Origin of the sequence: Clostridioides sp. ES-S-0048-02, assembly GCF_020658495.1 — a bacterium.
In the GTDB taxonomy this organism is placed as follows: Bacteria; Bacillota; Clostridia; order Peptostreptococcales; family Peptostreptococcaceae; genus Clostridioides.
This window is the reverse complement of sequence record NZ_JACVWH010000003.1, coordinates 288,357-346,027: the sequence shown is the minus strand read 5'-3', so window position 1 is coordinate 346,027 and position 57,671 is coordinate 288,357. Positions and strand designations below refer to the sequence as shown.

The following is a 57,671-nucleotide window of genomic DNA, read 5'->3' as shown; positions in this document are numbered from 1 at the left end:
ATTATAATTTTAGTGTATAGTTCCATTTTTTCTACAGAAATAGTAATCATACTATTTGATGGTGAATATTTTATTGCATTTTCTAAGACATTTACAATTGCCTCTATAGTCCATTTTTTATTATGAAATAACTTTATATCTGAAAATATTTCTAAATTTATTTTTATGTTTTTAGATTCTGCTTTATTAAAAACAGTACTAATACTTTGAACAATAGTGTCTTTAATTAGTAGTTCTTCTGCTTCAAATTTGATAACCCCATCTTCTAATTTAGTCATCTTAAATAGAGACTCTAATAACCAGTCAATTTTAAAAGTTTGATTTTTCATTTTTTGTAAAAATTCTACTTTTTTTGATGTAGGAAGATTACTATTTTCTAAAAGTTCACAGTAAATGGTAATATTTGAAAGTGGTGTTTTTAATTGATGTGACATATTTGAAATTAAACTTTTAATTGCTTCCTTTTCTGATTTTGACTGCTCTACTTCTATCTCTATCATATCTTTAACTTTTTTTACTTGGTAAGAAATTTTTGATATTCTTGTATCTTTTGTATCTGGATAAGAAATTTCTTTACCTTCCAATAATTGATTTAGCATTAGACTTAATTCGTCACATGTATTTTGACTTTTTTTAATAGTTATTATAGCTATAATTATCATACATATTGCAACAAATAATAGTAACATATTTATTCCACCCCATTCCATAGATAGCCCATTCCATAAGCTGTTTTTATATACTTTGGATTAGATGGATTATCCTCTACCTTCATTCTAAGTCTTCTTATATTTACAGATATAATATTCTCATCAACATAATTTTCTTCACTATCCCATATATGATGTAAAATTTGTTCCTTCAATAATATTTGTCCTTTATTCTCAATTAAATAATTAATAAGCTTATATTCTACAGCACTAAGTTCCAAATCTACTTCATTTTTATACACCTTTAATAACTTTTGGTCTAATCTTATACCATTAGAATACAGCACTTTATTATTTGATTTTTTTCTTATTGCTACTTTAACCCTCGCTTTTAATACAGACAAAGAAAACGGCTTTGTGATATAATCATCTAAACCTATTTCTAATCCTGTTACCTCATCAATCTCTGAATCTCTTGCAGTAAGCATTATAATTGGAATATCTGACATTTCTCGTATTTGCTTACATATATCAAATCCATTTCCGTCTGGAAGGTTACAATCTAAAATTATAAAATCTATATTTTTATTATTAAATATATGTAAGCCCTCTTGTTTTGTATAAGCTTTTAAAACATTAAATCCTTCACTTTCAAAAGCATAAAAAAGACCTTCATTTAAGTTTGTATCATCTTCAATAATTAATAAATTCAATTTTCTACTCCTTTTATTTTTAAACTTTTAAAATAGTATTTCTTCTTATCTTTTGTTAAAAATATATTGATACACCTATTTTACTAAAAAAACTGTAATTAAATTTGTTTTTTCTCAAATCTAGTTACAGTTTTTTATTTATAGACTATTCACCTTTAGAACATTCTCTATAAAAGGCTTTAATTGATTTTAAATCATTATCAGTTATAATATGTACACCACTTGCACTTAATAAATTAGCAAGACACTCAATACGTTTGAAATGTTTTTCTGTACTCTCATTAAACAATACTGGGTCTAACCAAATATTTATTAATATTATAAATACTTCAGACATTTCGTTTGGATAATCAGTTTTAAAAATGCCTTCTTCAACACCTTGTTTTATTAAGCAAGATAGTAAAGGGGTCATTTCAAGCGTAGATGCTCTTATACTCTTCATAAATAAGATAGGTTTTTTTTGGAGGCACATATAATCAATCAATTTTTTCCTTATTTCTGAACTAGATATGTGTAAGATAAATTCAGACACTTTTTCTCTAATCGTAAAGTTAGGATTATTTAATATTAACTTTAAATTTTCCATCTCTACTTTTAAATTACTTGATATAATCTCTTCGAACAGGAGTTCTTTATCTTTAAAATGGTAGTATACAGATTCTTTAGATATATCAAGAGTATCCACAATTTGTTGCATAGTTACATCATCATAGTCATTTTCTTCGAATATTTTCCACGCAACGTCTAATATCTGACTTCTCATCTTGTCAGAATGTTTATTTCTTGACATATAAATTCACTTCTTTCTTTATCAATTTATATTAATTGTTCATACATTTATTATAATAAGATTTTTTACAGTATGTCAATACACACCATTTAAAGACAACAAATCGTATTTATTCTTAAATTTCTTATTATTTATCATTAATATAATTTATATGTAAAAATATTATAAAACATATATAAATACATATTATTTAATTTAATGACGCTTAAATTGAAAATATAACCTTATTCTTATATAATTAAATTATGTAAGGATAAGGTTATATGATTTAATTATACTTTTACTAGGGGGAATAGAATTGAAAAGGGTTGATGAAAGAAATACTATGTTTGCAAGAGCAAATTATAAAAAAAATGGTTTTGCTTATAATGACTATTATGAGAAAAATCCTGAAAAAAAAGAAGTTGATGATAGTATAAGAAGTAGACCAAATTTATGTAGTGAAGGAACTATGACTTATAATGAGATAAATTCTCCAATGGCAAGTAGTGCATTTGACTTTTTATCTGATATAAAATCACTATGTGAAGGAAAAGTTTGTGACAATAAAGTGGATGTAGATGCAAAGTCTATGACTAAAAAAATAAAAGGGTTTGCAAAGCAATATGGAGCTTCTGTGGTTGGTATAACTAGATTAAAAGATTATCATATTTATACAAATAGAGGTAGACATGAAGAAAACTATGGTGAGGAAGTTAATCTATCTCACAAATATGCAATTGTATTTGGATGTGAAATGGATAAAGAAATGATAAACAGAGCCCCGATGATATGTGAAGTTATAGAAACTTCAAAATGTTATGTAGATGTATCTATTGTTGGTATGATTTTAAGTTATTACATAAGAAACCTAGGATATGATGCTAGAAATCATATGGATGCTAATTATCTAGTAATGCCTGTTTTTATAGCTCGTGATGCTGGATTGGGTGATATAGGAAGAAACGCAATACTTACAAATAAAGATTATGGTTCTAGACTTAGACTAGGGGTTGTTACTACAGATATTCCACTTATAGAAGATGAATATGTTGATTTTGGACTTGAAGATTTTTGCAAAGTATGTAAAAAATGTTCTTTTAATTGCCCTTCTCACTCACTTTCTAATGATATTAAAATTGGTGATGATGGAAAATATAATTGGGTGATTGAACATGAAACATGTTACATTAAATGGAGATATTTAGGCACAGACTGTGGTATGTGTATATCTGCTTGCCCATTTAGCCAAAACCTTGAAACTATAAAAAACACTACTTCTTTTAAAGGCAATAATGAGCTTATTGAGAAAGCTTTGGATGAATATACTTCAAAATTTGGTAAAAGAATATTTGTACCTGGAAATCCATCTTGGTTAAAATAATTTTATATATTTAATAAATAGTCTGTCCCATGATAAATTCTAGGACAGATTATTTATTAAGTATTTTATTTATATGAATATAATATGATAATTTAGCAACATTTTGATTATATAATTAACTTTATATAGAATATTAAACATAAAAGGAGTGAATATATGAAAAAAATATTAGTAGTTGAAGATGATACTATATTAAATAAAACACTATCGTACAACTTAAATGAAGAGGGATATATGGTTATTTCAAAATTTACAGCTATATCTGCTTTAGAATCTATTGTTAAGCACAAATTTGATTTAATTATTTTAGATGTTAATCTACCAGATAGAAGTGGATTTGATTTGTGCAAGAAAATTAAAGAAAATTATGATATCCCTATAATTTTTTTAACTGCCAATGATATGGAATATGATATGATTAAAGGTTATGAACTTGGAGCTTTGGATTATATAACAAAACCATTTAATATCAATGTGTTTAAACAAAAAGTAAGAGCACTTTTAAATCATATTACAACAAAAACAAAACAAGATTGCTATGATGATGGATATCTCAAGATTAACTTTTCTGAGTTCTGTGCATATATAAATGACAATCAAATTGTATTTACACCATTAGAATATCGTACTTTAAAACTATTTATTGAGAATCCCAAAAACATTCTAACAAGAAAAATACTTTTAGAAAAACTTTGGGATATAGATGCTAATTTTGTAGATGAACATACTTTGACATCTGTTATAAGTAGAATTAGAAGTAAAATTGAAAAAGATGGCTCTCAATACATTAAAACAGTATATGGTATGGGATACATGTGGATAGGTGAAAAAAATGAATTTTAAAAATTTTTCTTTTAATACTATTTATTTAATAGTTGCTGTTAGTATGGCTCTTACAGCTATTCTATTCAATATAGCAATTTATATAATAACTAATGATTTTAAAATAGTTGTTCTATTATTGATATACACAATAATATTCTCTGGTTTTATATTATTAATCATGCTCTTACTTCATAAAAAAATAACTCTATTTTGCTCTGAGATATGTTTAACCTTAGATAAGATGATGAATAGTAAAGATAATCTGGAAATTACTTTGGAGGAAGAAACACTTCTGTCACGTATTAATCATAGACTGATTAGAATGTATGAAGTCATTCAAGAAAATCGCCACAATATTGCTATGGAAAAAGCTGATTTACAAGAATTAGTTTCTGATATCTCTCATCAAATCAAAACTCCTATTGCAAATTTAAAGATAATTAATAATACTCTACTGAATCAGAATCTTAAAACTGAAATTCAAAATGAGTTTTTGATGGATATGCAAGGTCAATTAGATAAATTAGAATTTTTAATGCAGTCTATGATAAAAACTTCAAGACTAGAAACAGGTATAATTTCACTATCTAAAAAGAAGAATTCGATTTATGAAACAATTGCTACTTCACTTAGTGGAATTTTATTTGATGCTGAAAAAAAGGACATTCAAGTTACAGTTGATTGTGATTCAAACTTATATATATGTCATGACAAAAAATGGACTTCTGAAGCTATTTTCAATATATTAGACAATGCAGTGAAGTACACAAGTCCTAAAGGTAAGATACATATATCTACAGAATGCTGGGTTATGTATGCTAAAATAGATATTACTGATACTGGAAAAGGCATATCAGAAAGTCACCAAGCAGAAATTTTTAAGAGATTCTATCGTGAGGAAGATGTACATGATATAGATGGTATTGGAATTGGTCTATATCTTTCAAGAAAAATTGTATCTCTTCAAGGTGGATATATCAAAGTTACATCAAAAATTGGAGAAGGCTCTACTTTTTCTATATTTTTACCTAATAAATAAATTTTTAAATATTTTATTTGTGATAATTCTGCAACATTTTGATTATATACTGTATTTACAATATATAAAGGAGGTCTTTATAGTGAGTATTTTACAAGTAACAGACTTAAAAAAATATTATGGGAGAAATTCAAACATTACAAAAGCTCTTGATGGTGTGAGCATATCTGTTGAAAAAGGTGAATTTATTTCTATTGTAGGTACATCTGGTAGTGGTAAATCTACATTATTAAATATTATGGGAGGTTTAGATAATCCTACATCCGGAAATGTCATTATAAGAGGAAAGGATTTATCAACTATGAATGATGAACAACTTACAATTTTTCGACGTAGAAATATAGGTTTTATATTTCAAAATTATAATCTTGTTCCTTTACTTAATGTATATGAAAATATCATTTTACCAATTGGATTGGATGGTGAAACACTAGATAAAGACTTTATAAATGAAATTATAAGTTTACTTGCACTAGATGAAAAATTATATGATGTACCAGGTAATCTTTCTGGAGGACAACAGCAACGTGTTGCTATTGCAAGAGCACTTGTGACGAAGCCTGCTATTGTACTTGCTGATGAACCAACAGGTAATCTTGACAGCAAAACTAGTGCAGATGTATTAGGCTTACTTAAGATGACAAGTGAGAAATTTAACCAAACAATTGTAATGATTACCCATAATAATGAAATTGCACAATTAGCAGATAGAATCGTTCGTATTGAAGATGGAAAAATTTATAACTAGGAGGTGAAATATATGTTTAAAAATAATAATGGTGCTTTCATTAGAAAAATAGCATTGAATAATTTAAAAATTAATAAACTTAAATTTTTTCTTTCAGGTATTATTATAATGATTTCCACATGTTTATTATTAACAACTGCTTTAGTTTCATATAATGGCTCTATAGATTTGGTTAATTCATCTCCCTATCATGCGAGATATCAATTTGTAAATGAAAAATCAAAAACATTATTACAGCAAAATAAAAACTTTAGTAGTGTAGGAGTTTATAAGTCACTTGGTAGTGAGATAAAATCAGATTATAAAATGTCAATGATATATGTAGATAACACTGCAATTGAGCTTCTGAATTTTCAACTATTAAAGGGCGGTATGCCAACAAATAAATATGAAATTGCTATTTCAGAAAAATATCTATCTGAACTTGGCTTGAATAAAGACCTTGGAGATAGCATTACATTAAAATATCGCGACAATATTACTAATAAAGAAATACAAAGCGATTTTATTATTGTTGGATTTGTAGAAAATTACTATCAAGATAATGCTAAGCAATACTATACAGTTGTTTCCAATGATTATCTCAAGGATATGGCTTCTACACCTTTACAAATCAAAAGTAACAATTTTAATGAAGCAACTCCAAACACTGTAGATGTATTAGTTAGATTATCAAAAGAAAATACAGAAAAATCCCCTACTTTAATTAAGACTCAATTAAGTGAAATTGGTTCCTCTTTAAATATTAAAAAACATAATATATATTTAAATGATAATTATATTGAATCAAATTTAATTGATGGTGAACAAGTTATTACAGTTTTAATAGTAGGAGTGATTATTCTTTTTTCTAGTTTGTTTGTTATTTATAGTATTTTTTATATTTCAGTTGTTAATTCAGTTCAAATGTATGCAAAGTTGAAAGTACTTGGTATGACTTCTTTTCAGTTGAAGAAGTTTATTTACCTACAAGGAAATATTTTATCTATTATTTTTATTCCAATAGGCATTATATCTTCCTGCATAATTACATATATAATTCAGCCTTTAGCATGGCAAATGACTACTGACTTATTTATTATTCTAGTATTATCAATAGTAATATTTTTGACTGTAAGAATTTCTTTAAATAAGCCAGCTAGAATTATTTCAAAAACTTCCGCTATTGAAGCTATGCAATACACAGAAATTAAATTTAGAAATAAAATTAAAACACTTAATTATATAAATATTAAAAATTTAGCACTAAAAAATATTGAGGTAAATAGAAAGAAAAATTTAATAGCATTGATTTCATTGAGTATTAGTGGAATATTATTTATTTCAATTGCTAGTCTTTCTAATTCTATAGATTTTAATAAACAGATGTCTCAGACATTCGTTTATAATGAAAATTATATTATTGGAAATAAAATTGACAATTTGTATGAACGAATTACACAAATTCAGCAAAATAATCCATTTACAAACACTCTTAGAAATGAAATCAAATCAATTTATGGAGTACAAAAAGTAATTGAATCTAAAGGAATAAAATGTGAAGTTATATACCCTTCTATTAAGGATAAAGATGGAAGTAACGTAACAACTTTGATTGAAAGTGTCACACCAGAGCTTGCAAAATCATTCCAAAAGTATATTGTAAATGGTAAAGTTGACTATAAGCAATTGGATTCAAACAGCTTGATTGTAAATAAATATAGGACAAAATCTTATGGAGTTGATTTGAAAATTGGAAATACAATTACATTTAATATATTTAGTGGAAATGACATCATCAAAAAACAAATGAAAATAGTTGGAATAATTGATAATTCAAATACAGGATGCATGTTCTTTACTTCAGACAAGGCTTTAGATAAAATAACACCATATAATACAAATTTACATTTTTCAATTTTATCCGATAAAAAGTATTCAAAAGAAGTTGAAGAAAAACTATTAAATATTATTCAAAATAATTCAAATTTAATCCTTTATTCATATGATAGCGATTATAAAATGCTAACTAGAGCTTTTAAGTATATGATTATAGCTGCATATGTATTTGTTGGTTTAATTTCCTGTTTTGGTATCCTTAATATGACAAATATCCTTGTAAATAGTGTATTAACTAGAAAAAAAGAGTTTGCCTTACTTCAGGCGGTTGGAATGACAAAAAAACAGTTGCGCAAAATGCTCTATCGAGAAGGTTTAAATTTGAGTATTAAAGCTGTATTTGTATCAATTACATTGGGTTATTGTGGTTCAAAATTACTCTGCTTTTTTATAAAAGATGTTGTTAGATTAGACTTCATTAATTTCAATTTCTCTATACTTTCTATTTTAATTTTTTCATTTATATTAATAGGCATGCAAATATTAATAATTGAATTCCTTATAAGAAATCTAGAAAAACAATCAATTACAAAACGTTTACGCTCTCAATAAAAATATATATAAAAATAGCTACTTTTATACTACACTCAACATAGATTTTCAAGATTTAGAGGGTCTGAAAACTTTGATTTTACGACCCTCTGTTTGTTTTTTAACTTCTATTATTTATTTTCTAAATATATCAATCGCATGACTCGTAACACCTATTAAATCTTCGCGTTCACAAGTAGCAAAGTGATATTTCAAATATAACTCAAATTCTTCATCATCCATAGCATCGACTGCTTCACGCATACATAGGGCTAAACCATCCGATGCGACGTAATGCAGTCTTGTTACAGGAAAAACAGACATCAAATCGTCAATGTTTTCTTTACGGACAAGTTCAAACAAATCCTTAGGACCTGACTTGGTAGCAAATGTTTGTGGGTCAATCAAGCCCTTTTCAATATATTCAGCTACATTGATATTTCCTCGGTTGAACCCTTCATCAATAAGGCAGCCATCAGATATAACATATGCAGCAAAAATCACACCACCATGTTTTGTTACACGAATAGCCTCATGTAGAGCTTGTTGTTTATCCTCTTTGCTATAAAGATGATACAACGGACCTAATAACAATGTAATGTCATATTCATTATCTGAGAAAGCAGACAAATCCATAGCATTACCTTGAGTAATAGTTATATTTTCATTTGATTGAATATTTTTACGGAAAATTTCTATGTTATGTTCGACCAATTCGACTGCATCGACGTCATATCCCTGACGTGCCAGCGTGTGAGAATATCGACCAGTTGCAGCACCAATTTCAAGCACACGGTCGCTAGGTTTTATGTACTTTTCAATGTAATGCATAGTGGTTAGGAATTCAACTGTTCCATGCTTTAATGCCAACCGACTATCTTCGTCGTAATTATTGTAAAAATCAATTAAGTATTGGTTTGTTTTCATATTGCACCCCCTTCTGTATTAGTTAGTAAACATCAAATAGATAAATTCCAATCCTTTTTTTCTTGTTTTATAAAAGCTGATAATATATTTTTCAACATTTTTTCGGCACTATTTCTATCTAATGTCAATTTTTTCGTTGCTGTTAAGACAGCTATGCCATGAGTATAAAGAAATAAATCTAAAAATATGACTTTTGCACATTCTAACTCTATTCCAATACTTTCAGAAAAAAGCCTTGCCTTTTTTTCATTATCAATTTCTTTGTAGAAATCATTTGGCTCTTCCATCATCAAATCTAAATCGTTTATAAACAACAACTTAAATAAATGTGTTTCTTCTTGAGCAAATTCAATGTATGAAAGTGGAAGTAATAAATATTGACTGACATTTTCAGAATTATGATAATTAATAACATACTGATTATAGTATTCATATGCAAAAGCAAGAAATTCACCTTTTAATTCATCCATATTTTCATAGCAAGTAAAAATTGGTCGAGTGGAACATTGTAATTTACTTGCGATACTCCTTGCATTTACAGTTTCAAATCCTGTTTCTCTTGTAATATCCAAGACAATATTCAAAATCATTTCTTTCGTTATTTTTGCTTTAGGTGGCATATAAATTCACTTCTCCATTAAATTTTTATAAAATACATACGTTATATAACAATTGTTGCACATTAAAAAAATTATGTCAAGAAATAGTTTTGCATTTTTTATCATTCCTGAAGCTGACAAATAAAATATGAGTTGCAATTAATCTATTAATAGACGATTGCAACTCATATTTTACTTTAAATACTTTTCTTTTTACATGATATTTCATATACATAATCTTCTGATGAATTAATATCACTTTCTTTTGAATTAATATTACTTTCTTTTCTTTTTTTAGAATCAATTAAGACAAAATATAGTATAAAACCTACAACAAGTCCCCAGGTTCCACCTTTAGCAGCAATCACGCCACCCATCAGCCCAATTAATCCTCTCTCTACGCCAGTATCACATAGTTCCATTGATAGTTTAGTACATAAGTAACCTTGAACTAAAAGTGTCACTGATAATGCTAATGGTATAAGAGGCGTAGCTATTTGGGCAATTGGATAAAAGCAGATAAAAATAGCTGAAACCCATACTAACGTACCCATACCACTAAAAATAGACTGCATTGCTTCCTTTCCAACCTTATATCTTTGAGCAACACTTCCAGTAAGAGTTGCAGCTAATGGACCACACATAGCTATATATGGAGAAATAACTGCCATAACAATATTTCTTATCCCACTTATAATATTAGACCTATTAGAATTAAAATCAATATACTCATCTGTTCTGTTTTTACTTTCAGAAAGAACTAAATTTTCACCTGTTATAAAATCACCAAATGCAATTATGTATATCATGAAAGCCATTGGCAATCCTTGTATAAATAATATTAGACTTGGAAAACCTATTCCAAAAGGAGATACTGTATCTATTAATTTTTGAAAATCCATTATATAAATAATATTTTCAAAATTAAAGCTAGGAATTCCTATTTCTTTACTAAATATTCCTATAATTAAACTCACTAAAATAGCTGGAACTACTCCATATTGACCTAATCGAAATAAAAACTTATTCTTTACTTTTAGAGCATCGAATTTTTCAGAAAACATTACAAAGCAAGCAACTAAAATCCCAACTGTTATAGATATTGGATAAGATTCAAATCTGCCTTTAGGACTAAATTCTGCTATTACAGTTGATATACCAACTCCCATAAGTATTCCACCTTTGATGGAATTTGGGATTCTATTTACTAGTTTTCCAGCTATACCTGTTATACCCATTAAAATAAATATAATTCCTAAATCTATTTGTAAAGCTGTTAATGCTTGTATTCTTTCAATACCAATATTGAACTTTAACAAATATGCAGTTGTAAGAGTTATAGAAGCTGTAATCCAGCCAGGAACTACTGGGTCTCCCATAAAAACATGCAGGCAATACAATATTGAGTTAATGATAGCCATACTCCATGCTACTTCATAGGGTAATCCTAATATTTGCGTGCTAAGTCCAATAGTTCCTAAGCTTGTCATACTTGATATTATGCCTTGAATAGCTTCCGGTTTCTCAAATCTGTAATGTATAAATGGAATTCGTATCTTAAACATTCCAAATTTTATGTGAGGCTGTTCACTTCTAGTGAGTCTTTCCATAATTTCACTCCACCTTTCAATAACTCTTATTAATTGTTTATAAATTATCAATCTTGTTAAAACTAGTATATAACATATAAATTACATAAACAATAAATTAAAATTGTAAAATTGATAGATTTTGTGCATATATAGAAAGATATATCCATTTTTATTTTTTTATATCGATTGATAAAGGTTCTTTATAAAATTCAATAGTTCTTTTCCATGATTCAAACTGTCCTTTTGCATTACCTTTTACAGTTCCTCCTGAAGAAAATATTCCTCCAGCCATATTCATAGATAAAGTTTCACTTAGAGGTACAATATATGGAATTGGTAAAGGATGTCCCATCTTATCATATGTTAATAGTTCCACATTATATTGGTAGTTATTTCTTTTAAGTTTTTCTATGATTTCTACACAACCATCATAACTATTCCAAATATTATCTTCTTTTCCAGCAATCATAAGAATGTCAGCTTCAGAATTTTCTACTTTTATCCTAGCCTCTTCTTTATTGTCTGCCCTTTCAATACTTTTCTTATAAGTACTGGCAAATCCAAATGGAATTCCTTTTTCTATATCTTTTTTCTGGTCTTCAAAGAATATATTATTGTCTACCTTGATATATGGAAGTGGCTTACCTTTATATGACCATGATGAAGTATCTTTTCCATTCATTTGTCCATCAAGTGCTTGAAAACAATACGCATGAGGCTGTGATACTACTACTTTTTTAATTTGTTTATATCTTGAAGCAAGTAAAAGTGCTAACTCACCACCTTTTGATGTCCCATGTACAAATATTTCTTTAGTATTAGTGATTTCATCTTCACTAATCCATTTAAATATTTTTTCAAAGTATTCTAATGGTACTTCTTCTAACTTACTTGGCAATCCTTCTAGAGCAAAATAAGCAACTGCTAGTACATTGAACCCTCTAGATGCAAGTGGAGCTGCCAGGAGTTCTAAAGCATCTAAATTTCCATCAGAACCCCCTAAAACTAAAATTGTTTTATTACTAGAGTTTTGTTTATAAAATAATTTTCCTATAAATTCATCAGATATATCTTTTGTGATAATATCTTCTGTTTTGAACAATCTCTTCAACTTAACTTCTTTTCTTTCAATATCAGATTCAAATATCATATTCATGATTATTGGTTTATCAATAGATATATTTTCTGCAAAATTTTCACCTTCAGTTTTTGACTTTTTCAGAGAATAAATTAACCCCATGCAGTCAGTAGTTTTATAAGTCCCTTCTACAGGTTCAATTGAATCTAAATCCACTTCTCCTTTTTCATTTGAATAAAATACCCCATAAGATGAGAATTCCTCTCCTTTACACCATGGAAATTCCATTTTCATAGATACTCTTAATTTACTATTTGGAATTAAGCCTGAAACTATAACTTTAATTTTATCATCTACAAGTGATTCTGCATTGTATATATTTACTTTCATAATTGATTCCTCCATGTAATAATTATTGCTCATGATTTATATATTTGAAATAGCTTTCTTCAGCAAGCTATGAATAATCCAAATATAAGACATCATGTTGACTATTTCATTATATCAACTCGAATCAATTTAGTCAATATATTGTCTTTTCTATTTACTTAAAATTATTTTAATAATATGAGCTATTCGTAATTTAAAATTTTGCTTATATTGAGTGATAGAAAAAATAAAACCACTCCTTTAAAGAAATGGTTTTATCTAGAAAATATAAATTATTTTTTAGTAAGCTTAATAAGTATTTTTTATTTAAAATTTTAGTACAAACATGTATTTCTTTATTTATAAATTTTACAAAATTTATGCATTGGCAAAAGTGTATATGGCATTAACCCTTGCTATATATAGATTTTCATCACTACAACCAATATATTTAGCATACTTTTCAATCTTCTCTCTTGCATTTTCAGCATCACTTTCATCGCTCTCTACTAGTTCATTTATATAAAGGTCCATTAAAGAAGCCTTATATTCTTTTATATTATATCCTAAAAATTCAGTTAATCTTTCAATCTCCTTACTAAAATCTCCATCTTCCTTTACCAAAAACTCGTATACATCTTCTCTATATGGATTTAATGTTATTATTTGTTTTACAACCTTACACTCATCTGCTTTTCCAATAAAACCATCTTTGTAATTATTAAACAAGGCATTAGATTTTTTTATAGATTCTTCATCAATATAAGAATGGACTTCACTGACTCTATTTTCTATAAGCGCATCTATTACAGCATAATGAATTTTGAAACAATCATTATACAAATAATTGCTCATTTTTTTTACTGTAGATTCTATTTCTAAAAAATTTGCATGATTATTTTTTTTATTCTTATTTGGTATGATAAAAGTTTTATTTAAGTTATTAAAAAGCCTTTTAAAATCTAAATATTTTTCACAATAAACACTTTTAAAGGTATCAATATCTATAGTTATAATTCCAAAACTCACTATAGTCTCGATTCCTTTCTTAAAAGATTCCTCTATATATTTTTCTCCTAGATTTAGACCTCTATCTGATATTTGTTTTAGATTTTGAAAATTATTTAAACAATCTCTCTCAAAGTTTTTAGAAATTTCTAAAGCATACAATTTAAAAATTTTTCTTATCTTATTATAATTATTTTTTGTATCATCAAACCTGATAATAGCTCCATTTACATCAAATGTAATCATTGAGTTTTAACCTCCCCCATTAGTTTCATCAATAAAATAAATTTAATATAAACTTTATAATCATAATATTAAACTTATTTCTACTATAATTATTAATTTGATGATGAAAGCCATTTTCCTTCTAAATAAAAAATTTGTCTAAAGTTTTTAAAAAAATTAGACAAACTTTAAGTTTTTAATCTCTAAATTACTCCAAATACACCAAATAATATTGGTATAAATATGGCTGGTAATAGATTTGCTACTTTTATATTTGTTAGCTTAAGTACATTTAAACCAAGTCCTATAATTAATAAACTTCCTGCAGCTGTCATTTCTGTAACTACAGGGTCACTTAAAAATCCATTTAAAAATGATGCCCCTAAACATATAATACCTTCATATAAAAATACAGATACAGCAGAAAACATTACACCTATACCTAAAGAAGCTGTAAATATAACAGAAGCTATCCCATCTATTACTGATTTTACAAATAAAGTATCATGGCTTCCTGTAAGTCCACTTTCTAACGAACCAACTACTGCCATAGCCCCTATACAAAATAACAAACTAGATGATATAAAACCTTCAGCAATAGAATCCTTTTTATTGCCTTTAGAAAACCTACTCTGCAAAAATGCCCCTAATTTATTTACCCATTTATCAATATCTATTAACTCTCCTATTAAAGCTCCTAAAGCTATAGATATTATTGTCACTAGTGTATTCTTTCCTTCTAGTGCTCCTGATATCCCTATATATAATACACATAGGGCAATTCCGTTCATTATAGTATCACTTACTCTTTGAGGTAAGCCACCTTTGATTATAAGACCTACTATACACCCACCTGCGATTGCTAGACTATTTGCTATTACTCCAAACATTTTTTCTCCCCTCGATTAGTTAATTAAATTTTGCTTAAGTTCATTAAAAACTTAAATGTCAATGATTTGTAGTGGATATTCCAAATATTCCAAAAATTTTTCAAATCCTTTTTTTGATATATTTACAGTTTTAGTATTTATATTTGGATGAAAATTTAAATACTCTTCTTTAATTACATCCTCATCTATGTAAAGCTCTACTTTTCTTTCTGTATCATTCACCAATGAAAAAGGATTTACACTTCCAGGAAGAAGTTTAAGTACATTGTATAATCTTTCAGGCGAAGCAAATGATAACCTAGAACTTCCTATTTTTTCTTTAACTGAATTTAAATCAACATGTTTATCCCCTCTAACTACAATTAGATAGTATTTGTTTCCTTTAGCATTTCTTAAAAATAAATTTTTACACTGACATCCTTTTGTTATATCATTTAAAATTACTAACTGCTCTGCTGTATATACAGCTTCATGTTCTACTACCTCATATTTAATATTTAACTTATCTAAAATATTGTATATTTTAGTTTCATTTAAATTTACTTCAGTTGCATCTGATAATTCTGTTATTTTATCTTTTACATCACTCATCATGCTATATTCTCCTTTAATACTTTGTATATTACACTTCTCCTGTTTTATAGTAAATATTATTCTACTATGGCTATTACTCTTACTGGAGCACCATCAGCGTCATTATACTTAAATGGAGCTGCTATAAATAGAAATCTTTCTGGCACAGCTTCTAAATTTGTAAGATTCTCTATTATTATTTTACCTTTTTCAAACAAAATGTGATGTACCTTAAAAGCTGATGTGTCGTATCTATCTACAGATAACATATCAATTCCTATTCCCTTTAGATTACTATCAGCTATATAGTTTGCAGCCTCTTCTGTTAATGTAGGATAACCTACATAATATTGCTTTTTATCCCAAAACTTTGACCAACCTGATTTAAATATTATAAACTCACTACTTTTTATTTCATCTTCATATTTTTTTAGATATTCTAATTCTATGTTTTTGCTTCCTTGCTCAAGTTCTAATACATAAGCCTTACCGACAAAATTTTCTATATCCAATGTATCTAAGGATTCACCTTTAGTATACATATGTTTTGGTGAATCCATATGAGTTCCATTGTGAGAAAATACACTGATTAATGTTTCTTGATATCCATTTTCTTCAATAATAGCTACTTTTTTTATATCTGGTCTATTAGTCTCTGCATATACAGGCATATCATTATGTGTCACATGAGTTAAATCAAAAACCTTCATTTTTTATACCCCCTATGTTTTATTTTCTATTATATACCTAAATTCACTTTATTTCTATTGGATTTTATCCTATTATTGCCAAATTAGTATATACTTTTTATAAAATTTAATGGATTCATAGAAAAATCTTGAAAAGAATTATCAGTAAATATAACATCTTCTCCTAAAAAACGCTTATATCTTCTTTCTTCTTTTTTTAAAGTAATCCTTTGTTTTTGTGAATGATTATTAAACACCATTATTTTAAGAGGTGTTTTTCCACCATTTGTTTGTACTCTTTTTAACATATATTTTATATGCATATCAGCCTCTGGAAATGAATACCCACAAAATACCAGAAGGTCAGCCTCTCTCAAAGTTTTTTCTGTCTCATTCCAAACATTACTTAAAAATATATTTGACATATTCTTAAAATATGTTGGTGGAACTATGATTGGTTCTGTCAGTTCTCCACACTCCAAACATTTTGTTTCTGAACTATTTTCAATTAGTTTCATAACACCACCTTCATGTGGTGTAAGAGTTAAACTGTTGCAAATAGGACAGTAAAGCCAGTTCAATGAACCATGTATCTTATAGAGTTTAATTAATGGTTCTTTTGGTTTTCTCCAGTTTAATTCTTCCTTAAAATTAGTAAATTCTACACCATAATCAAGCATAATAGGCAAATCATTTTTATCTCTTAAGCCAGTAACTGTATTGTCTATATGTATATCATAATTTGCACTAATAAAAGTTGTATCAAGGAGTAAATCATTTTGTAAAAGATTTTCAACTAAAAGTTTGTGATATTTATTATCTGTTCTAGGTGTATTATGAATTGCTTCAGCCATCAATAGTATTAAATACTGTCTTAAAAAACGTATACTATCACTTCTATTATTTAAATTTTCAAGTCCAAAATTTCTAAAGGCTTCTCTTCTTTGTTCTGCTAAATCTAAAAGCCCTAAAACTTCTTCAAATGTTGGAAAATTTGCATTATCTAGATTATCTTTTCTTATGTCAATATTAAACATTTGTTTAAAAAAGGCATACAATTCTCTATTCATATCAGTATCATAATTTTTAGGTTTTAATTTCTTAAAGTATTCACTAAATAATTCATTTTGAATGGGTAAATTTTCTGCAGCTGAAGCTCCTGCTCCCAAAAATATAGCTATTTTCATATAATTCCTCCTATATAAACATTACTATTATTTTTTATATCTATTAAATATTTATCTTATTAACTTATTTAATAATACAACAATAAAGCTGTCTTTTACTAGAAAAAATCCTATTACAAGACAGCTTTATATTTATATTTAAATCTTTAATAATTCATAAATAGAAAGAGCATATATTTGAGCAGCTTTTACAATATCCTCTACTATCAAATGTTCATTAGCTTGATGCTCAGTTTCTGGTTTCCCTGGGAAAATAGCTCCAAAGGCAACACAATTGTCTAAAGCTCTTGCATAAGTTGCTCCTCCAGATGAAAGAGGTGTTCCATCAAGACCAGTTTCCTCTTCATATACTTTTCTCAATGTTTTAACAAGAAGTGTATCTTCTGGAACATAAATTGAATCTAAGAAATCATATTCTTTATAATCTAAATTATATTTATCTGTTATTTTCTTTAGTTCTTTTACAAAATCATCTTTTTTATATGTTACAGGAATTCTTACATCAATTCCAGCAAATTCTTTTTTACTATCAATAGTTACTTTACCTATATTTACTGTTAATTTTCCTGATACATCATCCTTGCAATTAGGAACTATATTGTTTCCATTAGCATCTTCACCAATAACTTCTGCTAAAAACTTAATTATATTAGAATCTATTCCTATATTATTAAGAGCTATACAAAGTCTAGCTACTGCATTTATACCAGTATCACTAGCTGCTGAATGAACACTTTTTCCTATTATACATATTTTATTGCCTTCAACAGTGTATTCAAAACCTAATTTATCTAATTCTTTTTTTAACTTATCAGAATATTTTCCAATATAAACTGCTTTTCCTGGAACTGCATTTAAAGCCTTCCCAACTGATAATTCTATATCACTTTTACTCTCACATGTTAAATGAACTTGTAAAAGACCTTTTTCTGCATTTGTTATTGGAAATCTAGAATCAGGAGTAAATCCATAGTCTGGTACTTCTTCATTATTTTCTTTGTATTTATTTATACATCTCCAAAGATTTTCTTCATCAGCTCCAAAAATGAATCTTATTCTCTTATTTAAATCTATATTTAAATCCATAAGAGCTTTTACTGCATAAATTGCTGATATTGTAGGTCCTTTATCATCTTGTGTTCCTCTTCCATATAACTTACCATCTTCTAAAACACCTTCAAATGGAGGATAATTCCAGCTTTCTAAGTCACCTTCTGGAACTACATCAACATGACCAAGTATACCTATCATTTTTTCACCTTGTCCTATTTCTGCATAGCCATAATATCCATCTTTATATACTGTTTTAAACCCTAAAGATTTACATAAGTCTAAAATACCTCTTAAAGCCTTATCTATATTTTCTCCAAATGGGAAATTTTTAGTTGGCTCAGATATAACACTAGGTATTTTTACACTTTCTTGTATTGAAGAAATCATTTCATCTTGTAGAGAACTTACCTTTTCTTTAATTTGTTCTTTCATAATTATCACCCTTCAATTCTCATCATAATATACTAGTAAATATTTTGACCTTTTAAAAGAAAAATATGCTTACTTTTTTAGTTTTTTTATAAATTCAATTGCTTTTAAAGTACCCATTTTAGAGTGGTCAAATGTAAGCCCTCCTTGGAAGTAAACATTATAAGGAGGTCTTATTGGAGCATCTGCACTTAGTTCTATAGAAGAACCTTGTATAAATGCTCCTGCTGCCATTATAACTTCACTTTCATATCCAGGCATATCCCAAGGTACAGGTTTAACATAAGAATCAACTGGAGCAGCTTCTTGTATTCCTTGGCAAAAACTTATGACTTCATCAGCATTATTAAGTCTAATACACTGAATAATATCACTTCTTAAATCATCATGTTTTGGCAATACATCATATCCTAATTTTTCAAAAGCTCTTGAACAAAATATAGCTCCCATTACAGCTTGAGATACTACATATGGTGCTAGGAAAAATCCTTGAAGAACATTTCTAGTAGTTCCAAAAGTAAGACCACATTCTTTACCTATTCCAGGAGAAGTCATTCTATATGATATAAGCTCAATTAAATCTTTTCTACCAGCTATATACCCACCTGTTAATGCAAGTCCACCTCCAGGATTTTTTATTAGAGAACCAGCCATAACATCTGCTCCAACATCAGTTGGCTCTTTAGTATCTAGAAACTCACCATAACAGTTATCAACCATTACTATAACTTCTGGTTTAACAGATTTTATTACATCAATGGCTTCTTTTATATCACTAATTGAAAGTGATTTTCTCCAAGAATACCCTTTTGACCTTTGTATCATAACAAGTTTAGTTTTATCATTTATTTTTCTTTTAATTCCTTCTAAATCTAAATTTCCATCTTCTAAAAAATCTACATCATCATATGTAACACCATATTCTTTTAAAGAGCCTTTTTCTTCTCTTATACCTATAACACCCTCTAAAGTATCGTATGGTCTTCCAGTAACAGATAGAATTTCATCTCCTGGTCTGACTATTCCTTGTATACATAAAGTGAGTGCGTGTGTTCCATTTACAATTATTGGTCTTACAAGAGCATCTTCTGTATTAAAAACTTTTGAATAAATTTCCTCTATTTTTTCACGTCCAATATCATTATATCCATATCCTGTAGTCCAATTAAAATGCATGTCACTTAATTTAGATTCTTGCATAGCTTTTAAAACTTTATATTGATTGTATTCTCTTATTTCTTTTATTTCCTCAAACTTATATTTTATATCTTCCATTATTTCTTGTGATAATTTAAAAGTATCATCATCTATCCCATAGTAACCTTTCAATAATTCTTTTGTCTCATTAAGCATTTTATCACCTGTCTCTTTGTTATTTTATTTAAACATATCAAAGGAGACTATTTTACTAAAACAAATAAATTGTAGTTTATAAGTTAGCATAAGTCTCCTTTTAATTATCTTAAATTAAATTAGTTATCTATTGTTATTGTTGTTATTATTTTGATTTTGATTAGTTAAATTAATATATTTACCAGGTTGTATAGTCGAAACAGCATGTTTATAAATCATGTTTTGTTGTCTATTGTCCCCTTCTATCAATATTATATAACTGTCAAATCCTTTTACAAGCCCTTTGACTTGAACTCCATTGACTAAATATATAGTAACAGGTATCCTTTCTTTCCTAGCATTATTTAAAAACAAATCTTGTAAATTTAAAACTGTATTTTTCATTAGATTTGTACCCTCCCAAGATTAAATTGAACATCTAAAATATTCCTATCTTATATTCTATATAAGTTATGATAAATTTTCAATATGAAGTTGTATACTTAAAAATTTATATATATTATTTTATAGAATTTTTAATATATATAATTATTTCATTTTTTAATAAATCTATATCTTCATATTTATCCAAATCAAACCATTTTGCTGTTTCATATCTTTTAAACCAAGTTATCTGACGTTTTGCATACCTTCTAGAATCCCTTTTTATTATTTCAATGGCCTCTTCATATGTATATTCTCCATCTAGATACTTCAACATCTCTTTGTATCCTATACCTTGCATTGATATCATATCTTTTTTAAATCCCATATTTAGGAGTTTTTTAACTTCTTCAACCAAACCACTCTCTATCATGATATCGACTCTCATATTTATTCTTTCATACAAATGCTCTCTATCTCTATTCAAAACTATTATTATAGGTTGATAATCGTCATTAAATTTTAAGTCACTTGAAAAATCATTCATTTTATTACCACTTAAACAAACTTCAAGTGCTCTTATAACTCTCTTTGTATTGTTTTTATGAATTCTATCAGCAGCTTCTTCATCAAGTAATTTTAATCTATCATGCATGTAATCTATTCCATTCTCAAGAAGTTGTTTTTGAAGTTCTTTTCTTAATTCATTATTAGCATCAGATTTTGCAAAATCCATATTGTATATTAAAGAATTGAGATAAAGACCTGTTCCTCCAGTCACTAAAACACACTTTCCCTTTTGATTTATTTCAGATATATATTTTTTTGCCCTTTGTTGAAATTCTGAAACTGAAAATGGATAGTCAGGTTTAACCTCATCTATAAGATAATGCTTTACTCCTTGCATTTCCTCAGATGTAACTTTTGCACTTCCAATATCCATATATTTATATATTTGCATAGAATCTGCTGAAATTATCTCTGCATCCATATCTTTTGCTAACTTTATTGACAAATCAGTCTTTCCAACAGCAGTTGGACCTGTAAGTATTATAAGTGGTATTTTTTTCATAACATTCCTTTCCATATATTTTAAATATCCAAAATATTTTACATAATTCTTTTAAACATTTTTTCTATTTCGGTCTTAGAAATTTCAACCATTATAGGTCTGCCATGAGGACAAGTAAATGGATTCTCACAATTTTCTAATTGTTCCAATAAGCTTTTTATCTCAATATCATATATTTTATCATTTGCTTTTATAGCAGACCTACATGCCATAGATGCAAATCTCTCACCTTTTAAATCATAATTACTTGTAATCTCATCTATATTATCAATTATTTGAAGTATAAACTTTTCAGTTTCTGGAATTCCAAATATAGTTGGAACACATCTTATCATTACATGATTGTTGCCAAAAACTTCTAATTCGAAACCAAATTTCATAAATAATTCTAAATTATTTTCAATTTGAAGCATATCTACATTTGATACTTCAAGAATTACTGGGTCTAAAAGTATTTGCATATTGATATCTTGTCTATAGAACTTATCCATATATCTCTCATACAAAACTCTTTCATGTGCAGCATGTTGGTCTAACAAATACATAGAATCATCTTTACTTAGAATTATATAAGTATTAAATACGACTCCAATTACAGAATATCCATATAAAGAAAATCTTTGTTTTGAATTAGTTAAATATTCCTCTTGGCTGTCTTTAATACTTTTTTCTAAATAATTACTATCTTCATTTTTAGAACTATCAATTTGTTTAGGCCTATCAACTTGAAATTCTTCTTGTATATTGTCATTTACAACCTCTTCTTCTAAAGAGCCAGTATTTTTTAATTCATTTTCTATATTTGCATTTAAAACTTCGCTTACAGAAAGAAATTCGTCTATTGGTTTTTCACTTGATAAACTTACAACTTCAATGAATTCATCTTTCTCTTTAGTTGTATTATTATTTTTTGAATTAGCTTCAATGAAGTTCTTATTTTTAAATTCATAATCTGTACTTTTTTCTCTACTATTGATAGCAATTCGAGGCTGCGTTTTTTTATCATTATATGTAGCATACTTTCCAATAAGATTAGAATGTATTAATTTAACTTTTAAAAAATCTCTTAGCTCTATATACACTTCTTGTTCTTTTTCAAATTTAACTTCAAGCTTATTAGGATGTATATTTACATCAATACCTGCTGGGTCTACTTCTATATTTAAAAAACAAACAGCATGCTTACCTATTGGAATTATAGACTTATAACTTTCAGTTATTGCATCTATAATTATTTTACTTTTTACAAATCTTTTATTTATATAGATATGTTGCAAGTTTTTATTGGAACGATAGATGTTATTATTTCCTATATATCCATCAATTTTAAAGTGATTGCATTTAAATTCTATATTTATTAGGTTTTCCGTTATTTCTTTTCCATATATACTCCTAATAGTATTTATGAGCTTTCCATCACCTGGTGTATTTAACATTTGTTTATTATTATTTGTATATTTAAATTGGATATTAGGATTGCCTATTGCAAGCTTATTTATCAAATCACTTATGTTTATGGTTTCAGCATGGGTAGATTTCAAAAATTTCTGTCTTGCTGGTGTATTAAAGAAAATCTCTTTTATAATGATTGTTGTACCATTAGTGGAACCAATTGGCTCCTTTGAAACTATTTTTCCACCTTCTACAAATATTTTAGTTCCAACCATTTCATCTTTGGTTTTAGTAATCATTTCTAATTTTGATATAGCTGAAATAGATGCTAATGCTTCTCCTCTAAATCCAAGAGAGTACAAATCATATAAATCATCAATTTTTTTAATTTTACTAGTAGCATGTCTTAAAAATGATTTCTCAACTTCGCTTGAAGGTATTCCTATTCCATTATCTGTGATTTTAATTAAGGTTTTTCCTCCATCAATGATATCTATAGAAATCTTATTTGCACCTGCATCAATAGAATTCTCAATTAATTCTTTTAATGCAGAAGACGGTCTTTCTACTACTTCTCCTGCTGCTATTTTATTTATAGTCAAATCATCTAGGATGTTAATTATATTTTTCATTTTTACACCTCTAAGATTTTATTTCTTTTGCTTTTTTTTGAAGACTGTAAAGAGAATTTATAGCATCTAATGGAGTCATATTTAAAATATCTAAGTTTAAAATTTCTTCTGACAATATATCTCTCTTTACACTATCAAAAGATATTTGAGTTAGTGCTAATTCCTTTACAAAATCTTCTTTATCAATTTCTTCTTTACTATCCTTTTTCTTCATTGAAATAACTTCATCGTTTAACGTTTTAAACTTAGAATTTAGTTTATCATAATCCTTTTTCATGTGTTTATAATCTTTTACTATAAGCTCATGCTCTATTTTTAGAGATTCGTATTTATTTTTAAAATTGCTCTGATTTACCTTAAGTAGTTCTTCATCTAAATCATTATTAATCACAATAGTTTTTTCTTTATCTCCATTTATTGCTACACTGTTATAAACATGATTTTTTTCTAAATCCTTAAGTATATATTTTGCTCTATCTATGACTTCATCTGGCAATTTAGCTAATTTAGCAACATAGATTCCATAACTCTTATCTGCACCTTGAGGAATTATTTTTCTTAAAAATATTATTCCCTCTCCATCTTCTTTAACTGCTATTGAATAATTTTTAACCTCTTTAAATTCTTCTTCTAAATCAGTAAGTTCATGATAATGTGTTGCAAATAGTGTCTTACATCTAATATTCTTTTGAATATATTCTACTATTGACCATGCTAAACTTATACCATCATAAGTACTAGTTCCACGTCCTATTTCATCTAAAATAACTAAGCTTCTTTCAGTAGCATTTTTTAATATAAGAGATACCTCATTCATCTCTACCATAAAAGTAGATTGTCCTTGAGATAAATCATCACTAGCCCCTACTCTTGTAAATATTCTATCTAATATCGGTACATTAGCATATTCTGCTGGAACAAAAGAACCTATATGTGCCATAAGTGCTATTATAGCAGTTTGTCTCATATATGTTGACTTACCAGACATATTAGGTCCAGTTATTATGTTAATGATGTTTTCTCCACGATTTAAATATGTATCATTTGGAACAAAATTTTCTTCACCTACTATATTTTCAACAACTGGATGTCTACCATTTCTTATATCGAGTTTATTATTTTCGTTTATCTGTGGTTTTATATAGTTGTTTATGTGAGCAACTGTTGCCAAAGATACAAAAACGTCTATATTAGCTATAATCTTAGCTACTTTTTGTATTCTGTCTATATTTTTATATATAGTATCTCTTATACTTACAAATATCTCATATTCTAGAGATTTAATTTTCTCTTCAGCATGTAGTATCTTTTCTTCTATTTCTTTTAACTCTGGAGTTATATATCTTTCTGCATTACTAAGTGTCTGCTTTCTTATATATGTCTCATCTAGTTTTGCTTGTTTAAAGTTAGCCTTTGTTATTTCTATATAATATCCAAATACTTTATTAAATCCTATTTTTAATGATTTAACTCCTGTCTTTTCTCTTTCTCTATTTTCTATTTCTTTTATAAGAAAAGCACCATTTTTAGAAATATCCCTCAATTCTTTAAGTTCATCACTAAAATCAGATTTAATTATATTCCCATCTTTTATAGTTATTGTAGGGTCTTCCAAAATGGCTTCATCTATTAAACTGTATATATCGTCCAACTTGTCCATTTCTGATACATACTCTTTTAATCTATTTGCATTTGATAAGTCTATTGTGTCTTTTAGATTTGGTAATTTTTCTACTGAATTTTTTAAGTGAACTAATTCTTTTGGTGTTACTCTTTCAAATGCTATTTTCCCACATATTCTTTCTATATCATATATATTTTTAAGTATATCATTTAAATCTTCTCTTAGTATAAAATCATCTTTTATTTCTTCTATTACATTTAATCTATTTTCAATTTTAGGTTTATTTATCAGAGGCTCTTCTACATATTTTCTTAGAAGTCTTCCTCCCATTGCAGTAGATGTTTTGTCTAAAACATGTAATAGTGAACCTTTCTTTTTATTTCCTCTTATAGTCTGAGTAAGTTCTAAATTAGTTCTAGTAAACATATCTAAGACCATATACTCTGATGAATTGTATATATTTATATTATTAATATTGGATGTTATCTGCTTTTGAGTGTTATATATATAGTTTAGAAGAATTGATAAACTAGATTTTATAAGACCCTTATCATCAAACTTTAATTTTTGTAGATAAACCTCTGGAAAATACTCTTTTAATATATTTATATCTAAATAGTTGTCGCTAAAACTTTCATTTATGTATATGTTGCTTACAGTAGCTATATCTCTAAGTTTTTCTATAAAATTCAAATCATTTATAATTATTTCTGTAGGATGAATTTTTGCAATTTCTTCTATTACTTTATCTTCATTCAGACAAGTTGCATTAGCTTCTCCTGTACTTATATCTACATAAGTTAAACCTATATTGGCGTCATCTTTATATAAAGATAATAAATAATTATTCTTTTTATTTTCAAGTAAATTTCCATCTAGAACTGTTCCAGGAGTAATAACTCTTATTACCTCTCTCCTAACAATTCCTTTTGCAGTAGATGGGTCTTCCATTTGCTCACCTATTGCTACTTTATATCCATTTTCTACTAACTTTGATATATATGAATTGGCTGAGTGAAATGGTACTCCACACATAGGAGCACGTTCTTCTAAACCACAGGCTTTCCCTGTTAATGCTATTTCAAGAGCTTTTGAAGCTACTAATGCATCTTCAAAAAACATTTCATAAAAATCTCCCAATCTAAAAAACAGTATACAATCTTTATATCTATTTTTTACTTCAAGATACTGTTTCATCATAGGAGTTAATTTATTCATATCTATTTGCATTATTAAACCTCCTTCTTTTCTAATTAAATATTATATCATAGTACTTGATTATTATTAACATAATATATAAAATTTTGACGTATAACTAAAAAACAATCCAAAATGCTGATTGCACTTTGAATTGTTAAGTTTAATAATCACTAGGTAAAAACGTATAGAATTTTATAATAAAGATATTATCTCTTTTTTCAGTTTAATAACATTCTCAAGATTATCTTCATTTATATTTCTATTATCTATGATAAATTCTTTTTTTACTATTGATGGTTTTTTTGAAATAACATAAATTCTATTTGATAGCATTATAGCTTCATCAATATCATGAGTTATAAGAAGTATCGTTGAATTTACTTTTTTCTTAACTTCTAAAAGCCATTTTTGCATAGATGTTTTAGTTAATGAATCGAGTGCACCAAAAGGTTCATCTAAAAGCATTATGTCATTAGAATTTATAAAAGTTCTCAAAAAATTAGCTCTTTGTCTCATACCTCCAGAAAGCTCTGATGGATATTTATACTCATACCCTTCCAAACCAAAAACCTCAAAGTAGTGTTTTACCATAGACCTAGCTTTGCTCTTTTTTTCTTTTTTTAGTACCAATGGAAGAGACACATTATCTATTATAGTTTTATATGGTAAAAGTAAATCTTTTTGATACATGTAGCTATAATTACCGTTTATGTTTACCATACCACTATTATAGTCTGTCAATTGAGTTATAATATTAAAGATAGTACTTTTTCCACATCCGCTTGGTCCCAATATAGAAACAAATTCGCCTTCATAAACATCAATACTTATATCTTTTAAAACATCTACATCTTTATATGTCTTTGATACATTTTCTATAGATATTTTTGCCTTTTTATTGTGGTAAGAATTCATTTGTGTAAGCATCACTTGCCTTCATATCCTTATCTATTAATTTATATTCTTTTAAGAATGATGTATAGTTATTCCATACACTATCTTTCATTTCTCCCCATCTTGGTGCATCATCTTTATATTTACTTGCTAAATATTCTTGACTCTTTATTGCTAGTTTTTCATCTACCTCAGGAGCATGCTTTACTAAAATTTTTGCAGCATCTTCGGGATTTTTTATTGCATACTCATAACCTTTTGTTGTAGCTTTTAAGAATTTCTTAGCAAGTTCTGGGTTGTCTTTAAGTACAGTCTCATTAGAAATTATAAGTGGTGTATAATAATCTAATCTTTCATCTAGGTCTTTTACTGGTATAAAGTTTAAATCATAATCAATTAAATTAGCTTTAACTACATCCCAACCTTCAAATATCCATGCAAAATCTACAGTTTTCATAGCTGCAAAGAAATCATCTTGACCAGTATTAACTATCTTTAATTTATTAAAGTCAGCTCCATTTTTATTCATAACTGCTTTAAAAACAGCTTCTTCTGATGGAGAACCCCAACCTCCATAAGTTTTTCCTTCAAAATCTTTTGCTGTAGTTATGTTTTTTTCTTTTGGAGATGCAAATCCAGAAGTATTGTGTTGTATAACAGTAGCTACAGCTTTTATTGGAAGTGGGTCTTCACTAGTTTTTGCGTAAGTAACTTGTTCTTGATAACTTATACCAAAGTCAGCCTTTCCTGTTGCTACTAAAGTCTCAGCTCCACTTTCAGGTGGTTGTACTATTTCAACATCCAAGCCTTCTTCTTTATAATAACCTTTATCAAGCGCCACAAATAATCCAGTATGATTAGTATTTGGTGTCCAATCAAGTACAACAGTCACTTTTTTAGAAGAAGTATCTTTACTATTTTTTTTGTCTTTATCACTATTATTTCCAGAAGAACATCCAGTTATTGTTGCTAATGTAAGAGCACTTACTAAACCTAATATTCCTAATTTTTTGAAATTCATAATATCCTCCCTCAAGTACATTTAATCTTCTAATCTATGTTTTATAACAACTTTTTTTATAGCTTGTACAATTCCTACAAATATTAAGCTAAATATAACTACTAATATAGTAGATGCAAATACTTTATCAAGTGCATATGCACTTTTTGACCTTAGCATATAAACACCAAGACCTTTAGTTCCACCTAACCACTCTGCAACAGTTGCTGCCATTACAGCATAAGTAGAAGATATTTTAAGTCCAGAAAAAAATTTATCCATTGACATAGGAAATTTGAGATGAATAAAAGTATTAATCTTATTTGAATTCATAGTCTTAAACAAATTTAAATAATCTTTATCAATATTCTCAATACCATCTACAAAACTTATTAATATAGGGAAAAAACACGTAAGTGTTACCATCAATATTTTTGGCATTGTTCCAAAGCCAAACCAAATCATAAAAAGTGGAGCTATTATTATTGTAGGTATCATTTGAGTCACTAACATAATAGGATAAAGACATTTTTTTATTATCAATACAAAATCCATTAATATTCCAATTATTAAAGATATTATTATTGCAACTATAAAGCCAAATATTGCTTCTCCTATAGTAACCATGGCATGCATGGATAAATTTTGATAATCTTTAAAAAATACATTAATTATATCTATTGGTGTAGGCAGTATATATTGAGGAACTCTTAAAACTTCTACCACAGATTGCCAAAAAATAAGTATAAACAAAAATGTTGCTATTGGATATATACTATTTTTGACTTTATCTATGATTTCTAAGTTTATCATCTATAGTTAAACCCCCAGCTTTTTCATCTACTCTAGCTACTGTTATAACTCTTTCACATCCAAGATTAAAAGGGATTTTATGTACTTTTTTTAGCAGTTCAAAAACTTCATCAAAATCACCTTCAACAGTAGTACTCATTGCTCCTATTTCACATTTAAGACCACTGTTTTCAATTTCTGCTATACAAGCATCTACTACTTTATACATTTCTTCTTCACCTTTGTAAGGTCTTAGTGGCATTACTGCTATGTCTGCAATTACCATTTAAATCACTCCTTTTAAAATAATTAATACCTACTAGGTATATTTTGTTTTTTATTAAAATATTTTATAGATAAAAACATAGTATATTTAAATAAAATAAAAGTCTTATCCAAAATAGGATAAGACTTATTTTTATCTTTACTGGTCTCCCTACACTGGCATTATCCAAACAGGTTCAAAGGGTCGAGATAAAATCTCCTCTCAGCATATTAGCTCCCCGAAATATATTATATCTTTTCTACTTGATTATACTACACTTATCATATTTTAACAAATTTTTTATTTATATCATATATTTTATTTGTATTAAAATTTACAAAACTATTATAGTAGTTTATGATTTATTGTCTTTATTCCCACTAATTTTTAAAAATTTCAATAACCATCTTTTATTTACTATAGCTTTATTCTGTTGATGCTATTATTTTTGATATAATAGATTTTTATACACATATATTTATTATCTCTACTCTTTTTAATATATTGGCCACTTATTGTTGATTAATTTTGTGCTACTTCATCAATATAATTCAAATAAATTAATAATATAACTTTACAGTTCCTTTTACACAACAAGCTTTATTGCATAATTTACTTGTATGTTTTATTTTTAAAGGACAAAATAACTTTTATATTTAATTTTTTTAGTTTATATATTGAAAAACAAAACGTTTTCCTGTAATATTATAATCGTAGAATAAAACTAAATAGGCAAAACTAGAGAAATTTAGTGACGCAAAGCTATAGGGACTAACACTTATAAAATAAGTTATGTCAGCCAGTTGCCAAAAAGATATTTTCTTTTTGTTTTTTATGAAAGTTTTTTAGGGGGATAAATAATATATGTTTATGAATAAAATAGATAGATGTACACATATACTAACTGCCTATATATGTAGTTCATATGACTACTGTAATTTTATAGATACGCAGTTAAACGATTTTATACTAGAGTATGGTGAAAATGTTGTGGAATCTTGTTTACATCAAGTGATGGTATTGGTAAGTAAGTATAATTAAATGGATTTTATTTTCTAGAAAACCCTTTTTAGTTTTATCTACATTTTAAATGTATTATTGATATAAAATTGATAAAAAAAGATAGCAAATGAAAAAATTCTAATATAACTTTATACAGTTATATGTTCAAAATGACATTGATAAAAAATCAGCAAATAAAAATAAAGTAGAACCACTAGAAAAACTTTTCAATTCATTAGGTAGAAAAGATTGGTAATTAGTTCATATACATTTGATTGAAGGTTTAGCCGTTTTTAAAAGAGAAACTTGAACTAGTTTCTAAAAATTTATTTAACTTATTTAAAAATATCTAGTAAAAAGCCCTTAGAACGTATTTATTTGGATTCTAAGGGCTTTTCTTTTGTTCTAAATATGTAACAACAGTCCATAAAACTAAATTTAACTACTGATTGTTATTTATATACTAATTGAATGTCATATCCTTCACTATTTTTCTTTACTTCAAATTTGTCATTCTTTTTAGGTAGTATCTCTAGTACACCATCTTGATATTTAGATTTATCTACTTTTAAACCTATCCCAAAGTCTTTTCCCTTAAAACAAGCATATGAGGAAACCTTTTTACCATTCATAAATACCATCTTAATTCTATTATCATTTTCTATATCTGCAAGATTTTTCCATTTATAACCAACTATATTGTACATCTTTTCAACACTAATATCATTGCTAAATAAATAAGCTCTGTCCCATTTGAATTTACTTAATGACGACAAATTCACTTCGCTCTTTTTATCATTTAGCTCAGATAAATTTGTTATCAAATCACCAAAATTTTCTAAGCTTTTATCTTCTTCTATCTTAGTTAACTTTGAATATTTATCTTGTACTTTCCAAGTATTATTACCTTTTTCTAATTCAAATGTTATTTTTGATATACAAGAGTTATGACTGCCTGGTTGTGTAACTATCACATTTTCACCTTTATTATTTGTATAATCATGTTGTTCAATTTCCTTATGAGTATGCCCTGCTACTATCGCATCAATTCCATCAACTTCTTTAGCTAGTTCTTGTATTCTATTACCTGGATTTTTAGGCTTTTTAGGTTTTTCTCCACTATGTACTACGGCTAATAGTATATCTGGATTTTCTTTTTCTTTTATTTCCTTCACCCATTTTTTAGCATCATCTATCATATCATTCATATATAAATCCTGGTATGTAGCCATATCTTTTAAATCTCTGGACTTAGCCTTAATTTTATTTTCGTTTTCATCAAAATCCCATCCTTCTCCGACTTCTTTGATTGTAAGACCAAGTATACCAAGCTTAACTTCACCATATTTTGTTTCAATTGTATTTATTGTGTAAGGTTTAACATAACTTGAACTGTTACTATTATATGTATTCGCAGATAAAACTTCTATATTTTCACTATTAAATTCATTTATCATTTTATCTAAATTTTTTTTAGAGCTAGAAACAAACTCATGATTACCAAGCACTACTGCATCATATTTAACTTCACTCATTTGTCTAACTATAGGTACTTCTTTTTTAATTACTTCATCTTTTTCGTAAGCATCTCGAGCCTCACTAAGATATTGCTCCATTGCTCCTAAACCATCCGAATCATAAAAATCTCCTGCATCTACTAATGTTATATTAGAGTCTTTTTTTCTTTCTTCGTTTATTTTTTCAGCTACATTATAGGTAACTTCTCCATGTAAGTCTGTAGTTGCTAATATATTGATTTCAGTGATTTTATCATTTTTAGAATTAGTGCAACCTGTCAATATCATTGGAATTGATATTAAACATAAACTTAATACTTTGGCTTTACTTTTAAAATTCATTTTATCCCCCTATAAAACTTAATATACATAAAGTATAACAGTTGAACTAACAAACTAATTTACACCAAAATATATATTAGCGTAATTAATAAGCTAATTTATTCACAATAAATCTCTAAATGTATTATTTAAAATTTACATTACTCATCTGTATTAACCTGTCCTAAGTATTTAAAATTAGAATTCTTATTTTCAATAGTTAATTGTTTTGGTAATGAATAAATTAATGATTTAGAATCAATTACATCTATTTTAAAATATGTAATCAATGATAATAAACATAAAATTAATGCCATTAAATTTCCTGTTCTATTTTTTTCATTAAACATATTAGATACTCTTTTTTTTATATCTGATTTCTTATGCAGTCCAGCTACAAATTTATTTGAAGAATTTAAATCTTTTTTCATTGCACCTATAATAGTCAAAGCATACTCTTTTTTATCTTCTATACTACGATTTTTTAAAACTCTTTCATCACAATAAAGTTCACAATCTAAATCTATAACTTTATCCATAATGTACATAAAAGGATTAAACCAATATACTATTTTTAAGAATAATACTAAATATTTAATATAAATGTCTTTACTCTTAAAATGCATAAGTTCATGTCTAAATATCCATTCAAGTTCTTTTAATTTATAATCATATGGTGGTAAAAGAACACAGGAATTAAAAAATGACGGAGTTTCAACTTCATGAGAATATTTAATCTTTACATTTTTATTTATATTAAGCTCTTTTAATAAACTATCATAAAGATTGTTTATGTCTTCATCATCAACATCATAGGACAAATCCTCTATCAGATTTTTAAGCTTAATATATTTCCATAAAGTAGAAATCAAATAAAATATCGTAACAGTAATCCAAATAGACACTAAAATAATAGTACACAAAGTAGAAATATTGTTAAAACCTTCTAAATTTACCTTATTAATATTGTGTTGATATTTCAATTCATTAAATGCAAAAGTATAATATGTAAATGGTAATAATAGTTTTATAATGACAATAAACCATATATAATAGTTAAATTTTCTACTGAAAGTTTTAAAAATAGTCATTCTAAAAACTAATAAGAGAACTATAAATAAACTACTTACTAAAACGGTTCTAAAAAAATCGTTTAAAATTGAAATCATAAATTTTCACCCCCTTATTCTAGAGTGAATTGTGGAATATTTAAAAAACAAGCACCAATATAAAAATAGCAACAGGACTATGTCTTTCTTAATACAAAGAATTCCTTCATGACACCAGTTAAAAATTCCAATATCTTTTGACAGTTGACATACTTAAATTTAATTAAATAGGATAATGACTTTTAGGTATAGCTTTTCTTTTATCTCTTTTAAGACATAATCGAGTCATCCTCTATTATCAATAAGCATAGTTGGTTTTAATTTTATTCCATCCGAATCTTTTTTTATAAAAATTTAAATACTTCTTTTATATAATTTTGATTGTAACATAGAGCATGACATAATACCACAAGAGCTATTATATAAATAAAGAATACTCAAATATTTTTCATAATTACGCTACAATTGTTAAATGATACAAAAATAGTATAAAAGACTATAAGGATTGTTACAAAGATTTATTCTACATTTGACAGAAAGACACCCAAATATTAGAATTAAAGAAACATATGATTTCTTCATTTTTGGCGGATAAAACCTATACAAAATAAACTATACAGAATCTAAGGAGATTATTTAAATGAATAAAAAATTAATTGGAATTTTGGCTGGGATGGGCCCAAGGTCAACAGCGCCATTTGTTGATTTAATTATTGATAAATGTCAGTCTCAGTATGGAGCGAGATACGATGAAGAGTTTCCTGAAATTATGATATATTCCTTACCTACTCCATTTTATATTGACCGCGCAATAAATCATGAACTTATGAAAAAAACTATCATTAAGGGTCTAAAAAAACTTGAATCAATTGGAACAAACTTTATTGCGATGCCGTGCAATTCAGCTCATATATATTTTGAAGAATTGAAAGAATCAATAGGTATTCCATTATTAAATATTGTAGAAGAAACTATTAAATATTTACCTGCTATGCCACAAAAAGTAACTCTACTTTCAACAAGTTCAACATTTGAATCTACAATTTATCAAAAAGGTATAACAAAAGCTGGTCATGAATTTATATTTAAAGAAGAATGGCAAAAAAAGATAAATGCTCTTATACAAAACATAAAAACAGATAAGAATAATCCACAAAATATCAATATTTGGAATGAACTTCTAGAAAGTATAAAATTTGAATCTATTGAAAATATAGTGATTGCTTGCACTGATTTAAATGTTGTCTTGGAAAAGATACAACCATCAATTAACATTATTGATTCGTCAAAATGTTTAGCAGAGTCAGTTATTAAGAAATATTTAGAGTTAGAAAAATAGAATTTACTCTATTTTTAATTTATAAATATTTTAGATAAATTATTCATAAAAAAGTAAAGCAGTAAGATTATCTTACCACTTTACTTTTTTATAAATACTCACTTTTTTATTTTTGATGATGATTCTAAAATAAAATTCACCTTAATGAGATTGTAAAAATAAAAAAATGAATGTCAGTTAAAATAGAAATATATTTTTCAATTAAAGGTCACAAAATTATTTTATAATACTTTAGTTTAAATATTACTAAACTTAAATACTTTAGTATTTGTTAATACTTGTTAATATATATTTATTGATTTATTATATAATAATATAGATATTACTATATCTTGAATTAGATAAATATAATTACGTATATATTGTTATTGTCAAAATTTAATTCTACATTTTTTTAATAATATTATTTTAGGAGGAAAAAATGATAAACAATATTAAAAATAAATTTAAAGATTACAAACCATATATAAACGGTTATGAAAATATGAAAAGAGCATCTGTATTAATTCCAATAGTAGAAATAAATAACATACATCATATATTATTTGAAGTTCGCTCAAAAAATTTAAAGCATCAACCCAATGAAATTTCTTTTCCAGGTGGAAAAATAGAGTCTAACGAAACTCCTTATGAAGCCGTTATTAGAGAAACATGTGAGGAACTTGGAACTTTTAATGACAATATAGAAGTTATAGCAAGTCTTGACTTACTTATAACTCCTGTAAAATTTATAATACATCCCTACTTAGGATATATAAAAAACATTAATAATTTAAATATAAATAAAGATGAAGTTGACCATACTTTTTTGGTACCTATAAAATATCTTTTAGAAAATCCTCCAAATACCTATAATAATACAGTCAAAGTTTTTCCTGATGAAAATCTTCCATATGGTTCAATTCCAAATCAAAAAGATTATAAATTTGAAAGTGGAAGTTACCCTGTTCTATTTTATAAATATAAAGATTATGTAATTTGGGGAATAACAGCAAAAATATTAGAAAATTTTTTAAACTTCTTATCAGAATAATACTTGTAATCAAATATTCAAATTTTTATATAAGAAGTTTTTAAAATTTTCTAACTTTAAAATGCTATAATTCTAAAAAAGATAGTAAATTATGTTTTATAATATTTTTTATGCTTGATTATTGTTCAATTATTGTTACACAATTTTTAATACAATTTCAAGCTAAGCACTATGTATTAACATCACATTATAAATAAATTATAATATGATAATATATCTAATAAGATTAATATATGAAATAAATGATTTTAATGTATGTTTATGGTAAAATATTAATAATTAAGTAAACTGATAAATCAGAGTATCTGGAGGTGCTTATAATGTTTGCAGTAGGATTCACAGTTATAATTGCAATTGCCTCTTTCATTTTAAGTATATTGTTATTTAATGGAAAAGCAAGTATGCTATTAGCAGGTTATAATACTATGAGTGATAAAGAAAAAGCTCGATATGATGTAAAAAAACTATGTAGAAGTTCTAGCATTGTTACTTTTATCGTATCTATAATGTTATTTATCATGTCATTTTTGGGATATAGAATAGAGAGTGGACAAATGGATGAAAAAAAAATGCTTCCGTTTGCTGTAATATTTATAATAGTTATACTTGCTAGCGTGTTTTTCAATATCTATTACTCTAATAAGAAATGTAAAAAATAAAAATTGGTAAGTTAAGCAGTTAATTGTGAAAGATTGACTGCTTTTTTTGTCTATTAGATATTTTAGTATATAATAAACACTAAATATAGTTAAGTAAGCTTTGATAAAATAGAATAAAAAATAGATGTACAATTAATTTACATCCTATATCAAATTTATTTTTATTTATAATAGAAACTGAAATTATCATAATATATATGATATGTTCTTAAAATTAAAAAATTTAATATATTTTGTTTTATAGTACATCTATTCCAATCAGTTTACATAATTTTATTATTTTATACAGTTCTAATCATTTACTAGTACACCATTCAATGAAAATGTTCTAGGTTCAGTAATTTTAACCATAACTAATTTTCCAATTAAATCATCACTTCCACCTTCAAAATTTACAAGTTTATTTTGTCTAGTTCTACCAGCAAATTTATTTTCATTATTTTTGCTTCTTCCTTCGACCAAAACTTCAACTACTCTATTTTTATATTCATTATTTATCTCTGCTGAGATTCTATTTACTGCTTCTAATACTCTATTAAATCTTTCATGTTTTATTTCTTCTGGTATTTGATTTTCCATTTTAGCAGCAGGAGTTCCCTGTCTTTTAGAATAAATAAATGTAAATGCTGAATCATATCTAACTTTTTCAACCACATCTAGAGTATCTTCTAAATCTTCTTCTGTTTCTCCTGGAAAACCTATCATTAAGTCCGTTGAAAAAGCAATATCTGGCACTTCTTTTTTAGCTTTCTCTATTATGTCTAGATAATATTCCTTTGTATAATGTCTATTCATTTTTTTCAGAAGACTACTACTTCCACATTGTATTGGTAAATGTAAAAATTCACACACCTTATCACAATCTCTAATTGCATATACCACCTCATCAGATATGTCTTTAGGATGAGATGTCATAAATCTAACTCTTTCAATTCCTTCTATATCATTAACTTTTCTTAAAAGTTCTGAGAATGCAACTGGATTTTCAAGTGTTTTGCCATACGAATCTACATTTTGTCCAAGCAAAGTTATTTCTTTTGTTCCATTTGAAACAAGCTCTTTTATCTCATTAATTATATCTTCAGGTGTTCTACTTCTTTCTCTTCCTCTTGTATATGGAACTATACAATATGTACAGAAATTATTGCATCCATACATTATATTTACAAATGCTTTTAATTCAAATTTTCTATTACTTCTAAGGCCTTCTATTACTTCTCCATCTACATCCCATACATCTACTAACATTTTGTCAGAATTTATTGATTCTGTAAGTAATTGTGGAAATTTATATAGATTATGTGTTCCAAATACAAGGTCTACATGTTTGTATTTTTTTCTTAGTTCTTCTACAACATGTGGTTGTTGCATCATACATCCACACACAGCTATTTTCATGTTTGGATTTTTTCCTTTTAGATGCTTTAACTGACCTAAATTTCCATACACCTTTAGTTCTGCATTTTCTCTTACTGCACATGTATTATATATTATTAGGTCACTTTCTTCAACTATCATTGACATTTGGTATCCCATTTCTTCTAACATTGAACAAAGTTTTTCTGAATCATGTTCATTCATCTGGCACCCAAAGGTTTGAGTAAACACGAGTTTTCTCTTTCCTGTTCTGTTGAAGTATTCTTCATTTTGTCTGTGTATTTGTTCTATATATTTATCTTGTTCTTGTATTTTCTCTATTGGTATTGTTACTTGTTTTCTTTTGCTCACTTCTATTCCTCCTAGTTAATTTCTTTTATTACACATAACCTTAATTATATCAAATAAGAAAAATCTTTTAAAGGTATTATTAAAGTTTTAACTATAATAAAAGACAGCCAAGTCGCTGTCCTTTATTATATTATACTTTACTTTTATATAAAAATAGATTTTAAATCAATCCATTTACAATTCTACAAAATATATTTCTATTGATATCTAATAATTTACTAAGTTTATACTATACAAGTACATTAAATTAATCTTATTTAAGAAAATAAAATAATCATAATATCTTTATAAAATAAACTTTTTATTATATCAAGTATATCTCAAATTAAATATTATAAGCCATATATCTAATCAAATTTTAACTTTGGTAACTAACCCTTCTTATTGATAAATTAACAATCTTGAATAAAAATATTCCTGCAACTAAATTTATTAAAACAGCTGGTAATACTACTGTTAAGAATAACGCTGTAAAAGAAGCTCCTGGAAGACCAACTATAGCTTGAGCAGCTAACAAAAATATTGTTCCACTTACAAGTGTTCCTATTGGCATTATAATTGCAACTACTATAGTATCCTGTGTTTTTTTAGATAAGTTTTTTATAAAAGGCATTTTATAGCTAACATATATTAATAAAAATACTATATTTGCTGTAAGAGTTTTATCTATTATATTAGGAACTTGACCTCCTGGGAAGCTTGATGTAAGTGCTGTAAATATACCTGTCACTATTCCTGCTATTAAGCAAGTTTTATAGTCATCTCTATTTAAAACTAATATCACAAACAGCATTGCTAGTGGTACATCTGGTTTCATTGGTAATCCTATAGCAGGTGTAATTTGATGTATTAATAATCCCATTGCTAAAAGTATTGCATTTAAAGTTAGTTTTTTTGTATTTGTTTTCATTTTTGTATTTCCTCCTAATTTTTTTAATTTTCAATTTATTTTTTTGCCAGTTTTCTAAATCATCATCTTTAGCTTTAGAAATTCATAACATCTATTTCACCACCTTCTACATATCGAATTTTTCGTAAAATAAAAAACTCCGTCCTAAATTAATAGGACGGAGATTATCCGCGTTGCCACCTAAATTATATAAAAACTTAATATAAAACTCAATTTTTATATATCTCATTATCAGGTACTTACATACCCTATTCGCTATAACGTACGACTAACGATAAAGTCTACTCTCAAAAATATGATTTCAATTTACTCCTCTAAGGCCCATTCATCAAATTTTTTCTTACCAAGATTCCACCATCCTTGGCTCTCTATATTGAACCTAAATTTAACTACTCTTCCTTGTCATAGGATTTAATTTATTATATATTGTTTTGCCATTGAAATAATCATATTACTTTTTCTAAAAAATGTCAATATATTTTTATAGCTTTTTAAATATACTTCTTTTAAAACTATTTTTTTAAAATAATACTAATAAAAATCAATACTAATTTCTTTCTTAAAATTTTATACCTAATTCAAACTTTTTAAATTTTATTTTCAATAATTTAATTTATTTTCTTATTATTTATCTAGCTATTTTATGTAATTTTTGAATTAGTCTTAATAAGGCTTTAATAATTCTATTTTTATATTCTAATAAAATCTTTTCTTATTTCTTTTAATTAATATTACTATTACTATAGCTATAATGATAAATATCACTATTACTAACAATATCAACTTTGATATTATACTGTGTTTTTTTATACTTCTGTTACTATGTCTATTTATAATTCCATTTCTATACCTTTTATTACTTGTACTTCGTTTTTTTAGTTTTATTTTACTTTTATTTGACCTACTACCTCTATGTCTTTTTCTAGATTTAATAGTCTTAAACTTAGCATTAGTAGATGTATAGTTCGTTTGTGTTGAGTAAACAGATGTACTAAAATCGTTAATAATTTCAGCTTCTACTTGTAGCGGATTTACAATACTGATTACTAGCAAAAAACATATAATTATCCTAATCAATTTTTTCTTTTTTTTCATTTACTTTCCCCTCATAAAAAATTTATATCTATTTTATTATAATATATACTCACTCAAAAACTACAAATTTTTTCAAATTTCTAATTTTTTTATATTAGATATTTTTTATAATATCAGAAGAATATTAAAATTTGACTATATTTTTTCGTCCTTATTCTTAATCTAACTGGAACAATAGGAATTACACAAATAGAATTAAGCAATGCATTCCTTTTTTATATTTATCAATCAACAGTGGAATGTTCAACAATACTATAATGTCATTAACTTTAAATTAAAAACTAAAATTTTACAATTTAGATATCTCTTCAACAATCTCTTTGACAGATTTATTAGAAACATTAATTTTCGTTGTTGCTAATATTTCATACATGGGTAAATAGTTAACACTTCTTTCTATTACATCAGTAAAACGCAAACCTTCCTCTACATCGGTCTTCAACCTTTTTCTCAATACAGTTTCATCACAAATTAAGGAAATATTTATTACTCTACAATCAGATATATCTAGGCAAGATATAATAGTATCAATAATACTTTGTTCATGCATTACCCAACAAAAAATAATATTTTCAAAAGTACTACACTTTATAAAGTTATTCAACAATGAACAAATATTTGAAAGAACCATTTTTTTCGTTTCAACAGTAATTTGAAATGGATGCATATCCCAACACCAATCACCATCAAGAAAAACACTATTTTTCAAGATTAATTTTAGAGATTGGCATACTGTTGTTTTGCCTACTCCCATTGTCCCACCAATAATATAAATATTTTTCATTCATTTTTCCTTTCAAAGTTCAATTTATTTGTTAGTCATATTTTATCACATCAACATATAAAAATCATACTTTAACATCTATCATATTATTCATACCATATACAATTGCTTTGTTATCTTTAGGTCTCTTATATTCCTTCCTAAATGGATTAAGTAGAAAATTAAACTTATAAATCAGTTTTTATTACTTAAATTTTTGAAATAATTAATTTAAACTTTATACATTTATTAATTTGTAACATAATCTATATTCATACTTTCTTTCATTAAAATTCCATGATACAATAATACTGCTAGATAATAGTAGTAGTTTAATATAAAACTAATATATATATAATTATGTAATAATAAATATTACAAAGGAGAGTGAATTATAATGTTATCAAAACCAGCAACAATGCTTTTAGGTCTAATAAATGAAAAGCCTCTTAATGCCTATGAAATTATAAAAGTGCTAGAATACATGAATGTAAAGTACTGGTTTAATATCGCAGACTCAACCGTATATACTACAATTAAGACTTTAGAAAAAAGAGGATTGATTTTAGGTACTGTTAAAAAGGATGGTAATATGCCAGACAAAACGGTTTACACAATCACAGAAAAAGGAAGTATAGAATTTCACGATACTTTGAGAAGTTCTATTTTAAAATTCGATTATGACACTAATATTTTTTCTATTACAGCATTCTTTATTGAATGCCTAGGAAAAGAAGAAAGAAAGAAGCTTTTAGAAAAACGATTAGAAGTTTTAAATCAATATCTAACAGGGATTAATCAAAAAGATGATGATTGGGAAAAAGAAGTTAGTGAATTTCATGTTGCTAATGTAAAACGTATGATAGATATAGTATTAGCAGAAATTTCTGGAACAAAAAAATTATTAACTGTTTGTAAGGGTTAAGCAAAAACTGTAGATAATGGCTTTCCACATATAATTCATAGTTTACTGTTTTGTATTTATTTTATTTACTCTTCTTTCATAGATATAGAAAGGGCACCTCATATGAAGTGCCTATCTATATTATATTCATTTTTAGTTATTACCTTTAACTATTGTATAAAACTTTTTTCTCAATATATTTTCATATACCCTTATGAATGACATCTTGCATTTATTAGGATTCTTTTTTATAAAGTTTATTATATATGATTATGTCAAAGTCGAATATTCTTCTACATACTGACTATATACATATCCAGAATATCTTTTCCCATTTTTGTGAATATTGATTCTTGTCCATTTTCCAACACTATAACAGACTTCAACTTTAAAACCATCAGGAATTGTAGTTATTATTTTTGAATCTGTTGTTCTGTCATTTCTTAATTCTAGATTTAAACCATTAGTTTTTATATTTCCTATGTAATTTCTTTTTCTGTTTTCTAGAATATTATTACTTTTAGCATTGCTCAATTTCTCTAAATATTTATATAGTAACCAACCTTTGTCATAATTACTTTCAACTTCTGCCCATTTTCCATCTACACAATTTAACTTAACCATTTTTCCTTCTGGTATGCTTTTTAATTTCATACTGTTTATATCTGGTTTCTCTCTTAAATTCAATTTAATCTTAGTCTTAAAATTGATGTTAGATTCATCAAAGTTTTTTAACATTAATTCAGATATCATTTAAAATCCTCCTCTTGCCAAATTTTAAGTTATTAAAAATACCTAACTCTTAAAAATTAAATTTAACAAAAAGAATTATTATCTTTTTGGCAACTGGCTGACATGACCTTTATTATATAAAGATTTTAGTCCCTATAGCTTTGCGTCATTAGATTTATCTAATATTGCCTATATCTGAATAATAACACAAATTAAATATTTACAAAATAATATTCCCTCAAATTTTATATTAATTAAATATAAATTCAATTTTTAATTAATAATAAATAAAAAATATCTTTATATTACTAAATAAAGTATTATTCTCTATGAATCATCTATAAAATAGTAATTTACCTAACATATAATTTTTTATAACAAACTTTTTTCTATATTAAGAATATGAAGATATAAAGACAAATTCATAATTTCTTATATCTTTAATACAGGAACTTTTATAAATATATATTAACAAAAAAGTTTGTGTGTATTCATACAGGTTCTTATACCTTATATCTCTTTTTTGATTATTGAACACTATTTAGGTATCATAATTTTTTAAAGCTTACTTGACAAAAAAGGTATATCACTGTTTTATTAATATAAACCGACGGTCAGTCTACAGAATAGATATAAGTATAAAATCTACATATATTTGTATGATTATGAAAGTACATAAATACTAACTAATAAAAATTTTAATGAAAATAGTGGTAACTATTGTTATCTCTTATCAATATATAACATTAATAAAAAAATCACTTATGATACACTTTCTTGAGTTTTTTTATATTCAACTCAGTTCACTTACTTTAGTTATTTACATTGCTATACTTATGCTATTTTTAATTTTTTAAAATTTTTAAGAAACGAGGATGAAATATGTTAAAAAGAATATTACAAAAAGATTTAGCAAGAAATAAAGTAGTAACAGCCACATTATTCATATTTATTTTCCTGACAGCTATGTTGGTATCTAGTGCTACAAATATCATTATAGAACTTACTAGTTCTATGTCTTCCTTGTTTAGACAATCTCATGCACCTCACTATGTTCAAATGTATTCTGGAGAATTAAACCAAAAATTAATCAATGAATTTACATCTTCAACTCCGTCTGTAAAAGAACAACAAACGGTTGAACTTCTAAATATCAATGGAAGAAATATTTTTCTAGGAAATGAGAAAAAAAGCCAATCTGACAGTGTTTTAGAAAATAGTTTTGTGAGGCAAAATAGTAAGTTCGATTTTTTGTTAGACATGAATAATGCTATATTAAAAGTAGAAAATGGAGAAATAGGGGTTCCTGTCTATTACATGAAACAAAATAATTTAAATATTGGAGATAAGATACAAATAGCCAATGGTGATTTCTTCATGGAATTTACAATAAAAGACTTTGTGCGTGATGTACAAATGAACCCTTCCCTTGTTACTTCAAAGCGTTTCTTAATCAGTAATGATGATTGGAATACTTTACATGCTAACTTAGGTGAAAGTGAGTACCTTATTGAATTTCTATTAAATGATATAAATAAAATTAGTGAATTTGAAACGTTATATCAATCAACTAATCTTCCACAAACAGGAACATCAATAACTTATTCTCTTTATCAAGTACTAAATGCATTATCTGATGGAATTTTAGTTGCAATTATTATATTAATTAGTATTCTACTTATTATAATTTCTACTTTATGCTTACGATTTACACTAATTACAACTATTGAAGAAGATTATCGTGAAATTGGTGTTATGAAAGCAATTGGTATCCAAAGTGTTAATATCCGAAAGTTGTATCTTGCAAAATATCTATTGATTGCATCTTTAGCAAGTTTTTTTGGTTATATAACCTCATTATTTATTGGAACTTTTTTTACAGAGAATATCAATCTTTATATGGGTACAGTAGAAAAAAATACTTTTAGTGTCTTTATCCCATTAATTGGTGCAGTTATTGTATTTATAGCAGTTATATTCTTTTGTAATCTAATACTCAAAAGATTTAATAAAATATCAGCAGTAGAAGCATTAAAAACAGGTACTTCAATGACCACTAAACAAAACAGATATAATATAAAACTGTACAAAAGCAAAATAACAAATGTTAATCTCTTTTTAGGATTAAATGAAGTAACTGGAAGATTTACCATTTATAGCTTACTCTGCTTTGTTTATGCTGTCTGCACCTTCCTCATGATTATACCACTTAATTTTCTAAATACTATTCAGTCTCCAGAATTTATTACTTATATGGGAGCTGGTCAAAGCGATATTCGCATTGATTTGCAACAGACAAATGAAACTCAAAACCATCTTAATTCTATATTGAAGGTGATTGAAAGTGATGATGATGTTGAAAAATATGCTTCCTTTATAACGAGTTCTTATAAGGTAGTGAACCAGGATGGAGCGATAGAAAACATGAAAATAGAAAATGGAGATTTTTCAACTTTTCCACTTGAATATGTAAATGGTTCTGCACCAACAAATGAAAATGAGATTGCTCTATCTGTTATAAATGCTGATGAACTAGGGAAAAGTGTTGGAGATAATTTATCCATTTTTTCAGAAGAAGATAATGAACTAATTCTCACTGTTAGTGGCATTTATCAAGATGTTACATATGGTGGTAAGACTGCAAAAGCGATGCTACCTTACAAAAAAGATACAATTTTATGGTATATCATAAATTTAAATATGAAACCTGGAGTTAATTTAACAGATAAATTAGATCAGTATAGAATGGATTGTTATCCTGCAAAAGTTACAAATATGGATGATTATGTAAGTCAGACATTAGGCTCTGTTATTAGCCAACTAAGACTTGTTATAAAGTTAGCTATTATTCTATCTGTTTCGATTTCTGGATTTATTACAGCAATGTTTTTCAAAATGCTGATTGCTAAAGATACATCACAAATTGCAATTATGCTTAATTTAGGATTTTCTACTAAAAATATACGAACTCAATATATTGTAAGAGCATTATTAGTGCTTACAATTGGAATTATTTTAGGAATTATTGCATCAAATACAATTGGTCAGAAAATAGCAGGGCTACTTCTTTCTGGTATATCCAATTTACAATTTATAACAAATCCACTAATTGTATATATAGTTTGTCCAATAACTTTAATTATAACTGTATCTGTTACTATTACAGCAATTAGTATGACAATCAAAAAAATAAAAATTATGTCTATCATAGAATAAGAGGTATATTATGAATAATATTATAGAAGCTCGAAAAATTAGTAAAGAATATGTCATCAGCAAAGAGAATATACATCAAGTTTTAAAAGGAATTGATTTAACCATTCAACATGGAGAGTTTGTATCTGTTATGGGAGCTTCTGGCTCAGGAAAAACAACTCTACTTTATAACTTAAGTGGTATGGATAAACTCACATCTGGAAATATTACATTCTGCGGAGAAATGATTTCTAGTATGTCTGAGGAAGAATTATCGAAGATACGATTAGAAAAAATGGGATTTATCTTTCAACAAAGCAATTTACTAAAAAATTTAAATATTTTTGACAATATAGTCCTTTCCGCCTATTTGAGAAAGGAAGAAAGCCGCCAAATAATTAATGAACGAGCAAAAACACTTATGGAGAAAACAAATATTTCAGAAATCAAAGATAAAGATATTACTCAGGTTTCTGGTGGTCAACTTCAAAGAGCAGCTATATGTCGTGCATTAATTAATACTCCAGAAATCTTATTTGGAGATGAACCAACAGGTGCACTTAATTCTAAAGTAACAAATGAAGTGATGGACATTCTTTTAGATATCAACAACTCTGGTACAACCATTATGCTTGTAACTCATGATGCCAAAGTTGCAGCAAAAACAGAACGAGTAGTATTTATGTCTGATGGTGTAATCATTGGAGAAATTATATTAGGAAAGTTTAATGAATATAATAACAATTTAAAGGAAAGAGAAAATAAACTTACAAACTGGTTATTAGAATTAGGTTTTTAGAAATATTAGCATAAATAAAACAGATATTACTAGTATTATAAAATCAAAATAGTTATAAGTAAAGAAATAAGTAAATCTATTATTAGGAAATCTATAAAGTAATATAAGTACAACTTCTTAAAGCAATAATTGTTTATAAGAAATTTTTCATATATCTAAATTAAGATATGCAACATTTTATTAAACTATCTACTTCACATATATATTAAAGCTGATGACTTATCTAATATTTGATGATAAAATAAAATTAATAAATATTTAATTATAGAGGATTATATTATGAACATTATTAAAAGAGTACCCTTAATATTAATAGTATTAATTGCAATATTACTAACAGGATGTTCTCCAAGAGAAAGTGCTAGTGAAGTAGCAAAAAAGTACACTGATAGAGTAAATTCTGGAGATTATGAAACAGCATATGATTTACTAAGCAAAGACACCAAGAAAAAAGTTAGCCTTGAAAGGTTTAAAGAGTATCAGGATGTATTAATAGAAACTAAAAAAGTAATCGGCTATAAATTAGGAAAAGAAGAAAATATAGAAAAGAAGAAATATGATAGAAAAGAATATAAGAATCTTATTAAACTAGAAGAAACTTATGATATAAAAGATATGTTTTCTAGAAAAAAGAAAGCTTTAAAAGTTGATAGATATTTTGTAGTTGAAAACAATCGATATAAGTTATTATGGCATGAAAATTTTAAAAGTAACCTTAGTTCTAGATACCTTGATTTTGTATATCTAAAACTAGAAAATTTTTCAGAAAAATCTTTTAAGGAAATTGCTATATTGCTAAAAAAAGCAACTGATGCTGATTCTAGCAATTCAGATCTTTACTATATAGAGGCATCTAACTATATGTATTTAGATGACTATGATAATGCTCTACTCCCAATTAATAACTGCTTAAAATATTTAGATAAAAAAAGTTCTGACTACAAAAAGAAAGCAAGTGATGCATACAATTTAAAGGGAGTTATATTAATGTGTAATAAAAAATATGATGAGGCAAAAAAATTTTTAAATAAGTCATTAGATATTAATCAAAATAATGCTGATGCAAAATATAACTTAGATACAATAAAAAATGATTTAGAGTAACTATTTAATTTATACAAAATAAATTCATTTTTATTTATTATGTATTTAATAATATTCCCTATTGAATCAAAATATTTATAAGTCAATTACAAACTTAAATTATAAAAAAGAACTTATTACTATATGAAAGTTAATATATAAACAATAAGTTCTTTATATTTGTACGTAAAACATTAATCAATTAAATTTAAAATACATAACAAGATAATACTAAAAATATATAATTATGTTAGATAATAAAATCTAAAGCAATATGTATTTATAAATATTTATAATTTTTAAATTTGTATATGACAGTAGTTAAATATTACATAATAAATCCAAATAAATATATAGATATAACACCTGTAACAATAGAAATTCCAATAGATTTAAATTTATATGCAACAAGAAGCACAATTAGAAAAGATATAATTTTAGGATTTACTACAGACAAATATAAATTATCTCCATTAAAAAATACATCTTTCGCTGTTAAAGAAGTAAGGATTGCTACAGGTATAAATTTCATTATTTTTTTCAAAGACTCAGGCATATCCTTTTTCGAAAAAATTAACATTGGAAGAACTCTTGGAAGGTATGTAACAATGTACATTCCTATTATAATAAAAAATATATAATTACTATTATTCATAAGATTCCTCCTTTTTCGAATGTACCTTTTCTGCAAAGAACCCAATTAAAGAGGCTAAAATTGATGCAACTATAATTACTAAATTACTCTTAAACAATACATATAAAATAATTGAAATAATAATTGACGATATAAATACTAAAACATAAATCTTGTTTTTTATTTGAGAAACTATTAATGCTATAAACATAGAGGTCAGTATAAATCCAGAAATAGAACTATCTATAGATATTGTTTCTCCTAAAAATGCCCCAATAAAGTTAGCTAAGACTGATGAAACTAGGCAAAAAAAATTGAGATAGATTGCATTTTTATCAGTCCAATTTCCAGTAGTAAATTTTTCATAATTAACTGCAAAAGTTTCATCAGTTATGGTATGGCAAAATGGCAATATAAACTTTGGACTTTTATTTTTTATATACATATTTAAATTGGAACTCATTAAAAAATGTCTCAAATTAACAATAAATGTGGTTAATACAATAGACGTTACACTTGCACCAGCTGAAATCATTGAAGCTGCAATAAATTGAGAACTTCCTCCAAATACCAAAGTTACCATTAATGCTATTTGGAAAGGTGAAAGACCAGATTTCTGCAATAGTATTCCTCCTACTATTCCTATTGGTATATAGCCCAAAATATGGGTATAGAAGCAATAAAACTTTCTCTTAGTTGCTGAGTTCTTTCCATGATAAATCACTCCTTTTAACCTTTAATACACTGAGTATTATTAAAATATAAAATAGATTAATCATATAATTGCAATTATACTTAAACATAGATTTGAATTAACTATATAAGCTTTACTATATAAATAAAAATAAATTAATTTTGAAATACTATTAATTTATAATTACTTTTTGTTGTGAGGCAATAATATATGTCAATTCTTATAAATCAATTATCTATCATATTTTCATTGTAACAGCAAAAAAAATTACACACAATTAAAATATTGTGTGCAATACAATTATCTTTTTTCTTTTAGTAATCGTTTTAATACACTTAAACCAGATTTAAGTTCTTCTATATTTTCTGTAGCACATACAGCTATTCTTATTGCAGAAATAGGTTTTCTTTTCCAACTGCAAAGCGCTCAGATGCATAAACCTGTACACCTTCTTTGAGTGCTTGTAACTCAAGTTTTTCAGCCATTATATCATCAGGTAGTATTAACCATCTAAATATACATTCATTATTTCCTAAAATATTATACTCAGATAAATATTGATTGACAATCTCATTTCTCTTTCTAGCAGACTTACGGCGTGCCTCAATTAATTTATCTGCTTCTCCTGATGCAATCATACGATAAGCTATTTCTGTTAAAAAATATGATTGAGAGAGATTAATATTATACAAAGCACTTGATAAGGCTTCTCTATACTTTTTAGGTGTAGCAATGTATGCAAGACGTAAGCTAGGTGCAAGAATTTTTGATAAACTTGTAATATAAATTGTCTGATTAGGTATATAATTAGCAACTGGATTCAAATGTATTTCATTAAGTAAACCATGAATAGCATCCTCAATAACAATTAGGTTATATTTGGATGCAATATGTGCAATCATTTTTCGTCCATCCTCTGACATTATATGTGTAGTGGGATTTTGATAATCTGGTATTATATATATTCCCTTGATATTTTCATTCTTGCATGCATATAATAAACCTTCTTCACTAATCTCCCCATTTTCTTGTTTAATTGGAATTAATTGTATTCCAAGCATTTTGGCTGCTGTCTTTATTCCAGGGTAAGTTAATGGGTCTACACCTATTCTATCTCCATGTTGAAATAGCCCTGCCAAAATGGCTACAATTGCATTTTGTCCTCCACTTGCAGGAAGTAAGCTATCAGCTGAGGTTTTAAATCCAGTTTGGGAAATCAATTTAGCTATAGCTTCTTTTTGCCAATCAGCGCCATCTCTCTGTCCATATTGAAATATAGTTTTAAAATCCAATTCTTTAGTTATTTGTTTAAATAAAGTACTCATTTCTTATAATGCAAAATCAGGATTCATTGTACCCATTTCAATGAATGTAATTTTATTACTTGACATCAAAAATAAATTTGACCGTATATCATAAGCTACAAAAGTTCCACTTCCTGTCACCCCACTTATTAATCCTTTCTTTTCACAAATTTTAAAGTCTCTAGAAATAGTACTTACATTTACATCTAGGAAGTCTGCCAATTCACGTTGTGGTGGCAATTTGGTACCAGGCAACAAAGTTCCATTATCAATATCTTGTTCTAATTGTTCTGCAATAGCTTTATATAATATTTGTCCTCTTAATGGCCGTTTTGGTTTCCAATTCATAGGATAATTTTCAAAAGAATTAATTGGCATAAAGTTTCACCTCACATTACTAATTTGACTATTTTGTTTATTTAGAACAATAAATTCATTAGGAAAGTGATTATACAAATCCCTAACCTAAACAAATGAATCAATAGCTGTATTTCATAATTACATTTAAATTTATTTTAATATATACACCATATATTTAAAGCGCTTTCTTGTCAACATAAAAGTAATGCAATCATAATTAAATGAATACTAGAATATTTAATTATTTTTATACAATAAAAAAGAAGGTATAAAGAGCTACCCTCAAGCTCAATATACCTTATAAATATCTACACTTCGTTTTTGACTAATTTCTCTATGTCTTTGATAATATGTTCTTTAGATTTTTTTCCAGCTATTGCATCAAAAATTGCAACAGCTTTTTTCTCTCCAAACTTCTCTGCTACATCATTAAACTCTAGAAATCTAACACTTTCCTTTTGTTTGCCAAACATACAACACCTCTCATACATTTTTATATATTTATTATAACTTCTATATGTTTATTTTTCACCAATAAACGTTAGACAAATTAGTTCCTTTATTTTTTTGACTTTATTTTACCTTCAAAATACTTAACAAAACTAGTTTATTCTACCCTATAAATAAAAATATGCAATTTAATTTGTAAAAAACTCTGTAATAAAATCAGTACTTCTCTTTCCAAAAGTTTTACAGTAAAAATAACAAAAATCATTTATTGTGTAGCAGATTTAATATATAAGTAAGATTCCTTAACTATTTTATTTCTAAAAGTAAATAAAAGGTAAAATATTTAATAACAGAAAAGTTTCAAACTTATATGCTATTAGTAGAATTTTTCTAAAAAAACATATCAAATATTTGATTTTCCTGTAAAATACAGTATCTAGTATAATGGCAGATGATTACACAGCTCGAAATAAATAGCCTGTATGCCTTTGATATATAATATCTCAAAAACTTTTATGTTACTATATAGACTTATTTAATTTCACAAAGAACTAAGTGTAATAGGAGATATTTAAACTGATTAAATTAAGGTTATAAATAATTATAATGCCTAATTATTGACTTTGACACCGTGTCGTAGTTTATACTGAAACTGTAAGGAGGAAGTATAATGAAGACAATCACTATAAGCCAAGTATCTAAAAATATGGGGATATCCACTAGAATGCTACGCTATTATGAACAAATTGGATTAATTAAAAGTTTTCGTCGTGAAGGTTATGCTTACAGAGTTTATGATGATGAAGCAATTTCTAGAATTGAGCAGATTATGCTTTTGCGTAAATTGCGAATTCCTTTACGTCAAATTCAAACAATTCTAGAAAATAAAAATGCAGTTACTACTATTAACATCTTTCGTCAAAATATAAATGAATTGGACAAGGAAATTACTGCTCTTTCAACAATCAAGGATATTCTCTTTTGTTTTATCAAAGAATTAATTAAAGTTACAGAACTACCATTCAAAAATATTATTTCTGAAAATGACACATTGTTATCAGCTATTGAATCACTCAATATTGTTAGTATTAGTTTTAAGGAGGAGCAAGGTATGAATAAGTTAAATAAAGCAGATGAAAGACTATCAAAAATCAATGATATACGTATAGTATACCTACCACCAACTACTATTGCTTCCGCTCATTATATTGGTGATGACCCAGAACTTCATGCAAATACAATGCTTGATGAATTCGTGCGTAAAAACAATTTGAATAAAATTAAACCAGATTTAAGACGTTATGGTTTCAATCATCCTAATCCAATAGATGAAACAGGCTATCATGGTTATGAGGCATGGGTGACAATTCCAGATAATATGGAGATTTCGGCACCACTTAAAAGAAAGCAATTTGCAGGAGGGTTATATGGTGTACATATGATTGCTTTTGGCAATTTTGCTGAATGGGATGCACTTCTTGAATGGGTGAATAACAGTGAGAAATATGAATTTGCAGGTGATTTACAAGACCAAGAACATATGTGTGGTCTTTTAGAAGAACATTTAAACTATTTTAGCCATATAGAAAAGACAGACCTTGAGGTAAAAGATATACAACTTGATTTACTAATACCTATTAAGGAAAAATAAGAAAAAATATCAGCATAATAATACTAGTTTGTCAAAAAGATTATATGACTGTGAGATAGCAATTATGATAGAGGAAGATTATTTTTGAAAAGAAGAAATATATCTTTCTATTTAACATTCTAACTATTGACAATTAAACAAAATTATAATAAAAAATAGATAAACTATATAGTTTATCTATTTTTTATTATAACTTTAAGCAATCAATATATTTAAATCTAATAAAATTTATCTAAAGTCTTAAAGTTGAAAAAGATAAATGAAGTACCAAGAACCACTTCCTTTTTTTAATCGTCAATCTTATCTCATACATCCTCTGATATACTTGATTTTCTAATAGGTTTTATTATATCAGTATTAAAAAAACTGTCTTAGAATATATCTTAGATATTAAATATTAATTACAAAAACAAATCTATAATTATATATTAAGTTCTTCTAAGATTTTTATTGCAAATCTTGCATTTGGATATGTAATAGAGCCACCACCAATTACACCTATTTTTATTGCTTCTATAATTTCAGCCTTACTTGCTTCAGAGTTTACACACCCCTCTATATGATAGCAAATGCATTCATCACAACGACTTAAAATAGAAATTGCTAATCCCATCAACTCTTTATTTTTTTTACTTATAGCTCCCTCAGAATAAGTCTTATCATCAAGACTTCCAAAGGCTCTAAAAAATTCATCTGTTTCACTTAGTTTATTATTATATAATTTTCTATATTCTTTCATTTCTTCAAGATTCATGTCTACCTCCTGTGTTCATAAATAATTTTTATAGAGTATGATATAACATCATACTTATATTTTCAATATTAAATATGAATTTTCAATTTATAATGCATATCCTGATTGGTAAATAACCTTAGAATATATAGTTACTGATGACTTCTTACTTTTAATGTTAATTAATTTCAGAGCTAAGATAAATATCTTAATAAGTTTTTAATTGTCTGTTTTAGCTCTGAAATATATAAGATTTAGCTAAGCTTTATAAAAATATATAACTATCCTAGTTATTTTTAGCTGAACTTTTATATATAAAATAAGAATAAATAAATGGTATCACTACAATCATAATTATTACAAAAGTATTATAAAAAGGAATATTAATAAATGCATTAATAATTAACAATATTCCACCAATAATCCAAATCCATCCAGCTAAATGATGTGTTTTATTCCAATTTTCTTCATCATTAAGAGTCCATGGTAATTTTATTCCTAATGTATAGTTTTGTTTACATTTAGGAATATAGTTTCCAATAAAGAAAATCAATATTCCTGAAAATAATCCTATATAAAAATTTGTCTCTAAAGTAATTCCTATTGAATACACAGTCATCATTACTTGCAAAATAACTGAAAGTATAGCAACTCCCCATTTTGAAAAACCTTGAAGTATTTTTGAAAATCCTATTTTCTTTGGTTCATTTTCAATTCTAAACCATGTATATAAATGAATACATAGCATTAATAATGGTACACCAAAAGCCGCTATAACTTTTGGAGCATAATTATCTGGATTTCCATAATTGTCAAAATGAATTGCAACCTGATCTGGCAATCTATTATAAAAATAAACTGATACAATAAATGGTATAAAACATACTAAAGTTGATAAAACAAATTGTTTATTTATCATTTTTTTCATTATCTTTTTCTCCCTTCTCCATAAATTGTGAAAACCAAAGCATAACTTCCTCAAAAACTGAAGTATTTATTTCATAGAAAATGAAGTTTTTATACTTGGTTTCAAATATGAGCCCTGCCTTTTTTAATTGAGATAGATGATAAGAGATTGTGGCATTTGTCATATTAAATTTTTCACTAATTTCTCCTGCTGACATCTTGTTATTCTTTAGCATAAGTAAGATTTCTCTTCTTACAGGGTCAGAAAGAGCTTTAAACGTTTCTGGAAAACCCAACAATATCACCTCTCTATTTAGAATTTCATCTAAATACAATATAGCATAATTAATTATTCATTTCAATAACTATTTAGATTTTTTTCTAAATAGTTATTGAAATGAATAATTATATAAATTTCTAAAACTAGCTTTAAATAAAACAATCTCAATCATAGACTGTTTTATTTAAATACTTTACTTTCAAAAAAATAAAGGACTTAGAAATAAAACTCTAAGTCCTTTTATTTTATAAACTTTCTTATATTTAAAATATAATGCGCACTATTTATGCAACATATTCATACTTTTCTCTGTATTCTCTTATGGCATCATTCCAAGCTTCTTGTACTGTTACACCTCTTTTATTAGCAATTCTCTGTGCCAGTTCAATTATTTTCATAGCTCTTCTTGATATGTTCATATATATTCCTCCTACAAATTATTATATATTTCATATACATAGATTAAAGTTATATTTTTATACTATATAACTTTTCTATTATAATATTACAATTTCCATATGTATTATATATGAACTGTATTAGAAGATAATTAGAATTTTTGTAAAATTTGTATATATTCATATTTATACAACATTAACCTCATGAAAATCTTAAAATAACATGAAATATATGTTCTCATATATACTATAATGAGCATTTAGAAACTACAAAACACTTGAAGTTTTTAATTATCAGTATCCTATAAAAAAGCCATAACTAATATAACTACAATGGTTGTAGATTTTTATATAATATATAAATAATTATAGGAATTAAAACTATCTAATTAAAACAATGTCTGGTACATTAGCTTTGTGACCATAAACAATGCCATTACTAAAAATATTGGTTTTATCATTTTTGAACCATTTTTTATTGCAACTTTAGCACCCACATAGGCCCCTATTATCATCACTAATGCAAACAATACAGCAATTTTATAATATACTTGACCATTTATCATAAATAATAATAACGAAGTTACATTGCTTGTCAAGTTTAATATTTTTGTATTTGCTGAAGCATGCAAGAAATCATATCCATATATTTTTATAAATCCGAAAGTTAGAAATGTTCCTGTTCCAGGTCCAAAAAAACCATCATAAAATCCCATTATAAATGCCATAAGCATTCCTAATCTCAAATTTTTCTTATTAATACCTTCAAATCTATCTTCTTGACCTAAATTTTTAGAAACAAAAGTATAAATTGCCACTATTAAAATCATTAATACAACTAAAACATTTAGTATATTTTCATTTATTGATAATACACATTTTACTCCTAAAATACTACCTATAATAGTAAAAGGAACTAACTTTTTTAAAAGTTCATTATTAGTTTTGCCAGATTTTGCATATCTATAAGCACTACTTATACAACCTGCTGATGCTGCAAATTTATTTGTACCAATAGCAAGATGTATTGGTACTCCAATAGCCATAAGAACAGGCATACTGATAAGCCCACCTCCACCTGCTATAGAATCTACAAAAGCAGCTATAAAACCCCCTATACATAAAAAAGTAATTACAAACATAAAATTCCTCCATACATTCTATTTCAATCTCCTTTATAATATATACTCTATACAATTTCTTTTTAATTTTTATTGTCCAATATATTTTTTCTATATTCATTTGGAGTACTATTATTAAATTTTTTAAATATTTGTGAAAAATAACTGCTATTATTAAATCCTACTTTCTTACAAATATCTGCTATACTCATATTTCCATTTTTTAAATATTTTTTAGATTCTTCTATTCTAAGAATATTTATATACTCAGTTATTGAAATTTTATTCTTTTCATTAAAAATAGAACTTAAATAATTTGGACTTATAAAAAATACATCAGATATGCTATTTAAATTTATATTTTCTTTATAATGTTTTTGTATATATTCGTTTATCTTTTCAATTAAATTTACTTTATCTTTTCTCCAAAAGTCTCTATTAATATCAATACATTCTTTAGAAAATTCAAGTAATATATTCCATAAGTCTTCATCACTACTTACAAGTGATATTTTTTTAGTATATTTATTTTTTACATAATAAATAAGATTTAAATCTTCTAAATCTCTAAGTACTGTTCTAGATAATATGAGCGTCATCTCTTGAACAATACTCTTAATATTATTATGTATTTTCTTATTTACCTCTATTAATTTACAAATACCTTCTAAATTCATATTTTTAATTTCTTTCTCAAGAGAAAATTCTAATTCATAAGGATACTCTCCACCAGCAGTATTAAGTATACTAATTTCTATAGGGCTTATAATACATTTTTCTTCTAACAGCCTAGTATTAGCCTTTTTAAGTGCATCTTCAAGCCTTATATTGTCTTTTCTATTTTTTAATATTTCCTCATCCTTTATGCTAAGTTGGTTTTCAAAGAATTTTCTTTTCGCTATTTCCTGAATAAAATCAGTTACCATTAGTAAATTTTCTTTTAATACATATAATCTACTTTTAGGATTTAATGGAATTTCACTGTAAATTTTATTTATATATTTTGTATCTATATTTGAGTTATTTGACAATATAGACAACTTTTTATCTATATCAATAGATTTATATATTATAAAATTTCCACATTCTATATACCCAATTATATTTTCTTCTAATGCTATCGGTATCTCTAGACTAGAAACATCATAATCACAATTATATATTTTAGTAAAATTGTCGTTATTTATATTTTTATTAAGTTTTCTATT

Annotated in this window: 54 protein-coding genes, 3 riboswitches and 1 other annotated feature (2 of these 58 cut by a window edge); of the genes, 14 read left to right on the top strand and 40 right to left on the bottom strand. The window is 26.3% G+C overall.

Annotation, left to right across the window (positions count from 1 at the left end):
- The 3 genes from IC173_RS06745 to IC173_RS06735 all read right to left on the bottom strand — a co-directional run.
- Positions 1 to 689 carry the 5' portion of a sensor histidine kinase gene (locus tag IC173_RS06745; RefSeq protein WP_227435152.1) on the bottom strand. Its footprint begins 220 nt before the window's first position, so only the first 689 of its 909 coding nucleotides appear in the window; its start codon is at positions 687 to 689; its stop codon lies off the left edge, out of view.
- A 2-nt stretch (positions 690 to 691) separates the two neighbouring features.
- Positions 692 to 1,363: a response regulator transcription factor gene (locus tag IC173_RS06740; protein WP_227855335.1), complete on the bottom strand. Its 672-nt coding sequence runs from the start codon at positions 1,361 to 1,363 to the stop codon at positions 692 to 694.
- Positions 1,364 to 1,508: 145 nt separating this feature from the next.
- Positions 1,509 to 2,153 (bottom strand): TetR/AcrR family transcriptional regulator, encoded by a 645-nt coding sequence (locus IC173_RS06735; RefSeq protein WP_227435150.1) that lies wholly within the window; start codon positions 2,151 to 2,153, stop codon positions 1,509 to 1,511.
- Positions 2,154 to 2,451: 298 nt separating this feature from the next.
- Here IC173_RS06735 and IC173_RS06730 point away from each other — a divergent pair, with 298 nt between their 5' ends.
- The 5 genes from IC173_RS06730 to IC173_RS06710 all read left to right on the top strand — a co-directional run bounded on the left by IC173_RS06730 (position 2,452) and on the right by IC173_RS06710 (position 8,558).
- Positions 2,452 to 3,516: a 4Fe-4S dicluster domain-containing protein gene (locus IC173_RS06730; RefSeq protein WP_227855334.1), complete on the top strand. Its 1,065-nt coding sequence runs from the start codon at positions 2,452 to 2,454 to the stop codon at positions 3,514 to 3,516.
- A gap of 156 nt (positions 3,517 to 3,672) precedes the next feature.
- The gene (locus IC173_RS06725) at positions 3,673 to 4,359 is read left to right on the top strand and encodes a response regulator transcription factor (protein ID WP_227855333.1); all 687 of its coding nucleotides are present in this window, start codon (positions 3,673 to 3,675) and stop codon (positions 4,357 to 4,359) included.
- On the top strand, positions 4,349 to 5,380 hold the full coding sequence (locus tag IC173_RS06720) for a sensor histidine kinase (RefSeq protein ID WP_227855332.1): 1,032 nt from the start codon (positions 4,349 to 4,351) through the stop codon (positions 5,378 to 5,380). Before IC173_RS06725 ends, IC173_RS06720 begins: the two co-directional genes overlap by 11 nt.
- A gap of 82 nt (positions 5,381 to 5,462) precedes the next feature.
- On the top strand, positions 5,463 to 6,128 hold the full coding sequence (locus IC173_RS06715) for an ABC transporter ATP-binding protein (RefSeq protein ID WP_227482645.1): 666 nt from the start codon (positions 5,463 to 5,465) through the stop codon (positions 6,126 to 6,128).
- Positions 6,129 to 6,140: 12 nt separating this feature from the next.
- Positions 6,141 to 8,558 (top strand): ABC transporter permease, encoded by a 2,418-nt coding sequence (locus IC173_RS06710; protein WP_227855331.1) that lies wholly within the window; start codon positions 6,141 to 6,143, stop codon positions 8,556 to 8,558.
- A 114-nt stretch (positions 8,559 to 8,672) separates the two neighbouring features.
- Here the strand turns inward: IC173_RS06710 and IC173_RS06705 are convergent, their stop codons facing one another.
- The 19 genes from IC173_RS06705 to IC173_RS06615 all read right to left on the bottom strand — a co-directional run bounded on the left by IC173_RS06705 (position 8,673) and on the right by IC173_RS06615 (position 29,764).
- Positions 8,673 to 9,464 (bottom strand): class I SAM-dependent methyltransferase, encoded by a 792-nt coding sequence (locus tag IC173_RS06705; RefSeq protein ID WP_227855330.1) that lies wholly within the window; start codon positions 9,462 to 9,464, stop codon positions 8,673 to 8,675.
- Positions 9,465 to 9,496: 32 nt separating this feature from the next.
- Positions 9,497 to 10,084 (bottom strand): TetR/AcrR family transcriptional regulator, encoded by a 588-nt coding sequence (locus IC173_RS06700; RefSeq protein ID WP_227855329.1) that lies wholly within the window; start codon positions 10,082 to 10,084, stop codon positions 9,497 to 9,499.
- 176 nt (positions 10,085 to 10,260) lie between these two features.
- Positions 10,261 to 11,673 carry a hypothetical protein gene (locus IC173_RS06695; protein WP_227435142.1) on the bottom strand — a complete coding sequence of 471 codons (1,413 nt, stop codon included), beginning with the start codon at positions 11,671 to 11,673 and terminating at the stop codon, positions 10,261 to 10,263.
- Positions 11,674 to 11,824: 151 nt separating this feature from the next.
- Positions 11,825 to 13,123: an acyl-CoA thioesterase/bile acid-CoA:amino acid N-acyltransferase family protein gene (locus tag IC173_RS06690; protein WP_227855328.1), complete on the bottom strand. Its 1,299-nt coding sequence runs from the start codon at positions 13,121 to 13,123 to the stop codon at positions 11,825 to 11,827.
- Between the two features lie 357 nt (positions 13,124 to 13,480).
- Positions 13,481 to 14,356 carry a kinase gene (locus IC173_RS06685; protein ID WP_227823948.1) on the bottom strand — a complete coding sequence of 292 codons (876 nt, stop codon included), beginning with the start codon at positions 14,354 to 14,356 and terminating at the stop codon, positions 13,481 to 13,483.
- A 182-nt stretch (positions 14,357 to 14,538) separates the two neighbouring features.
- On the bottom strand, positions 14,539 to 15,225 hold the full coding sequence (locus tag IC173_RS06680; RefSeq protein ID WP_227435139.1) for a DUF554 domain-containing protein: 687 nt from the start codon (positions 15,223 to 15,225) through the stop codon (positions 14,539 to 14,541).
- Positions 15,226 to 15,276: 51 nt separating this feature from the next.
- Positions 15,277 to 15,816 (bottom strand): prolyl-tRNA synthetase associated domain-containing protein, encoded by a 540-nt coding sequence (locus IC173_RS06675; protein WP_227435138.1) that lies wholly within the window; start codon positions 15,814 to 15,816, stop codon positions 15,277 to 15,279.
- Between the two features lie 59 nt (positions 15,817 to 15,875).
- Positions 15,876 to 16,508 carry a cyclase family protein gene (locus tag IC173_RS06670; protein ID WP_227855327.1) on the bottom strand — a complete coding sequence of 211 codons (633 nt, stop codon included), beginning with the start codon at positions 16,506 to 16,508 and terminating at the stop codon, positions 15,876 to 15,878.
- Between the two features lie 83 nt (positions 16,509 to 16,591).
- Complete coding sequence (locus IC173_RS06665) at positions 16,592 to 17,674, bottom strand: SIR2 family protein (RefSeq protein WP_227435136.1); 1,083 nt, start codon at positions 17,672 to 17,674, stop codon at positions 16,592 to 16,594.
- 138 nt (positions 17,675 to 17,812) lie between these two features.
- On the bottom strand, positions 17,813 to 19,159 hold the full coding sequence (locus IC173_RS06660) for a M20 family metallopeptidase (protein ID WP_227435135.1): 1,347 nt from the start codon (positions 19,157 to 19,159) through the stop codon (positions 17,813 to 17,815).
- Between the two features lie 69 nt (positions 19,160 to 19,228).
- On the bottom strand, positions 19,229 to 20,509 hold the full coding sequence (locus tag IC173_RS06655) for a methionine gamma-lyase family protein (RefSeq protein ID WP_227435134.1): 1,281 nt from the start codon (positions 20,507 to 20,509) through the stop codon (positions 19,229 to 19,231).
- A gap of 123 nt (positions 20,510 to 20,632) precedes the next feature.
- Entirely contained in the window at positions 20,633 to 20,893 is a 261-nt protein-coding gene (gene hfq / locus IC173_RS06650) for an RNA chaperone Hfq (RefSeq protein WP_003428780.1), read from the bottom strand.
- Positions 20,894 to 21,008: 115 nt separating this feature from the next.
- Positions 21,009 to 21,944, bottom strand: a complete 936-nt coding sequence (miaA, locus tag IC173_RS06645; RefSeq protein ID WP_227823952.1) for a tRNA (adenosine(37)-N6)-dimethylallyltransferase MiaA — start codon at positions 21,942 to 21,944, stop codon at positions 21,009 to 21,011.
- A 38-nt stretch (positions 21,945 to 21,982) separates the two neighbouring features.
- Positions 21,983 to 23,968 (bottom strand): DNA mismatch repair endonuclease MutL, encoded by a 1,986-nt coding sequence (gene mutL, locus IC173_RS06640; RefSeq protein WP_227855326.1) that lies wholly within the window; start codon positions 23,966 to 23,968, stop codon positions 21,983 to 21,985.
- Between the two features lie 10 nt (positions 23,969 to 23,978).
- The gene (gene mutS / locus IC173_RS06635) at positions 23,979 to 26,822 is read right to left on the bottom strand and encodes a DNA mismatch repair protein MutS (protein WP_227855325.1); all 2,844 of its coding nucleotides are present in this window, start codon (positions 26,820 to 26,822) and stop codon (positions 23,979 to 23,981) included.
- 162 nt (positions 26,823 to 26,984) lie between these two features.
- The gene (locus IC173_RS06630) at positions 26,985 to 27,719 is read right to left on the bottom strand and encodes an ABC transporter ATP-binding protein (RefSeq protein WP_227435131.1); all 735 of its coding nucleotides are present in this window, start codon (positions 27,717 to 27,719) and stop codon (positions 26,985 to 26,987) included.
- A complete protein-coding gene (locus IC173_RS06625; RefSeq protein WP_227482632.1) occupies positions 27,688 to 28,707 on the bottom strand; it encodes an ABC transporter substrate-binding protein in 1,020 nt (339 codons plus the stop codon). Before IC173_RS06625 ends, IC173_RS06630 begins: the two co-directional genes overlap by 32 nt.
- A 21-nt stretch (positions 28,708 to 28,728) precedes the next feature.
- A complete protein-coding gene (locus IC173_RS06620; protein WP_227435129.1) occupies positions 28,729 to 29,499 on the bottom strand; it encodes an ABC transporter permease in 771 nt (256 codons plus the stop codon).
- Entirely contained in the window at positions 29,474 to 29,764 is a 291-nt protein-coding gene (locus tag IC173_RS06615) for an MTH1187 family thiamine-binding protein (protein WP_227435128.1), read from the bottom strand. The genes IC173_RS06620 and IC173_RS06615 overlap by 26 nt, the downstream gene beginning before the upstream one ends.
- Positions 29,765 to 29,894: 130 nt before the next feature.
- Positions 29,895 to 29,994: riboswitch (TPP riboswitch) on the bottom strand.
- Positions 29,995 to 30,464: 470 nt separating this feature from the next.
- A riboswitch (cyclic di-GMP riboswitch) is annotated at positions 30,465 to 30,554 on the top strand.
- Positions 30,555 to 30,607: 53 nt separating this feature from the next.
- Between IC173_RS06615 and IC173_RS06610 the strand changes: the two genes are divergently transcribed.
- Complete coding sequence (locus tag IC173_RS06610) at positions 30,608 to 30,784, top strand: hypothetical protein (RefSeq protein WP_227435127.1); 177 nt, start codon at positions 30,608 to 30,610, stop codon at positions 30,782 to 30,784.
- 413 nt (positions 30,785 to 31,197) lie between these two features.
- Here the strand turns inward: IC173_RS06610 and IC173_RS06605 are convergent, their stop codons facing one another.
- Both IC173_RS06605 and IC173_RS06600 read right to left on the bottom strand, forming a co-directional pair.
- Complete coding sequence (locus tag IC173_RS06605) at positions 31,198 to 32,604, bottom strand: metallophosphoesterase (RefSeq protein ID WP_227855324.1); 1,407 nt, start codon at positions 32,602 to 32,604, stop codon at positions 31,198 to 31,200.
- A 140-nt stretch (positions 32,605 to 32,744) separates the two neighbouring features.
- On the bottom strand, positions 32,745 to 33,752 hold the full coding sequence (locus IC173_RS06600; RefSeq protein ID WP_227834325.1) for a M56 family metallopeptidase: 1,008 nt from the start codon (positions 33,750 to 33,752) through the stop codon (positions 32,745 to 32,747).
- A 580-nt stretch (positions 33,753 to 34,332) separates the two neighbouring features.
- Here IC173_RS06600 and IC173_RS06595 point away from each other — a divergent pair.
- The 3 genes from IC173_RS06595 (at position 34,333) to IC173_RS06585 (ending at position 36,723) form a co-directional block, all read left to right on the top strand.
- Positions 34,333 to 35,031, top strand: coding sequence for an amino acid racemase (locus IC173_RS06595; RefSeq protein WP_227855323.1), 699 nt, complete (start codon positions 34,333 to 34,335; stop codon positions 35,029 to 35,031).
- A gap of 421 nt (positions 35,032 to 35,452) precedes the next feature.
- The gene (locus IC173_RS06590; RefSeq protein ID WP_227435123.1) at positions 35,453 to 36,064 is read left to right on the top strand and encodes an NUDIX hydrolase; all 612 of its coding nucleotides are present in this window, start codon (positions 35,453 to 35,455) and stop codon (positions 36,062 to 36,064) included.
- Positions 36,065 to 36,384: 320 nt separating this feature from the next.
- Positions 36,385 to 36,723, top strand: coding sequence for a DUF3784 domain-containing protein (locus IC173_RS06585; protein ID WP_227435122.1), 339 nt, complete (start codon positions 36,385 to 36,387; stop codon positions 36,721 to 36,723).
- Positions 36,724 to 37,014: 291 nt separating this feature from the next.
- On the opposite strand, the gene miaB is transcribed toward IC173_RS06585, so the two are convergent.
- From miaB to IC173_RS06565, 4 genes are all read right to left on the bottom strand, one after another.
- Positions 37,015 to 38,451: a tRNA (N6-isopentenyl adenosine(37)-C2)-methylthiotransferase MiaB gene (gene miaB, locus IC173_RS06580; protein ID WP_227855322.1), complete on the bottom strand. Its 1,437-nt coding sequence runs from the start codon at positions 38,449 to 38,451 to the stop codon at positions 37,015 to 37,017.
- 358 nt (positions 38,452 to 38,809) lie between these two features.
- Positions 38,810 to 39,361 carry a tryptophan transporter gene (locus tag IC173_RS06575; RefSeq protein ID WP_227435120.1) on the bottom strand — a complete coding sequence of 184 codons (552 nt, stop codon included), beginning with the start codon at positions 39,359 to 39,361 and terminating at the stop codon, positions 38,810 to 38,812.
- Positions 39,362 to 39,511: 150 nt separating this feature from the next.
- Positions 39,512 to 39,776: a binding site (T-box leader), on the bottom strand.
- Between the two features lie 281 nt (positions 39,777 to 40,057).
- Positions 40,058 to 40,456, bottom strand: coding sequence for a hypothetical protein (locus tag IC173_RS06570; RefSeq protein ID WP_227482626.1), 399 nt, complete (start codon positions 40,454 to 40,456; stop codon positions 40,058 to 40,060).
- Between the two features lie 289 nt (positions 40,457 to 40,745).
- Entirely contained in the window at positions 40,746 to 41,240 is a 495-nt protein-coding gene (locus IC173_RS06565; protein ID WP_227482625.1) for an AAA family ATPase, read from the bottom strand.
- A gap of 376 nt (positions 41,241 to 41,616) precedes the next feature.
- Here IC173_RS06565 and IC173_RS06560 point away from each other — a divergent pair, with 376 nt between their 5' ends.
- Positions 41,617 to 42,144, top strand: coding sequence for a PadR family transcriptional regulator (locus IC173_RS06560; protein WP_227482624.1), 528 nt, complete (start codon positions 41,617 to 41,619; stop codon positions 42,142 to 42,144).
- Positions 42,145 to 42,393: 249 nt separating this feature from the next.
- Here IC173_RS06560 and IC173_RS06555 read toward each other — a convergent pair whose 3' ends face one another.
- On the bottom strand, positions 42,394 to 42,876 hold the full coding sequence (locus IC173_RS06555) for an SH3 domain-containing protein (protein WP_227482623.1): 483 nt from the start codon (positions 42,874 to 42,876) through the stop codon (positions 42,394 to 42,396).
- An 85-nt stretch (positions 42,877 to 42,961) separates the two neighbouring features.
- Positions 42,962 to 43,055, bottom strand: a riboswitch (cyclic di-GMP riboswitch).
- A gap of 682 nt (positions 43,056 to 43,737) precedes the next feature.
- On the opposite strand from IC173_RS06555, the gene IC173_RS06550 reads away from it, so the two are divergent.
- The 3 genes from IC173_RS06550 to IC173_RS06540 all read left to right on the top strand — a co-directional run bounded on the left by IC173_RS06550 (position 43,738) and on the right by IC173_RS06540 (position 47,953).
- On the top strand, positions 43,738 to 46,071 hold the full coding sequence (locus tag IC173_RS06550; protein WP_227855321.1) for an FtsX-like permease family protein: 2,334 nt from the start codon (positions 43,738 to 43,740) through the stop codon (positions 46,069 to 46,071).
- A gap of 10 nt (positions 46,072 to 46,081) precedes the next feature.
- Entirely contained in the window at positions 46,082 to 46,849 is a 768-nt protein-coding gene (locus tag IC173_RS06545; RefSeq protein ID WP_227482621.1) for an ABC transporter ATP-binding protein, read from the top strand.
- A 279-nt stretch (positions 46,850 to 47,128) separates the two neighbouring features.
- Positions 47,129 to 47,953: a tetratricopeptide repeat protein gene (locus IC173_RS06540; protein WP_227855320.1), complete on the top strand. Its 825-nt coding sequence runs from the start codon at positions 47,129 to 47,131 to the stop codon at positions 47,951 to 47,953.
- Between the two features lie 307 nt (positions 47,954 to 48,260).
- Here the strand turns inward: IC173_RS06540 and IC173_RS06535 are convergent, their stop codons facing one another.
- The 5 genes from IC173_RS06535 to IC173_RS06515 form a co-directional block, all read right to left on the bottom strand.
- On the bottom strand, positions 48,261 to 48,587 hold the full coding sequence (locus tag IC173_RS06535; protein WP_227435111.1) for an AzlD domain-containing protein: 327 nt from the start codon (positions 48,585 to 48,587) through the stop codon (positions 48,261 to 48,263).
- Positions 48,580 to 49,188: an AzlC family ABC transporter permease gene (locus IC173_RS06530; protein ID WP_255613321.1), complete on the bottom strand. Its 609-nt coding sequence runs from the start codon at positions 49,186 to 49,188 to the stop codon at positions 48,580 to 48,582. The genes IC173_RS06535 and IC173_RS06530 overlap by 8 nt, the downstream gene beginning before the upstream one ends.
- A gap of 458 nt (positions 49,189 to 49,646) precedes the next feature.
- Positions 49,647 to 50,585 carry a PLP-dependent aminotransferase family protein gene (locus IC173_RS06525; RefSeq protein ID WP_227855318.1) on the bottom strand — a complete coding sequence of 313 codons (939 nt, stop codon included), beginning with the start codon at positions 50,583 to 50,585 and terminating at the stop codon, positions 49,647 to 49,649.
- 3 nt (positions 50,586 to 50,588) lie between these two features.
- Positions 50,589 to 50,942 carry a winged helix-turn-helix domain-containing protein gene (locus tag IC173_RS06520; RefSeq protein ID WP_227855317.1) on the bottom strand — a complete coding sequence of 118 codons (354 nt, stop codon included), beginning with the start codon at positions 50,940 to 50,942 and terminating at the stop codon, positions 50,589 to 50,591.
- Between the two features lie 290 nt (positions 50,943 to 51,232).
- Complete coding sequence (locus IC173_RS06515) at positions 51,233 to 51,397, bottom strand: hypothetical protein (RefSeq protein ID WP_227435106.1); 165 nt, start codon at positions 51,395 to 51,397, stop codon at positions 51,233 to 51,235.
- A gap of 647 nt (positions 51,398 to 52,044) precedes the next feature.
- On the opposite strand from IC173_RS06515, the gene IC173_RS06510 reads away from it, so the two are divergent.
- Complete coding sequence (locus tag IC173_RS06510; RefSeq protein WP_227855316.1) at positions 52,045 to 53,025, top strand: MerR family transcriptional regulator; 981 nt, start codon at positions 52,045 to 52,047, stop codon at positions 53,023 to 53,025.
- 421 nt (positions 53,026 to 53,446) lie between these two features.
- On the opposite strand, the gene IC173_RS06505 is transcribed toward IC173_RS06510, so the two are convergent.
- The 6 genes from IC173_RS06505 to IC173_RS06485 form a co-directional block, all read right to left on the bottom strand.
- The gene (locus tag IC173_RS06505) at positions 53,447 to 53,779 is read right to left on the bottom strand and encodes a carboxymuconolactone decarboxylase family protein (RefSeq protein WP_227435101.1); all 333 of its coding nucleotides are present in this window, start codon (positions 53,777 to 53,779) and stop codon (positions 53,447 to 53,449) included.
- 265 nt (positions 53,780 to 54,044) lie between these two features.
- Positions 54,045 to 54,686 carry an SdpI family protein gene (locus IC173_RS06500; protein WP_227823968.1) on the bottom strand — a complete coding sequence of 214 codons (642 nt, stop codon included), beginning with the start codon at positions 54,684 to 54,686 and terminating at the stop codon, positions 54,045 to 54,047.
- The gene (locus IC173_RS06495; protein ID WP_227435096.1) at positions 54,667 to 54,960 is read right to left on the bottom strand and encodes an autorepressor SdpR family transcription factor; all 294 of its coding nucleotides are present in this window, start codon (positions 54,958 to 54,960) and stop codon (positions 54,667 to 54,669) included. Before IC173_RS06495 ends, IC173_RS06500 begins: the two co-directional genes overlap by 20 nt.
- A 268-nt stretch (positions 54,961 to 55,228) precedes the next feature.
- Positions 55,229 to 55,363, bottom strand: a complete 135-nt coding sequence (locus IC173_RS20695) for a hypothetical protein (RefSeq protein WP_255612865.1) — start codon at positions 55,361 to 55,363, stop codon at positions 55,229 to 55,231.
- A 368-nt stretch (positions 55,364 to 55,731) separates the two neighbouring features.
- Positions 55,732 to 56,484, bottom strand: coding sequence for a sulfite exporter TauE/SafE family protein (locus IC173_RS06490; protein WP_227435094.1), 753 nt, complete (start codon positions 56,482 to 56,484; stop codon positions 55,732 to 55,734).
- Positions 56,485 to 56,546: 62 nt separating this feature from the next.
- Positions 56,547 to 57,671: the 3' portion of a helix-turn-helix domain-containing protein gene (locus IC173_RS06485; RefSeq protein ID WP_227855315.1), read on the bottom strand. The gene runs 540 nt beyond the window's last position; only the last 1,125 of its 1,665 coding nucleotides appear in the window; its start codon lies off the right edge, out of view; the stop codon is at positions 56,547 to 56,549.

Excerpts from the sequence above, each read along its gene's own strand:
- IC173_RS06725 (WP_227855333.1), top strand. The coding sequence starts at position 3,673 with ATGAAAAAAATATTAGTAGTTGAAGATGATACTATATTAAATAAAACA.
- miaA (WP_227823952.1), bottom strand. The coding sequence starts at position 21,944 with ATGAAAAAAATACCACTTATAATACTTACAGGTCCAACTGCTGTTGGA.
- IC173_RS06555 (WP_227482623.1), bottom strand. The coding sequence starts at position 42,876 with ATGATATCTGAATTAATGTTAAAAAACTTTGATGAATCTAACATCAAT.
- IC173_RS06540 (WP_227855320.1), top strand. The coding sequence starts at position 47,129 with ATGAACATTATTAAAAGAGTACCCTTAATATTAATAGTATTAATTGCA.
- IC173_RS06675 (WP_227435138.1), bottom strand. The coding sequence starts at position 15,816 with ATGAGTGATGTAAAAGATAAAATAACAGAATTATCAGATGCAACTGAA.
- IC173_RS06595 (WP_227855323.1), top strand. The coding sequence starts at position 34,333 with ATGAATAAAAAATTAATTGGAATTTTGGCTGGGATGGGCCCAAGGTCA.
- IC173_RS06680 (WP_227435139.1), bottom strand. The coding sequence starts at position 15,225 with ATGTTTGGAGTAATAGCAAATAGTCTAGCAATCGCAGGTGGGTGTATA.
- IC173_RS06585 (WP_227435122.1), top strand. The coding sequence starts at position 36,385 with ATGTTTGCAGTAGGATTCACAGTTATAATTGCAATTGCCTCTTTCATT.
- IC173_RS06505 (WP_227435101.1), bottom strand. The coding sequence starts at position 53,779 with ATGAATCTTGAAGAAATGAAAGAATATAGAAAATTATATAATAATAAA.
- IC173_RS06570 (WP_227482626.1), bottom strand. The coding sequence starts at position 40,456 with ATGAAAAAAAAGAAAAAATTGATTAGGATAATTATATGTTTTTTGCTA.
- IC173_RS06520 (WP_227855317.1), bottom strand. The coding sequence starts at position 50,942 with ATGCCAATTAATTCTTTTGAAAATTATCCTATGAATTGGAAACCAAAA.
- IC173_RS06670 (WP_227855327.1), bottom strand. The coding sequence starts at position 16,508 with ATGAAGGTTTTTGATTTAACTCATGTGACACATAATGATATGCCTGTA.
- hfq (WP_003428780.1), bottom strand. The coding sequence starts at position 20,893 with ATGAAAAATACAGTTTTAAATTTACAAGATTTGTTTTTAAATAATGCT.
- IC173_RS06515 (WP_227435106.1), bottom strand. The coding sequence starts at position 51,397 with ATGTTTGGCAAACAAAAGGAAAGTGTTAGATTTCTAGAGTTTAATGAT.
- IC173_RS06600 (WP_227834325.1), bottom strand. The coding sequence starts at position 33,752 with ATGATTTCAATTTTAAACGATTTTTTTAGAACCGTTTTAGTAAGTAGT.
- IC173_RS06705 (WP_227855330.1), bottom strand. The coding sequence starts at position 9,464 with ATGAAAACAAACCAATACTTAATTGATTTTTACAATAATTACGACGAA.
- IC173_RS06625 (WP_227482632.1), bottom strand. The coding sequence starts at position 28,707 with ATGAATTTCAAAAAATTAGGAATATTAGGTTTAGTAAGTGCTCTTACA.
- IC173_RS06630 (WP_227435131.1), bottom strand. The coding sequence starts at position 27,719 with ATGCTTACACAAATGAATTCTTACCACAATAAAAAGGCAAAAATATCT.
- IC173_RS06490 (WP_227435094.1), bottom strand. The coding sequence starts at position 56,484 with ATGTTTGTAATTACTTTTTTATGTATAGGGGGTTTTATAGCTGCTTTT.
- IC173_RS06655 (WP_227435134.1), bottom strand. The coding sequence starts at position 20,509 with ATGCTTAATGAGACAAAAGAATTATTGAAAGGTTACTATGGGATAGAT.
- IC173_RS06560 (WP_227482624.1), top strand. The coding sequence starts at position 41,617 with ATGTTATCAAAACCAGCAACAATGCTTTTAGGTCTAATAAATGAAAAG.
- IC173_RS06550 (WP_227855321.1), top strand. The coding sequence starts at position 43,738 with ATGTTAAAAAGAATATTACAAAAAGATTTAGCAAGAAATAAAGTAGTA.
- IC173_RS06590 (WP_227435123.1), top strand. The coding sequence starts at position 35,453 with ATGATAAACAATATTAAAAATAAATTTAAAGATTACAAACCATATATA.
- IC173_RS06610 (WP_227435127.1), top strand. The coding sequence starts at position 30,608 with ATGTTTATGAATAAAATAGATAGATGTACACATATACTAACTGCCTAT.
- IC173_RS06735 (WP_227435150.1), bottom strand. The coding sequence starts at position 2,153 with ATGTCAAGAAATAAACATTCTGACAAGATGAGAAGTCAGATATTAGAC.
- IC173_RS06720 (WP_227855332.1), top strand. The coding sequence starts at position 4,349 with ATGAATTTTAAAAATTTTTCTTTTAATACTATTTATTTAATAGTTGCT.
- IC173_RS06695 (WP_227435142.1), bottom strand. The coding sequence starts at position 11,673 with ATGGAAAGACTCACTAGAAGTGAACAGCCTCACATAAAATTTGGAATG.
- mutL (WP_227855326.1), bottom strand. The coding sequence starts at position 23,968 with ATGAAAAATATAATTAACATCCTAGATGATTTGACTATAAATAAAATA.
- IC173_RS06620 (WP_227435129.1), bottom strand. The coding sequence starts at position 29,499 with ATGATAAACTTAGAAATCATAGATAAAGTCAAAAATAGTATATATCCA.
- mutS (WP_227855325.1), bottom strand. The coding sequence starts at position 26,822 with ATGCAAATAGATATGAATAAATTAACTCCTATGATGAAACAGTATCTT.
- IC173_RS06690 (WP_227855328.1), bottom strand. The coding sequence starts at position 13,123 with ATGAAAGTAAATATATACAATGCAGAATCACTTGTAGATGATAAAATT.
- IC173_RS06575 (WP_227435120.1), bottom strand. The coding sequence starts at position 39,361 with ATGAAAACAAATACAAAAAAACTAACTTTAAATGCAATACTTTTAGCA.
- IC173_RS06510 (WP_227855316.1), top strand. The coding sequence starts at position 52,045 with ATGAAGACAATCACTATAAGCCAAGTATCTAAAAATATGGGGATATCC.
- IC173_RS06605 (WP_227855324.1), bottom strand. The coding sequence starts at position 32,604 with ATGAATTTTAAAAGTAAAGCCAAAGTATTAAGTTTATGTTTAATATCA.
- IC173_RS06535 (WP_227435111.1), bottom strand. The coding sequence starts at position 48,587 with ATGAATAATAGTAATTATATATTTTTTATTATAATAGGAATGTACATT.
- IC173_RS06660 (WP_227435135.1), bottom strand. The coding sequence starts at position 19,159 with ATGAAAGAACAAATTAAAGAAAAGGTAAGTTCTCTACAAGATGAAATG.
- IC173_RS06500 (WP_227823968.1), bottom strand. The coding sequence starts at position 54,686 with ATGAAAAAAATGATAAATAAACAATTTGTTTTATCAACTTTAGTATGT.
- IC173_RS06685 (WP_227823948.1), bottom strand. The coding sequence starts at position 14,356 with ATGATTACATTTGATGTAAATGGAGCTATTATCAGGTTTGATGATACA.
- IC173_RS06615 (WP_227435128.1), bottom strand. The coding sequence starts at position 29,764 with ATGGTAATTGCAGACATAGCAGTAATGCCACTAAGACCTTACAAAGGT.
- IC173_RS06710 (WP_227855331.1), top strand. The coding sequence starts at position 6,141 with ATGTTTAAAAATAATAATGGTGCTTTCATTAGAAAAATAGCATTGAAT.
- IC173_RS06565 (WP_227482625.1), bottom strand. The coding sequence starts at position 41,240 with ATGAAAAATATTTATATTATTGGTGGGACAATGGGAGTAGGCAAAACA.
- IC173_RS06700 (WP_227855329.1), bottom strand. The coding sequence starts at position 10,084 with ATGCCACCTAAAGCAAAAATAACGAAAGAAATGATTTTGAATATTGTC.
- IC173_RS20695 (WP_255612865.1), bottom strand. The coding sequence starts at position 55,363 with ATGAACATATCAAGAAGAGCTATGAAAATAATTGAACTGGCACAGAGA.
- IC173_RS06545 (WP_227482621.1), top strand. The coding sequence starts at position 46,082 with ATGAATAATATTATAGAAGCTCGAAAAATTAGTAAAGAATATGTCATC.
- IC173_RS06525 (WP_227855318.1), bottom strand. The coding sequence starts at position 50,585 with ATGAGTACTTTATTTAAACAAATAACTAAAGAATTGGATTTTAAAACT.
- IC173_RS06665 (WP_227435136.1), bottom strand. The coding sequence starts at position 17,674 with ATGAAAATAGCTATATTTTTGGGAGCAGGAGCTTCAGCTGCAGAAAAT.